General features: G+C 71.9%; 56 protein-coding genes (1 of these 56 only partly in view). 24 read left to right on the top strand and 32 right to left on the bottom strand.

What is annotated here, in order from left to right; genetic code table 11:
* Window positions 1-171: 171 nt before the first annotated feature.
* A complete protein-coding gene (locus tag J7U37_RS13190) occupies window positions 172-903 on the bottom strand; it encodes a Tim44/TimA family putative adaptor protein (protein ID WP_247636005.1) in 732 nt (243 codons plus the stop codon).
* A gap of 563 nt (window positions 904-1,466) precedes the next feature.
* On the opposite strand from J7U37_RS13190, the gene secB reads away from it, so the two are divergent.
* From secB to hisS, 5 genes are all read left to right on the top strand, one after another.
* Window positions 1,467-1,976, top strand: coding sequence for a protein-export chaperone SecB (secB, locus tag J7U37_RS13185; RefSeq protein ID WP_056187442.1), 510 nt, complete (start codon window positions 1,467-1,469; stop codon window positions 1,974-1,976).
* 202 nt (window positions 1,977-2,178) lie between these two features.
* Window positions 2,179-2,382, top strand: coding sequence for a hypothetical protein (locus J7U37_RS13180; RefSeq protein WP_247636004.1), 204 nt, complete (start codon window positions 2,179-2,181; stop codon window positions 2,380-2,382).
* A 183-nt stretch (window positions 2,383-2,565) separates the two neighbouring features.
* Window positions 2,566-3,825: an MFS transporter gene (locus tag J7U37_RS13175; RefSeq protein ID WP_247636003.1), complete on the top strand. Its 1,260-nt coding sequence runs from the start codon at window positions 2,566-2,568 to the stop codon at window positions 3,823-3,825.
* A gap of 127 nt (window positions 3,826-3,952) precedes the next feature.
* Window positions 3,953-4,444 (top strand): DUF3429 domain-containing protein, encoded by a 492-nt coding sequence (locus tag J7U37_RS13170; RefSeq protein WP_247636002.1) that lies wholly within the window; start codon window positions 3,953-3,955, stop codon window positions 4,442-4,444.
* A 94-nt stretch (window positions 4,445-4,538) separates the two neighbouring features.
* Window positions 4,539-6,077, top strand: a complete 1,539-nt coding sequence (gene hisS / locus J7U37_RS13165; protein ID WP_247636001.1) for a histidine--tRNA ligase — start codon at window positions 4,539-4,541, stop codon at window positions 6,075-6,077.
* Window positions 6,078-6,289: 212 nt separating this feature from the next.
* On the opposite strand, the gene J7U37_RS13160 is transcribed toward hisS, so the two are convergent.
* Window positions 6,290-6,712 carry an organic hydroperoxide resistance protein gene (locus J7U37_RS13160; RefSeq protein ID WP_056187450.1) on the bottom strand — a complete coding sequence of 141 codons (423 nt, stop codon included), beginning with the start codon at window positions 6,710-6,712 and terminating at the stop codon, window positions 6,290-6,292.
* A 181-nt stretch (window positions 6,713-6,893) separates the two neighbouring features.
* On the opposite strand from J7U37_RS13160, the gene J7U37_RS13155 reads away from it, so the two are divergent.
* A complete protein-coding gene (locus J7U37_RS13155) occupies window positions 6,894-7,424 on the top strand; it encodes a MarR family transcriptional regulator (RefSeq protein WP_082504156.1) in 531 nt (176 codons plus the stop codon).
* Window positions 7,425-7,530: 106 nt separating this feature from the next.
* On the opposite strand, the gene J7U37_RS13150 is transcribed toward J7U37_RS13155, so the two are convergent.
* Complete coding sequence (locus J7U37_RS13150) at window positions 7,531-7,896, bottom strand: cytochrome c family protein (protein ID WP_056187453.1); 366 nt, start codon at window positions 7,894-7,896, stop codon at window positions 7,531-7,533.
* A 295-nt stretch (window positions 7,897-8,191) separates the two neighbouring features.
* Here J7U37_RS13150 and J7U37_RS13145 point away from each other — a divergent pair, with 295 nt between their 5' ends.
* Complete coding sequence (locus tag J7U37_RS13145) at window positions 8,192-9,625, top strand: FAD-linked oxidase C-terminal domain-containing protein (protein ID WP_247636000.1); 1,434 nt, start codon at window positions 8,192-8,194, stop codon at window positions 9,623-9,625.
* A gap of 12 nt (window positions 9,626-9,637) precedes the next feature.
* Here the strand turns inward: J7U37_RS13145 and rlmJ are convergent, their stop codons facing one another.
* From rlmJ to J7U37_RS13125, 4 genes are all read right to left on the bottom strand, one after another.
* On the bottom strand, window positions 9,638-10,483 hold the full coding sequence (gene rlmJ / locus J7U37_RS13140; RefSeq protein ID WP_247635999.1) for a 23S rRNA (adenine(2030)-N(6))-methyltransferase RlmJ: 846 nt from the start codon (window positions 10,481-10,483) through the stop codon (window positions 9,638-9,640).
* A 63-nt stretch (window positions 10,484-10,546) separates the two neighbouring features.
* Window positions 10,547-11,167: a ribonuclease T2 gene (locus tag J7U37_RS13135; RefSeq protein ID WP_056188004.1), complete on the bottom strand. Its 621-nt coding sequence runs from the start codon at window positions 11,165-11,167 to the stop codon at window positions 10,547-10,549.
* A gap of 62 nt (window positions 11,168-11,229) precedes the next feature.
* Entirely contained in the window at window positions 11,230-11,697 is a 468-nt protein-coding gene (locus J7U37_RS13130; protein ID WP_056188007.1) for a hypothetical protein, read from the bottom strand.
* A 206-nt stretch (window positions 11,698-11,903) separates the two neighbouring features.
* Window positions 11,904-12,944 carry an extensin family protein gene (locus J7U37_RS13125; RefSeq protein ID WP_247635998.1) on the bottom strand — a complete coding sequence of 347 codons (1,041 nt, stop codon included), beginning with the start codon at window positions 12,942-12,944 and terminating at the stop codon, window positions 11,904-11,906.
* 111 nt (window positions 12,945-13,055) lie between these two features.
* On the opposite strand from J7U37_RS13125, the gene J7U37_RS13120 reads away from it, so the two are divergent.
* Together J7U37_RS13120 and J7U37_RS13115 are read left to right on the top strand one after the other, a co-directional pair.
* The gene (locus J7U37_RS13120; protein WP_247635997.1) at window positions 13,056-14,288 is read left to right on the top strand and encodes an amidase; all 1,233 of its coding nucleotides are present in this window, start codon (window positions 13,056-13,058) and stop codon (window positions 14,286-14,288) included.
* Between the two features lie 16 nt (window positions 14,289-14,304).
* A complete protein-coding gene (locus tag J7U37_RS13115; protein WP_247635996.1) occupies window positions 14,305-15,132 on the top strand; it encodes a methyltransferase domain-containing protein in 828 nt (275 codons plus the stop codon).
* Between the two features lie 62 nt (window positions 15,133-15,194).
* On the opposite strand, the gene metW is transcribed toward J7U37_RS13115, so the two are convergent.
* Window positions 15,195-15,881, bottom strand: coding sequence for a methionine biosynthesis protein MetW (gene metW / locus J7U37_RS13110; RefSeq protein WP_056188009.1), 687 nt, complete (start codon window positions 15,879-15,881; stop codon window positions 15,195-15,197).
* An 11-nt stretch (window positions 15,882-15,892) separates the two neighbouring features.
* The gene (locus tag J7U37_RS13105; RefSeq protein ID WP_247636012.1) at window positions 15,893-17,041 is read right to left on the bottom strand and encodes a homoserine O-acetyltransferase; all 1,149 of its coding nucleotides are present in this window, start codon (window positions 17,039-17,041) and stop codon (window positions 15,893-15,895) included.
* Between the two features lie 340 nt (window positions 17,042-17,381).
* On the opposite strand from J7U37_RS13105, the gene J7U37_RS13100 reads away from it, so the two are divergent.
* The 4 genes from J7U37_RS13100 to J7U37_RS13085 all read left to right on the top strand — a co-directional run bounded on the left by J7U37_RS13100 (window position 17,382) and on the right by J7U37_RS13085 (window position 21,675).
* Window positions 17,382-18,245 (top strand): chorismate mutase, encoded by an 864-nt coding sequence (locus tag J7U37_RS13100; protein ID WP_056187475.1) that lies wholly within the window; start codon window positions 17,382-17,384, stop codon window positions 18,243-18,245.
* An 87-nt stretch (window positions 18,246-18,332) separates the two neighbouring features.
* Window positions 18,333-19,322 carry an Ldh family oxidoreductase gene (locus tag J7U37_RS13095; protein ID WP_247635995.1) on the top strand — a complete coding sequence of 330 codons (990 nt, stop codon included), beginning with the start codon at window positions 18,333-18,335 and terminating at the stop codon, window positions 19,320-19,322.
* 225 nt (window positions 19,323-19,547) lie between these two features.
* Window positions 19,548-20,696, top strand: coding sequence for a histidinol-phosphate transaminase (locus tag J7U37_RS13090; protein WP_247635994.1), 1,149 nt, complete (start codon window positions 19,548-19,550; stop codon window positions 20,694-20,696).
* A 37-nt stretch (window positions 20,697-20,733) separates the two neighbouring features.
* Window positions 20,734-21,675, top strand: a complete 942-nt coding sequence (locus J7U37_RS13085; protein WP_247636011.1) for a prephenate/arogenate dehydrogenase family protein — start codon at window positions 20,734-20,736, stop codon at window positions 21,673-21,675.
* 27 nt (window positions 21,676-21,702) lie between these two features.
* On the opposite strand, the gene J7U37_RS13080 is transcribed toward J7U37_RS13085, so the two are convergent.
* From J7U37_RS13080 to J7U37_RS13035, 10 genes are all read right to left on the bottom strand, one after another.
* A complete protein-coding gene (locus tag J7U37_RS13080; protein WP_247635993.1) occupies window positions 21,703-22,785 on the bottom strand; it encodes a DUF2125 domain-containing protein in 1,083 nt (360 codons plus the stop codon).
* Between the two features lie 190 nt (window positions 22,786-22,975).
* Window positions 22,976-23,422: a hypothetical protein gene (locus J7U37_RS13075; RefSeq protein WP_056187485.1), complete on the bottom strand. Its 447-nt coding sequence runs from the start codon at window positions 23,420-23,422 to the stop codon at window positions 22,976-22,978.
* Between the two features lie 112 nt (window positions 23,423-23,534).
* Complete coding sequence (locus J7U37_RS13070) at window positions 23,535-24,344, bottom strand: lysophospholipid acyltransferase family protein (RefSeq protein WP_247635992.1); 810 nt, start codon at window positions 24,342-24,344, stop codon at window positions 23,535-23,537.
* Between the two features lie 109 nt (window positions 24,345-24,453).
* Window positions 24,454-26,235, bottom strand: a complete 1,782-nt coding sequence (gene ggt / locus J7U37_RS13065) for a gamma-glutamyltransferase (RefSeq protein ID WP_247635991.1) — start codon at window positions 26,233-26,235, stop codon at window positions 24,454-24,456.
* A gap of 1 nt (window position 26,236) precedes the next feature.
* Window positions 26,237-26,767 (bottom strand): hypothetical protein, encoded by a 531-nt coding sequence (locus J7U37_RS13060; RefSeq protein ID WP_247635990.1) that lies wholly within the window; start codon window positions 26,765-26,767, stop codon window positions 26,237-26,239.
* 3 nt (window positions 26,768-26,770) lie between these two features.
* Window positions 26,771-28,060: a 23S rRNA (adenine(2503)-C(2))-methyltransferase RlmN gene (gene rlmN, locus J7U37_RS13055; protein WP_056485588.1), complete on the bottom strand. Its 1,290-nt coding sequence runs from the start codon at window positions 28,058-28,060 to the stop codon at window positions 26,771-26,773.
* A 147-nt stretch (window positions 28,061-28,207) separates the two neighbouring features.
* Complete coding sequence (locus J7U37_RS13050) at window positions 28,208-28,618, bottom strand: hypothetical protein (RefSeq protein ID WP_247635989.1); 411 nt, start codon at window positions 28,616-28,618, stop codon at window positions 28,208-28,210.
* Window positions 28,619-28,706: 88 nt separating this feature from the next.
* Entirely contained in the window at window positions 28,707-29,420 is a 714-nt protein-coding gene (locus J7U37_RS13045; RefSeq protein ID WP_056187500.1) for a uracil-DNA glycosylase, read from the bottom strand.
* On the bottom strand, window positions 29,420-30,949 hold the full coding sequence (locus J7U37_RS13040; protein WP_247635988.1) for a bifunctional UDP-sugar hydrolase/5'-nucleotidase: 1,530 nt from the start codon (window positions 30,947-30,949) through the stop codon (window positions 29,420-29,422). Before J7U37_RS13040 ends, J7U37_RS13045 begins: the two co-directional genes overlap by 1 nt.
* Before the next feature lie 196 nt (window positions 30,950-31,145).
* On the bottom strand, window positions 31,146-32,102 hold the full coding sequence (locus J7U37_RS13035) for a class I SAM-dependent methyltransferase (RefSeq protein ID WP_056187506.1): 957 nt from the start codon (window positions 32,100-32,102) through the stop codon (window positions 31,146-31,148).
* Between the two features lie 126 nt (window positions 32,103-32,228).
* Here J7U37_RS13035 and hemH point away from each other — a divergent pair, with 126 nt between their 5' ends.
* The 3 genes from hemH (at window position 32,229) to hisG (ending at window position 35,573) form a co-directional block, all read left to right on the top strand.
* Window positions 32,229-33,308 carry a ferrochelatase gene (gene hemH / locus J7U37_RS13030; protein WP_056187510.1) on the top strand — a complete coding sequence of 360 codons (1,080 nt, stop codon included), beginning with the start codon at window positions 32,229-32,231 and terminating at the stop codon, window positions 33,306-33,308.
* 77 nt (window positions 33,309-33,385) lie between these two features.
* On the top strand, window positions 33,386-34,600 hold the full coding sequence (locus tag J7U37_RS13025) for an ATP phosphoribosyltransferase regulatory subunit (RefSeq protein ID WP_247635987.1): 1,215 nt from the start codon (window positions 33,386-33,388) through the stop codon (window positions 34,598-34,600).
* Window positions 34,593-35,573 (top strand): ATP phosphoribosyltransferase, encoded by a 981-nt coding sequence (gene hisG / locus J7U37_RS13020; RefSeq protein ID WP_056187525.1) that lies wholly within the window; start codon window positions 34,593-34,595, stop codon window positions 35,571-35,573. The genes J7U37_RS13025 and hisG overlap by 8 nt, the downstream gene beginning before the upstream one ends.
* A 74-nt stretch (window positions 35,574-35,647) precedes the next feature.
* Here the strand turns inward: hisG and J7U37_RS13015 are convergent, their stop codons facing one another.
* From J7U37_RS13015 to J7U37_RS13005, 3 genes are read right to left on the bottom strand one after another with little or no spacing between them, the layout of a single operon-like run.
* Window positions 35,648-36,013 carry a lysozyme inhibitor LprI family protein gene (locus tag J7U37_RS13015; RefSeq protein ID WP_247635986.1) on the bottom strand — a complete coding sequence of 122 codons (366 nt, stop codon included), beginning with the start codon at window positions 36,011-36,013 and terminating at the stop codon, window positions 35,648-35,650.
* Between the two features lie 34 nt (window positions 36,014-36,047).
* On the bottom strand, window positions 36,048-36,665 hold the full coding sequence (locus tag J7U37_RS13010; RefSeq protein WP_247635985.1) for a Maf family protein: 618 nt from the start codon (window positions 36,663-36,665) through the stop codon (window positions 36,048-36,050).
* 13 nt (window positions 36,666-36,678) lie between these two features.
* Window positions 36,679-37,509, bottom strand: coding sequence for a pyruvate, water dikinase regulatory protein (locus J7U37_RS13005; protein ID WP_056187538.1), 831 nt, complete (start codon window positions 37,507-37,509; stop codon window positions 36,679-36,681).
* 668 nt (window positions 37,510-38,177) lie between these two features.
* Here J7U37_RS13005 and J7U37_RS13000 point away from each other — a divergent pair.
* The 8 genes from J7U37_RS13000 to J7U37_RS12965 all read left to right on the top strand — a co-directional run bounded on the left by J7U37_RS13000 (window position 38,178) and on the right by J7U37_RS12965 (window position 45,145).
* Entirely contained in the window at window positions 38,178-39,323 is a 1,146-nt protein-coding gene (locus J7U37_RS13000; RefSeq protein WP_056485612.1) for a uroporphyrinogen decarboxylase, read from the top strand.
* Window positions 39,289-39,777: a protoporphyrinogen oxidase HemJ gene (gene hemJ, locus J7U37_RS12995; protein ID WP_247635984.1), complete on the top strand. Its 489-nt coding sequence runs from the start codon at window positions 39,289-39,291 to the stop codon at window positions 39,775-39,777. The genes J7U37_RS13000 and hemJ overlap by 35 nt, the downstream gene beginning before the upstream one ends.
* A gap of 88 nt (window positions 39,778-39,865) precedes the next feature.
* The gene (locus J7U37_RS12990; protein ID WP_247635983.1) at window positions 39,866-40,843 is read left to right on the top strand and encodes a cation diffusion facilitator family transporter; all 978 of its coding nucleotides are present in this window, start codon (window positions 39,866-39,868) and stop codon (window positions 40,841-40,843) included.
* A complete protein-coding gene (locus J7U37_RS12985) occupies window positions 40,840-41,679 on the top strand; it encodes a shikimate dehydrogenase (protein WP_247635982.1) in 840 nt (279 codons plus the stop codon). Before J7U37_RS12990 ends, J7U37_RS12985 begins: the two co-directional genes overlap by 4 nt.
* The gene (coaE, locus tag J7U37_RS12980) at window positions 41,676-42,332 is read left to right on the top strand and encodes a dephospho-CoA kinase (protein ID WP_247635981.1); all 657 of its coding nucleotides are present in this window, start codon (window positions 41,676-41,678) and stop codon (window positions 42,330-42,332) included. The genes J7U37_RS12985 and coaE overlap by 4 nt, the downstream gene beginning before the upstream one ends.
* Before the next feature lie 57 nt (window positions 42,333-42,389).
* Window positions 42,390-43,115: a DNA polymerase III subunit epsilon gene (gene dnaQ / locus J7U37_RS12975; RefSeq protein WP_056187554.1), complete on the top strand. Its 726-nt coding sequence runs from the start codon at window positions 42,390-42,392 to the stop codon at window positions 43,113-43,115.
* A gap of 143 nt (window positions 43,116-43,258) precedes the next feature.
* On the top strand, window positions 43,259-43,684 hold the full coding sequence (locus J7U37_RS12970; protein ID WP_247635980.1) for a CopG family transcriptional regulator: 426 nt from the start codon (window positions 43,259-43,261) through the stop codon (window positions 43,682-43,684).
* A 69-nt stretch (window positions 43,685-43,753) separates the two neighbouring features.
* On the top strand, window positions 43,754-45,145 hold the full coding sequence (locus J7U37_RS12965; protein ID WP_247635979.1) for a PHB depolymerase family esterase: 1,392 nt from the start codon (window positions 43,754-43,756) through the stop codon (window positions 45,143-45,145).
* A 4-nt stretch (window positions 45,146-45,149) separates the two neighbouring features.
* Here J7U37_RS12965 and panC read toward each other — a convergent pair whose 3' ends face one another.
* From panC to J7U37_RS12915, 10 genes are all read right to left on the bottom strand, one after another.
* Window positions 45,150-46,007: a pantoate--beta-alanine ligase gene (gene panC / locus J7U37_RS12960; RefSeq protein WP_247635978.1), complete on the bottom strand. Its 858-nt coding sequence runs from the start codon at window positions 46,005-46,007 to the stop codon at window positions 45,150-45,152.
* A gap of 97 nt (window positions 46,008-46,104) precedes the next feature.
* Window positions 46,105-46,500 carry a hypothetical protein gene (locus J7U37_RS12955; RefSeq protein ID WP_056187567.1) on the bottom strand — a complete coding sequence of 132 codons (396 nt, stop codon included), beginning with the start codon at window positions 46,498-46,500 and terminating at the stop codon, window positions 46,105-46,107.
* Window positions 46,501-46,568: 68 nt separating this feature from the next.
* Complete coding sequence (bla, locus tag J7U37_RS12950; protein ID WP_247635977.1) at window positions 46,569-47,498, bottom strand: class A beta-lactamase; 930 nt, start codon at window positions 47,496-47,498, stop codon at window positions 46,569-46,571.
* A complete protein-coding gene (locus J7U37_RS12945) occupies window positions 47,495-48,889 on the bottom strand; it encodes a hypothetical protein (RefSeq protein ID WP_247635976.1) in 1,395 nt (464 codons plus the stop codon). The genes bla and J7U37_RS12945 overlap by 4 nt, the downstream gene beginning before the upstream one ends.
* A complete protein-coding gene (locus J7U37_RS12940; RefSeq protein ID WP_247635975.1) occupies window positions 48,883-49,788 on the bottom strand; it encodes a tetratricopeptide repeat protein in 906 nt (301 codons plus the stop codon). Before J7U37_RS12940 ends, J7U37_RS12945 begins: the two co-directional genes overlap by 7 nt.
* Window positions 49,789-49,801: 13 nt before the next feature.
* Window positions 49,802-50,731 (bottom strand): VWA domain-containing protein, encoded by a 930-nt coding sequence (locus J7U37_RS12935; RefSeq protein ID WP_247635974.1) that lies wholly within the window; start codon window positions 50,729-50,731, stop codon window positions 49,802-49,804.
* Window positions 50,728-51,804 carry a VWA domain-containing protein gene (locus J7U37_RS12930; protein ID WP_247636010.1) on the bottom strand — a complete coding sequence of 359 codons (1,077 nt, stop codon included), beginning with the start codon at window positions 51,802-51,804 and terminating at the stop codon, window positions 50,728-50,730. Before J7U37_RS12930 ends, J7U37_RS12935 begins: the two co-directional genes overlap by 4 nt.
* Window positions 51,805-51,810: 6 nt before the next feature.
* On the bottom strand, window positions 51,811-52,269 hold the full coding sequence (locus J7U37_RS12925) for a DUF4381 family protein (RefSeq protein ID WP_247635973.1): 459 nt from the start codon (window positions 52,267-52,269) through the stop codon (window positions 51,811-51,813).
* Between the two features lie 30 nt (window positions 52,270-52,299).
* Window positions 52,300-53,175, bottom strand: coding sequence for a DUF58 domain-containing protein (locus J7U37_RS12920; protein ID WP_247636009.1), 876 nt, complete (start codon window positions 53,173-53,175; stop codon window positions 52,300-52,302).
* A 95-nt stretch (window positions 53,176-53,270) separates the two neighbouring features.
* Window positions 53,271-53,847: the 3' portion of an AAA family ATPase gene (locus tag J7U37_RS12915; RefSeq protein WP_247635972.1), read on the bottom strand. Its footprint extends 434 nt past the window's final position; 577 of the gene's 1,011 nt are visible here — the last part of the coding sequence; the start codon falls outside the window, past its right edge — the gene reads right to left on this strand; it ends in the stop codon at window positions 53,271-53,273.

Below are 53,847 nucleotides of genomic sequence, written 5' to 3'. Positions count from 1 at the left end.
ACCCGAGACGACTCGCCCACCCGAGACGACTCGCCCACGCGAAACGGCTCGGCCGCGGGGGCGGCCGAGCCGGGGGAGGGGAGGCTGAGGGCGGCGAGGACAGCCGCCGCTGGACGGGAGAACCGGGTCACGCGCGCTCGGGTACCTTGGGCACCTTGGCGACCGGGCGGCTCAGGCGCCGGCTTCCGTGGCGACGAGCTGCCAGTTCGGGTCGCGGGCGCCGAGCGTCCGGGCGAAGGTCCAGACGTCGGGCACCTCCACCACCGCTTCGGCGCTGCCATCCGTCACCTGGCCCTGCGCGTCGCGGGTGGCGGTGATGAGGTGGGAGAGGAAGCGCACGGTGACCTGGGCCACGCGGTTCTTGACGTCGACGGCCACGATCTCGGCCTTGTCGAGGGAGACGAAGGTGGTTTCCACGGACTCGCGGCGCGCCTCGCGGGCATCGATCTCGCGCTCGAAGCCCTCGCAGACCTCCCGGGAGAGCAGGCTGCGCAGGGTCTTGCGGTCGCCCTTCGCGAAGGCGATCACGATGGCCTCGTAGGCGCTGCGGGCGCCCTCCACGAAGGCGCGCGGATCGAAGGCGGGCTCGACCTGGACGATGGCTTCGAGGCCGTGGGCGATGGCCGAGCCGGGCTCGGCGATGCCGCGCCAGTCGCGCACATCGGTCTTCACCGCACTCTGGCCGCGATCGGCCGGCGGCTGGGCCCGGTCGGCGCCCGGCAGCCGCACCACGTTGTCGGCCTCGCCGCGCGCGGCCGGCGGCTCGGTGCGGCTGCGGTCCACCGGCTTGAACGGCGAGCGCTCGGTGCCGGTCTTCTGACCCAGCACCGAGCGCAGGCGCCAGATGACGAAGACCGCCAGGGCGAGAAAGATCAGGGTCGTCAAGTCGAAGGAGTCCTGCATTACCGATCCGATCGTGGCCGTGGCACGAATACGTTACTTCCCGGGGCTCTGGAAACCCGGCCCGGCTCCTCGGCTGACGTGTCTGTCCGAGTCGCGCTCGACCGGAACGCGCCGAACCGAGCCGCATCCCGCCGAGATCCGTTCAGCCGGAAGACGCTCGACCCCGGTCGCGCATATCCGCCCATGTCGCGCATTCGCCGGGTCTCGCGCAAGCCGCGGGCCGGCTCGGCGCCTCTCGATGCGGAGATATGGATATCCGGTGCGCCGATTCCAGGTGAGGGCGCGCGCCTGCGCCGCCTTGACCCGGCCGGGCTGTCCCGAGGGGTTCGGACGGTCGGGTTGTCCGGGGTCAGGTCGTCCGGGCCGGGCCGAACCCGCCTTCGCCTTGTCCCCTGCGAGCGCGCGTGATAGCGCGCTATCGCGCCAGCCGGGCGGCGAGGGCGTGCCGGTGCGCAGGCCGGTCGACCCGGTTCCGGGGGCCGGGAGCACCGCTGTCCGAGGCCGCGCCCCCTCAAGATGTCGCCCCGCCGCGGACCGAAGACCCAGGAAGAGGACAGAACGCCATGGCCGACACTCCGAACCCGAACGGCAACAGTGGCGCCACGGCGCAGCCCGACGACGGAACGCCGACGATCAACGCGCTCGCGCAGTACAGCAAGGATCTCTCCTTCGAGAATCCGAATGCGCCGCGTTCGCTGCAGCCGCAGGAGACCGGTCCGCAGATCAACATCCAGGTGAACGTCAACGCCAAGCAGATCGCCGAGTTCGACTTCGAGGTCGACCTGACGCTGGAGGGCGATGCCAAGATCGCCGGCGAGGTGCTGTTCGCTTTCGAGCTGACCTATTCGGGCATCTTCCGCATGCGCAACATCCCGGAGGATCAGCTGCATCCGGCCGTGATGATCGAATGCCCGCGCCTGCTCTTCCCCTTCGCACGCCAGATCGTCGCCGAGGCCGTGCGCAACGGCGGCTTCCCGCCCCTGTACATCGATCCGATCGACTTCGTCGGCCTCTACCGCCAGAAGGCGATGGAATCGCAGGCCCAGGGCGCGACCGGACCGCTCGCCTCCTGAGGATCTGATCGTCCCGCATCCGCCGGCCCCTTGGCCGGTCGATGCGGGCGGCTGCCACACGTTGCATCGTCGCCGCATCGCACATCCCTGGATTGTTATAGCGACCGTCGCGCCGCACCCATTCGGCGTGGCAGCCCGCGACGTGACCGGCGCGGTCCGGCTCCACCGCCGGACTCGCGAGCCCCTCGAAGGATGCGATCGCATGCCGGACGCACGGCGCCCGCACCACGTCGCTGACCCCGGACCCGCGCAGCCGTGCTCCTTCCGAGCCTCGGTCTTCGACCGCGCCGCCAACGATCACGCGCAGGGTTTCGGCCGCCGGCTCGCCGCAATTCCCCGCACTCCGGTGGGCGGCCGCGCGGCCGGGCCGAATCACGACCGGACCCCGGGGCGGCACCAAGCCTGAAACGGTACCAAGCCTGAAACGGCACAAGGCCTGAATCAAGACGAGACCGGAATTGGATCGAAGAACGGGCTTGGCCGTTACTCACGTCCCGTTTCGTCGCGGCCGCCATGACGGCCGGCCGACCTGCGCCGTGGCGCGTTCGGACCCCGAGGCGCCGGCGGATCGCCCCAGCCCCGGACGCGTATGCTCGCCACCCAGCACCTCGCCCTGATCAACGTCTTCACCGGCGACATCCAGGGCGGGCTCGGCCCGTTCCTCGGCACCTGGCTCGCGGAATCCGCCGCCTGGAGTCCTTCGCGGATCGGCTTCGTCACCACCCTGGCGGGGATCGGCTCGCTCCTCCTCAGCGGCCCCTTCGGCGCCCTGGTCGACCGCCTCGGCCGGCCTCGGCTGCTGATCGCCCTGGCCTGCGGAGCCATCCTGTGCGGCACCCTGCTGCTGCTGCCGGCGCGGGGCGTCCTCCCGGTCTTCGCCGCGCAGATGATGGCGGCGGCGGGCGGCACCCTGCTGCTCCCGGCCGTCACGGCCCTGACTCTCGGCATCGTCGGCAAGGACCGCTTCCCGAAGCAGCAGGGCCGCAACCAAGCCTTCAACCACCTCGGCATCCTGCTGGCAGCCGGCGGCATCAGCCTCGGCACCGGCTGGTTCGGCCCCGCCATCGCCTTCTGGGTGCTCGGCGGCATGGCGGTGCTGGCCATCGCGGCGACGCTGACGACGCCGGGCCATTGCTACAGCGAGCGCCGGGCCGTGGGCTGGCAGGAGGATGCGGACGACACACCGGAGCGCGCCGGCCTGCGCAGCATCGTGGCCAACCGCAAGCTCCTGGTGCTGGCCGTGGCGCTGGCGCTGTTCAACCTCGGCAACGGCGGCATGCTCTCGCTGCTCGGGCAGAAGCTGGTGGCCACCGCGGTCGACGCCACGAGCTGGACCGCCCGGTACGTCATGGTGGCGCAGCTGGTGATGATCCCCGTGGCGCTCTTCGCCGGATCGCTCGCCGACCGGCGCGGCCGGCGCCAGCTCCTCATCGCCGCCTGCGCGGTGCTGCCGGTCCGCGCCGTGCTCTCGGCCTTCATCGACGATCCCCTGTGGCTGATCTCCGCCGAGATCCTCGACGGCGTCGCCTCGGGCATCATCGGCGTCGCGGTGCCGGTGGTGGTCGCCGACCTGACCTGGGGTTCCGGACGGACCCAGACGGCGCTCGGGTCCCTCAACGCCCTCCAGGGCATCGGCGGCGCCCTCTCGGCCTGGTACGGCGGCCTCGCCCAGGCGATGCTGGGCTGGACCGGCGCCTTCCTGGCGCTGGGGGCACCCGCCCTCGTCGCCCTCGGCCTCGTTCTGTGGCTCGATACCACCAGCGAGGGCCGGGGCCGCGCGGCGAAGGGCGGAGCGAAGGGCGAGGCAAAGGCTGTGACCGAGCCGGACGCCGACCGGCACGGCGCCTGATCGCCGCGTCGCTCCGGCGCCGATCGCCACCCGGCGGAACGGCGCCGGTCCGCTTCCGTTGGGCGAGGAGGCCCTGGCGGCGCGCAGGCTCCGGGCGGCGCGGACTCAGCTCTGGAGCGAAGACACGATGGACGATCGACCCGACGGCCGAACCTTCCAGGTCACCGAATCGCGCGCCGTGCCCTGGCTCAGCATCGTGTTCGGCTACGGCCCGATGCTGCCCTTCGTGGTCGGCGCCGTCATCGCCTGGGTCCGGCCCGGCGACACCCTGGGCGAGGCCGCCCTGCTCCTGACCCTCCTGTGGGGCTGCGCCATCCTGCTGTTCCTGTCGGGCGTGCGCCGCGGACTCAGCTTTCGCACCGAGGGCGGGCCGACCCTCACCCAGATGGCCACCATGATCGGGCTGTTCAGTCTCGGCTTCGTCGCCCTGGCGCTGGCGATCCTGGACGAGGCGGTGGCCGCGCTGGTCCTGCTCCTCGTCGGATTCGGGGCGATCGCGGTGCTCGACCCGATCGCGGCCCGACGGGGCGAGGCGCCCCTGTTCTTCGCCCGCCTGCGCCCGGTCCAGATCCCGATCGCGCTCCTCAGCCTCGCGGCCCTCCTGGCCCTGAAACTCTGACGCGCATCCCTGCCGGGGCCTGCGCGCTTGCCGCTCCCCGCCGCCCGCGATAGAGCCCCCGGGACCCCGAACAGCCCCGACGGACACGCATCCCATGGCCAAGGCCGATTCCAACAAGGCCGATTCCAACCAGGCCGACTCGAACAAGGCCGACACCCTGAAGCCGCGCCTGCCGCGCGGTTTCGTCGACCGGCGCGCGGACGAGATCGCCGCCCAGCACCGCATGCTGGAGACGATCCGCCGGAGCTTCGAGCTCTATGGCTTCGAAGCGCTGGAGACGCCGTTCGTGGAGTACACCGAGGCGCTGGGGAAATTCCTGCCCGACCTCGACCGGCCGAACGAGGGCGTGTTCTCGTTCCAGGACGACGACGAATCCTGGCTGTCGCTGCGCTACGACCTGACTGCGCCGCTGGCCCGCCACGTGGCCGAGCACTTCGACGCGATCCCCAAGCCCTACCGGAGCTTTCGCGCCGGCTACGTCTTCCGCAATGAGAAGCCGGGTCCGGGCCGCTTCCGCCAGTTCATGCAGTTCGATGCCGACATCGTCGGGGCCGGCTCGGTGGCGGCCGATGCCGAGATCTGCATGCTGATGGCCGACACCCTGGAGAAGCTCGGGCTCACCGGGCAGTACGTGGTCAAGGTCAACAACCGGAAGGTGCTCGACGGGCTGATGGAGTCGATCGGGCTCAGCGGTCCCGACAAGGCCGGGCAGCGCCTGACCGTGCTGCGCGCCATCGACAAGCTGGATCGCCTCGGCGATGCCGGCGTGCGCGAATTGCTGGGCGCCGGCCGCAAGGACGAGAGCGGCGACTTCACCAAGGGCGCCGGCCTGGCCGATGAGGCGATCGGCCGGGTGCTCGCCTTCACCGGCTGGACCGGCCCCGGATCGGCCCCGGCCGAGACCGCCACCACGCTGGCGAATTTCGAAACCTCCCTGGCGGGCAGCGCCATCGGGCTGGAGGGCATGCGCGAACTCGCCGACATGGCCGCCCTGTTCGCCGCGGCCGGCTACGACGCCCGCATCCGCATCGATCCCTCCGTGGTGCGCGGGCTCGAATACTACACCGGCCCGGTCTACGAGGCGGAGCTGACCTTCCCGGTCACCAACGACGAAGGCCAGGTGGTGCGCTTCGGCTCGGTCTCGGGCGGCGGCCGCTACGACGGCCTCGTGGGGCGTTTCCGCAGTGAGCCGGTGCCGGCGACCGGCTTCTCCATCGGCGTCTCGCGCCTGTTCTCGGCCCTGCAACTGGTGAAGAGCCCGCTCCTGGACGGCCTTGCCAAGCCCGGCCCGGTGGTGGTGCTGGTGCTCGACCGGGACAACATCGCCGATTACCAGCGCCTCGTCGCGTCCCTGCGGGAGGCCGGCATCCGGGCCGAACTCTATCTCGGCGGCTCGGGCATGAAGGCGCAGATGAAATATGCCGACCGGCGCGGCAGCCCGTGCGCCATCATCCAGGGCTCGAACGAGCGCGAGGCCGGCGAGGTCCAGATCAAGGACCTGATCGAGGGGGCCAAGGCCGCGGCCGCCATCACCAGCAACGCCGAGTGGAAGGCCGCGCGCCCGGCCCAGTTCTCGGTGCCGGTGGCCGAGATGGTCGAGCGGGTGCGCGAGGTCCTGGGGCGCCACTTCTGAGGCCCCGGGCTTCGCCTATCCAGGGTCGCGACATCGCCGCGTGTCCCCCTTCCGCCTTGTGGGGAGGGGGCAGCGGTGGGAGCGGTTGGGTGACCCATTGCCGGCTGAGGCGCGCGGAACCACCCCCACCTCCAAACTCCTCCCCACGAGGGGGGGGAGGAGAGCCGCGCCGAGCCTGCACGCTTGAACAGGAGGGCCACCCGGACCGGCGATCAGGCGACCGAGATGTCGACCTGGATGTTGCCGCGGGTGGCGTGCGAGTACGGGCACACCACGTCGGCGCGCTTCACCAGATCCTCGGCCACCGCCCGGTCGAGGCCCGGCAGGGTCGCCTTCAGGGCCACCACGAGGCCGAAGCCGGTGCCGTCGTCGCGCGGGCCGATACCGACGCTGGACTCGATCTTGGACTCCTCCGAGACCTGGATCTTGTCCTTGCCGGCCACGAACTTGATCGCGCCGAGGAAGCAGGCGGCGTAGCCGGCCGCGAAGAGCTGCTCCGGGTTGGTGCCGGCGCCACCGCCGCCGCCAAGCTCCTTCGGCGTCGAGAGCTTGACGTCCACCTTGGAATCGTCGGTCGCGGCGGAGCCTTCACGGCCGCCGGTGGCATGGGCGTGGGCGGTGTAGAGTGCCTTCATGGGTATCTCTCCTGAAGCTCGGACGAACGGATCGGGCGCGGTCCCGCTTCGACGTTTTCGATTGCGCGCAATCTAGTTATTTCCTCGCATAGGACTTGATTGTGCGCAATATGAAATTTGCATAAGACCATGATATCGCGTCGGCTTCGGTGCGATGCGCAGCGCGAAGGAAAGCCTCATCATGTCGGGACGGCAGACCCGCACGCTCCCGGAGCCCATCCCGGCTTCGGACACGACGGATGCCCTCAGCCTGGACAGCCAGCTCTGCTTCGCCGTCTATGCGACGGCCCATGCCTTCGGGCGCGCCTACCGCACGCTGCTGAGCGGCCACGACCTGACCTACCCGCAATATCTCGTGCTGCTGGTTTTGTGGGAGGAGGAGGGACTGACGGTCAAGGAGATCGGGCAGCGCCTGTTCCTCGATTCCGGCACCCTGACGCCGCTGCTGAAGCGCCTGGAGGGGGCCGGCCATGTCCGGCGCGCCCGCGACCGGGCCGACGAGCGCCAAGTCAGCATCTTCCTGACGGCGACCGGCCGGGCCCTGCGCGCCCGCATGGAATGCGTGCCGGGACTCGCCGGCGGCATGACCGGCCTCGATGTCGACGGGCGCCGCGCCCTCCTCGACACCCTGGTTCAGCTTCGGGCCTCGCTGCACGACGCGCTCGCGACCGAGAGGGCGACCGACGCCCCCGGTGCCAGCCCGGCGCCCTGATCCGACGACACGGTCCCCGAGACGAAGAAAGCCGGTCCCGCGTTCCAGCGGGACCGGCTCTCCGGAGCATCCGGGTGGCCCGGCCTCGAGGCCGGGTCCGGGGTGCTTACTTCTGAGTGCCGAGGTAGGCGATCACGTCGGCGAGCTTCTTGTCGTCCTTGAGGCCCGGATAGACCATCTTGTTGCCCGGCACCTTGGCCTTGGGGTCCTTCAGCCACTCCTTGAGGTTGGCCTCGTCCCAGGTGATGCCCGAGCCCTTGAGGGCGGCCGAGTAGTTGTAGCCCTCGTGCGTGCCGGCCTTGCGGCCCACGACGCCCTTGAGATCCGGGCCGACGCCGTTCTTGCCGAAGGCGTGGCAGGCCTTGCAAGGCGCGAAGGCCTTCTCGCCGGCAGCGGCGTCGCCGGCCTCCTGGGCCTGGGCCGACAGCGGCAGCAGAAGCGCGAGCGCGGCGCCGAGGATGAGGTGACGCATGGTTGTTTTCCTCCGTTGGGCGGCAGAAGCCGCCTTGCTTATGGCAGAGCTTGACGATTTAGAACAGATTGAGACTGGAAACGTGCGGACTCCGCCGAGGGTGTCTGCGACGAAACGAAGCTTCACGGCAGAGTTTTCGTTCCTCCGGTTCTCGAAGAGCCGATCCCCGGGTGCGGTTGTCGTTCCGTTGCCTTAAGATCCCGGACAATCGTCGCCTCTCCGCGTTCCGGATGATCGGTCTAGACCGACGCACCTGAGCGCAGGCTGAAGACGAATCCATCGCGAGGAGCGCCCCATGTCGATCGCCTTTCCCGTGCCCGACGCCGCCATCGTCGCCCGCCGCGACGCGATCATCGCCGGCCTCCGGCCGCTGGTGGCGCCCGAGGCGCTGGTGACGACCGAGGACGAGCGCCGCGCCTTCGAGACCGATGGGCTCACCGCCTACCGCAAGATGCCGCTCGCCGTGGTGCTGCCCTCGACCACCGCGGAGGTCTCGGCCGTGATGGCGTTCTGCCACGCCAACGGCGTCAGGGTGGTGCCGCGCGGCGCCGGCACGTCGCTGGCCGGCGGCGCCATCGCGCAGGAGGACGCGGTGATCCTCGGCGTCTCGAAGATGAACCGCATCGTGGCGATCGATTTCGAGAACCGCACCGCCCGCGTCGAGGCCGGCATCACCAACCTGGCCATCTCGGGCGCCGTCAGCCACGAGGGCTTCTTCTACGCGCCCGACCCGTCGAGCCAGCTCGCCTGCACCATCGCGGGCAATATCGCGATGAATTCCGGCGGCGCGCACTGCCTCAAATACGGGGTCACCACCAACAACCTGCTCGGCGTCACCCTGGTGATGAACGACGGCACCGTGGTGGAGATCGGCGGCGCCCATCTCGACGCGCCCGGCTACGACCTGCTCGGCCTCGTCTGCGGCTCGGAGGGGCAGCTCGGCATCGTCACCGAGGCCACCGTGCGCATCCTGCGGGCGGCGGAGGGCGCGCGCCCGGCCCTCGTCGGCTTCGGCTCGGTGGAGGATGCGGGCGCCTGCACGGCGGCGATCATCGGCGCCGGCATCATCCCGGTGGCGATCGAGTACATGGACCGCGAGGCGATCCTGATCACCGAGGATTTCGCCCAGGCCGGCTATCCGCGCGACGCCGAGGCCATGCTGATCATCGAGGTCGAGGGCTCCGATACCGAGTGCACGGCGATGCTGGCCCGCATCGAGGCCATCGCCCGCGACTACAACCCGACCAGCATCCGGGTCTCGAAATCCGAGGCCGAGAGCGCCGCCATCTGGAAGGGCCGCAAGTCCGCCTTCGGCGCCACCGGCCGGATCTCGGACTACATCTGCATGGACGGCACCATCCCCACCGGCCAGCTCCCCGGCGTGTTGGAGCGGATCGGGGCGATCTGCGCCGAGAAGGGCCTGCGGGTCGCCAACGTGTTCCACGCCGGCGACGGCAACCTGCACCCGCTGATCCTGTTCGACATCAACACGCCGGGCGAGATGGAGAAGGCGGAGGCGGCCGGCGACGCGATTCTGAAGCTCTGCGTCGAGGTCGGCGGCTGCCTCACGGGCGAGCACGGCGTCGGCATCGAGAAGCGTGAGCTGATGCGCTTCCAGTATGCCCAGGAAGACCTGGAGCAGCAGATGCGGGTGAAGAACGTCTTCGACCCGCACTGGCTGATGAACCCCGCCAAGGTGTTCCCGCTGGAGGGGCGCCTGCTCGCCTGAAGCGCCGGGACTTCAGGCCTCGGCGCCGAAGGCCTCGCACCGGAAGGCGCCGTAATCGGTGCGGGCGAGGCGTTCGGCCAGAGCCGGCAGGAACAACGTCGCCTCCTCGGCGAGCCGCCACGGCGGGTTGATGACGATGAGGCCGTTGCCGTTGAGCCGGGTCGGATCGGGCTCGGACACCAGGAGGTCGAGGCGCAGGGCCGGGCGGGTCAGAACCCGGTCGAGCTGCGCCACCATGTGGTCGACCTTGGCCACGTCCTTGATCGGGTACCAGCCGAGATAGATGCCGGTGGGCCACTTGGCGACCGCGCGGGCCAATGCGGTCCCGAGGCGGTCGATCTCGCCCAGCTCCTCGTAGGGCGGGTCGATCAGGACCACGCCACGGCGCTCGGGGGGCGGGATCAGCGCGTTGAGCGCCGTCCAGCCGTCGAGATGCATCACCTTCGACAGGGAATCCTGATTGAAGCGCAGCCGCAGGGTCTCGGCATCGGCCGGATGCAATTCCACGAACACGCCCTGGTCGGTGGGGCGCAGGAACTCCCGGATCAGGGCGGGCGAGCCCGGATAGGTGTCGGCCCCGTGCCGCTCCCGCACCGCCGCCACAGCCGCGCGGTAGGGCGCGAGCAGGGCTTCCACGGCCTCGGGGAAGGGCGTGTCGAGGCGACCCCAGCCGTCACGCCACTCGCCGGTGCGGCCGGCCTCGTCGGCGGTGAGGTCGTAGAAGCCGAGGCCCGCATGGGTGTCGATCGCCCGGAAGCCCGTCGGCTTCAGGCAGAGATGCGCCAGCACCCGGCTCAGCACGAGATGCTTCAGGACATCGGCGAAATTGCCGGCGTGGAAGGCGTGGCGGTAATTCATGGGGTCCGGGTCTGTCTCACCCCGCCCCCGGCGCTCCGGCGCGGGGTGGGATCGCGCCATCCTCTAGCGCGCGGCGTCGATGGCAACCTCGCCCGAGCGGCAATTCTGGCGGGCCACCTCGGGGCAGGGGGTGAAGCCGCGCAGATCCTTGGAGAAGCAGATCCGCACCTCCTGGAGCTGGCCGCTCCGGCAGGTGACCGACATCATGTCGGGGCGCAGGCCACGGTTGGCCGCGACGAACTGCCGGGCGATCTCGATCGGCGCCAGCCGCGTATCGCGCTCCGGCGCCTGGAAGGCATCCGGAATGGTCACCGCCGCGCGGGCGTCGCGCGCCGCCTGGAAATAGGAGACCGGGTCGAGCCCCGAACAGGTGCCGTGTGTGCGCCACTCGTGCCGAGCCAGGCCCTCGCTCGGATAGACCTCGCCCGCCACCGCGATCGCCTGCCGGGTCGGCGAGCGCTCGACGGAGGAGCAGTTGGCCGGATAGCCGCGGGTGTATTGCGGCCACAGGCCGTGGACGACGAAGCCGAGGCCGCGTCCCGGCCGGCACTGGCCCTGCGCCTCGCGCCGGGCGCCCGGCCCCTCGCAATAGGTCGGCGACCAGGACAGGGCCAGGACGTAGAAGTCGAAGGAGCCCGGCGTGCCGCCGCGCTCGAAGCCCTGGGCCAGCGCGGGCGACGCCATCAGCGCCAGGGTCAGGCCCGCCAAGGCGCCGCGTGCGCGCGCCCAAGGCCCGGCGACAGGGCTCACGGACGGGCTTCGCGGCAGGCCGAGGAATAGGCGTAGGAGAGGTTGCGATCGAGGCCGTGGACGCAGAACTCGATGCCCCAATCGGCGCCGATGATCCCGAGACCGTCGCGCACGGAGTAATCGACCTTGCGGCGGATGCCATCCGAGGTGGTGGCGACCGCGCTGCAGAAGCGGCGCGGAACGTAGTCGAGGCCCCAGGGCCGCCACGCCGTGCGCTCGATGTGCTCGTAGCGCAGGATGGTCAGGGACGAGTTCCAGAACTTCGTCTCCTTCTCGGCGAAGTGCGACGAGAGTCGCTCCAGCACCTCGGGGGCCTGGCAGCCGGGGATGTCGGCCTCGTAGTTGAACTCGCGCTCCTCGGCGGGGGTGATCTCCTCGCGGCCGGAACGGGCGAGCGCCGGCTGAAGGCTGCCCGCCAGGACGAGACCGAGGGCGAAGGCGGTGGAGAGGGGGTTCGGGCGCATGCCGGCGTCTTTGTTCCGCTGGAGTCCGTGAAGCTTGCCCGGACGATGGCGCCTGGCTCGGCGCTGTCAAGCACGGCGCCGGCCGCGCCGTCGTTTTCCGGGCGCCCTGGGGTTCGCCGGGCACACCTGATCAGGCGGAAAGCGTATCACGCGGGAAGCATATCAGGAGCGAGCGGTCCCCCCGCGTCACACGACGTTTCGAGCCGTCAGTAGATCGGTTCGGCGAGGCCGGGACCGGCCGAACCCGGGGCGGCGAGCGAGAGCGGCTCGGCCTCGAATTCATGCGGCGGCAGGGCGGCCGCGACGCGGGAGCCCGGGACGCGCGCAACCGCCGGGCGCGACGCGGCGGCAACAGCCGCCGGGGGCGAGCGCATCGGCGCGGCCGGCGCCCGGGCGAGCTGCGAGGCCGGCGAAGAGGTTGGCGCCCGGGCGGGTTGGCGGGCCGACATCGGCGTCACGCCGTAGGGATCGTCCTCCTCCACGTCGATCGGGGCCTGCGGCGGGGCCGGCAGCCGCTCCGGCGGACGCGGCCGGGCGGTGGCGCGCGGCACGCCGTCGCCGCCGAGCTGGGGCACGAACTTGATCAGCGGCTGGCAGATGCGGCGCAAGCCGCGCGGATCGTGGCGGGCGAGGTCGACGTGGATGTGGTCGTAGTGGAACACGTTCGAGCCCGGCGCCAGCACGGTGGAGAACCGGGCGCAGGCCCCGAGGAAGACCTCGCGCAGGAAGCCCTGCTCGGCCTCGGTGCCGCGCCAGCCGCCCTTCACCGTGATGACGTAGCCGTCGGCGAGCTTGAACGACATGATGTCGACGGCATTGCCGAAGGAATGCTCGGAGAGCTTGGCGCCGGCCTGGTTGTTGCGGCCCCGGCAGGCATAGGTGCCGGCATTGATCTCGGCCACGGGCTGGCCGAAATACAGGTTGGCCGCCGGCTGGATCGTGTCGGCGAGCCAGGCCTCGGCCTCGGCCAGCGCCGGGCAGGCCAGGGTCACGCGCTGCTTGAGGGCCACGGTGCCCTTGCCGAGGCGGGTGACGCGGTAGGGCTGCAGCATCCCGCAGACGCCCGGCCCGCTGATCTCCTTGGACGGGGTGACGAACTCCGTCGTCTCCACGAGACGTTTGGCGTTGCAGGCCTGCTCGGTCTGGTCACGCCAGGGCTCGCGCTGCTCAAACTTGTTGAGTGCACAGCCGGTGAGGCCCGCGCCGAACAGCGTCAGGGCCGAGAACGCGAATACGCTACGCCACATGATGCGGACGATGCGCAGCGTTGCGTAAACGATGCGTCAACGATGCGGCGCGGAACCCGTGGGCTGTGGACGGGTGTTGACAGCGGCGCTTCGAGACGGGACCAAGCCTCCATGTTGTCCCTCGTCGATCTCCGCACCCGCATCGCCGCCGGTCATCTCGATCCCGCCGGCGCCATCCGTCTCGCCGAGGCCGCCATCGCGGCCCACGACCCCGGCATCGGGGCGATCGTGAGCCGAAATCCCAAGCCGACGATCTCTGAAACCGGAGCGCTGGCCGGCATCGCGGTGGGCATCAAGGACATCATCGACACGGCCGACCTGCCGACCCAGATGGGGTCGCCGATCTATGCCGGCTGGCAGCCGAAGGCGGACGCCGCCATCGTGGCGCGGCTGCGGGCGCTCGGGGCGGTGCCGCTGGTCAAGACCACCACCTCGCCCTTCGCGAGCCACGACCCGACCGCGACGGTGAACCCGCGCGATCGCGGCCACACCCCCGGCGGCTCCTCGGCCGGCTCGGCCGCGGCCGTCGCGGCCGGGATGGTTCCCCTGGCGCTCGGCACCCAGACCGGCGGCTCGGTCATTCGTCCGGCGGCCTTCTGCGGCGTCGCGGCGATCAAGCCCTCGTTCCGCCTCCTGCCGACGGTGGGGGTGAAGACCTTCTCGTGGGCGCTGGACACCCTTGGGCTGTTCGGCGCCGGCATCGCCGACATCGCCCAGGCCCTGAGCCTGATCGCGGACCGGCCGGCCCTGGATCTCGGCGACGACGCGCCCGCCCCGCGCATCGGCCTGTGCCTGCAGGGCTTCGCCGCGGCCCCCGACGCGGCGGCGCTGGCCGCCCTCGACCGCGCCGCCCGCGCGGCCGAAGCCGCCGGGGCCCGGGTCGCGGACCTGACCCTGCCGGCGCCGCTGCCCGAGGCCTGGGCCCGCCATCCCGTCATCCAGGATTACGAGGCGCGCCAGGCCCTGGCCTGGGAATACGCTCATCACCGCGCGCATCTCAGTCCGGAGCTCGGCGAACAGCTCGACGCCGCGCAGACCCTCGTCGCCGCCCAGTACGACGAGGCCCGCCGCAGCGCGCACCGCGCCCGGCGCGTCCTCAAGGACCTGTTCGGCGAGATCGACGTCATCCTGACCCTGTCCGCCCCGGGCCGGGCCCCGGCCGGCCTCGGCACCACGGGCGACGCCCGCTTCAACCGGCTCTGGACCCTGATCGGCGTCCCCTGCGTGACCGTGCCGGTCCCCGGCGACGGCCTGCCGCTGGGCGTCCAGATCATCGCCCGCTTCGGCGACGACGGCCGCGCCCTCGCGGTGGCCCGGATGATCGAGCGGGCGCTGGCAGCTTAGCTCCGGAAAGAACGCCGTGAATCGACCCCGTCCCGGCGCCAGCGCCGGCCTTTCCCCGCCCGGCCTCTCACCGATCACCCCGATGCGTTCCTGGAAGCAGGCTGTGGCCCGGGCCTTCAACGGGGCCGAGGGTTATGACGGCGCGGCGGCGATCCAGGCCCTGGTCGCCGACCGGCTGGCGGCGCGCATCGCGGCCGCGCCGCTGGCGCCCGCGCCACGCATCCTCGAGGTCGGCTGCGGCACCGGATTGCTGACCGGCGCCCTGCACCGGGCCTTCCCGGACGGGTCCCTCCTCGCCACCGATCTCGCGCCCGCCATGATCCTGCGCTGCCGCACGCGGCTCAGCCGCGCGCAGGCCCTCCGCCTCTGCGTGATGGATGCCGAGCGGCCCTGCCTGGCACCCGGCTTCGATCTCATCGCCTCCAGCCTGGCGGCGCAATGGTTCGAGGACCTCGCCGGCACGCTGGCCCGCCTCGCCGGCCTGCTGGCACCCGGCGGCCTGCTGGCGGTGGCGACCCTGGCCTCGGGCACCTTCGCCGAGTGGCGGGCGGCCCACGCCGCCCTCGGCCTGGAGGCGGCGACGCCGCGCTATCCCACCCGGGCGGATCTGGCGGCACTGACCATTCCCGGCTGTACCCTCGCGGTCTCGACCGAGCCCCTCGGCGAATCCCACGCCGATGGCCGCGCCTTCCTGGGGGCCTTGCGGGCCATCGGGGCCGGCACGCCGGGAGCGGGGACGCCGCTCTCTCCGGGCGCCCTGCGGCGGGTGCTGCGGCGGTTCGAGGCCGGTGGGGCGCAGGTGACCTACGAGGTCGCGAGCCTGATCATCCGGCGTGAGCCCTGAGACTCCCGGACGAGCCGGGGGTTTTCACGTGCAACAGGGCGTGCAACAGGGATTTGCGCGTTTCAGGCCGCCGGAGGTCCGGCACCGGCCTCGCGGCGGCGCAGCAGGAACACGCCCTGCGCGCCCATCAGGTTCCACACCCACCAGGGCATCGAGAACCGCATCGGCCGGCCCCGCGCGTCGAGGGCGGTCGCCTTCTCGATCTCGGCATTGACCGTCCGGCACAGGCCGACGAAGTCCCGGATGGTGCAGTGGTGGATGTTCGGGGTCTCGTACCATTCCTCGGGCATCAGGGCCGTGACCGGCATCCGCCCCCGCAGCGCCAGTTCCGAGCGCACCCGCCAATGGCCGAAATTCGGGAACGAGATGATCACCTGGCGCCCGATGCGCAGGAGGTGCTCCAGCACGATGCGGGGATTGCGCGTCGCCTGGATGGTCTGGGACAGGACCACCACGTCGAAGGCGTCGTCGGGGTAGTTCGCCAGATCCGTGTCCGCATCGCCCTGGATCACCGGCAGGCCCTGGGCGAGGCAGGCATTCACGCCCTCGCGCGAGAGTTCGATGCCGCGCCCGTCGACGCCGCGCCGGTCGCGCAGCAGGGCCAGCAGGGCTCCGTCGCCGCAGCCGATGTCGAGCACCCGGGCATTCGGAGGCACCAGATCGAGCACCACCAGGTGATCGACGCGGGTGCTGCCGGCTTCCGCCCGCGGCAGCGTCTGCGCCGTCTCCCAGGGCCGGGGGGCGGACATGTCCGGCCGCGTCACAGGCCGCGGGCCCGGGCGGCGGCGTCGATGAAGCCGCGCGCGGCGGCGAACATCACCGGTTCGTCGAGCAGGAAGGCGTCGTGGCCCTTGTCGCTCTCCACCTCGACGAAGGCGACGGGGGCCGAGGCGGCGTTCAGCGCGTGCACGATGGCGCGGGATTCCGAGGTCGGGAACAGCCAGTCGGAGGTGAAGGACATCACGCAGAACCGGGTCTTCGTCCCCTTGAAGGCGTTGGCGAGCACGCCGCCCGTGTCGGCAGCGAGGTCGAAGTAATCCATCGCCCGGGTGAGGTAGAGATAGGCGTTGGCGTCGAAGCGCTCGACGAAGCTGAGGCCCTGGTGGCGCAGGTAGCTCTCGATCTGGAAATCGGCGTTGAACGAGAAGGTCGGCGCCGAGCCGCCCTGGAAGCGCCGGCCGAACTTCCGGTGCAGGGCCGGCTCGGACAGGTAGGTGATGTGGGCGCCCATGCGGGCGACGCCGAGTCCCTTGGCGGGGCGGCTGCCGACTTCGAGGTAGCGCCCCTCCGCCCAGGCGGGATCGGCCATGATCGCCTGGCGCCCGACCTCGTGGAAGGCGATGTTCTGCGCCGAATGGCGCGGACCCGTGGCGATCGGCATCGCGGCGAAGACCCGCTCGGGGTAGCTCGCCGCCCATTGCAGCACCTGCATCCCGCCCATGGAGCCGCCGATGCAGAGGAACAGGTCGCGGATGCCGAGCCGGTCGAGCAGCATCGCCTGGGCGCGGACCATGTCGCGGATGGTCACCAGGGGAAAGTCGAGCCCGTAGGCCCGGCCGGTGTCCGGGTCGAGGGAGGCCGGGCCGGTGGAGCCCATGCAGGAGCCGACGACGTTCGAGCAGACGACGAAGTAGCGGTCGGTGTCGACGGGCTTGCCCGGCCCCACCAGGGTCTCCCACCAGCCGCGCTTGCCCGTCACCGGATGAGTGTGGGCGAAATGCTGGTCGCCGGTCAGCGCATGGCAGATCAGGACGGCGTTGGAGCGGTCGGCGTTCAGGGTGCCGGCGGTCCGGTAGGCGATCTGGAACGGCGCCAGCTGCACGCCGGCATCCATCGCCAGGGGCTCGTCCCGGCCGAACTGCGCCACCAGGCCCTGCGGTTCGCGGGCCTGCGACCCCTCCGCACCCATGCCATCGGCGCGCGCCGGTTCGTCTTCCGGCGTGCCTGGCTTGATGGCGGTATCCAGCGACATGGGCATGAACGGGTTAGGGCATGAACGGGTTGGAGGAGGCGGCGCGGCGATCCCTGAGGGCAGGAGCGGCGAAGGCCGGTATGGCATTCGCGCAGGGACCATGCGTCTCGTGGCTTTGAGGTAGTGTGCGGCCCCTCACGCGTCAACGAAAGGGCTCTGCTGCAACGCTCGGCTCTGGCCCTTCGGCCCGCGCGATCGTAGACCGGGCGGCGGTGACGGGGCGGCGAGACCCCGCCGCCGGTCGTTTCCTTCACCTCCGCACCCGCGCGAGCCCCGCATGCGCTTCACCACGAGACCCGCGCCGCCCCTCGACAACCTCGGCGACCTGCGTGCCGAGATCGACCGGATCGACGCCGAGATGCATGCCCTGCTGATCCAGCGCGGATCGATCATCGACCGGCTGATTACGGTCAAGCGCACCTCGGCCAGCGGCTCGGCCTTCCGGCCGGGACGCGAGGCCTCGATGATGCGGCGGGTGGCCGAGCGCCATCGCGGGCTGCTGCCGCTCGACACCGTGGAGGGCATCTGGCGGGTCATCATCGCCACCTTCACCTACGTGCAGGCGCCGTTCTCGGTGCATGCCGACATCTCCGGCGGGGACGCGCCGATGCGCGATTCCGCCCGCTTCCACTTCGGCTTCACGGTGCCCTATCGGCCGCACCCGACCTGCCTCGCGGTGATCGAGGCGGTGGCGGCCTCGCGCGGCGACCTCGGCGTCTTCCGCCTCGATCCCGACGGCTCGGGCGCCCCCTCCGACGCGGCGCCCTGGTGGGAGGGCCTCGTCGGGGAGGGCCGCCCCAAGGTCATCGCCCGCCTGCCCTTCATCGAGCGCCCCACCCACCCGGCCGGCACCCCGGTCTTCGTGGTGTCGAACCCCCTCGACGACCCGGCCGCAGCCCAGCGCGACTGGGTCCTGCACGCCACCCGCGTCGCGGCCTGGGAGCCGGACGCCGCCCGAGCCCTGCAGGATCTCTACGGCGAGGTCGTCGCCCGCGCCCCGCGCGGCGACGGACACGGCCTGCTCCTGGCCGTCCCGGGCGGCGTCGGCGCCCGCCAGCTGCACGAGGCGCTCACCCGCGCCGGGGCCGCGCCGGAAGCCCTCGACGAGATCGGCAGCCACGCCGCGCGTTTCCGGGTCTGAGGCGTTTTTCGGGTCCGAGGCGTTTTTCGGGTCCGAAGCGTTTTCGGACAGTCGCCGCCCCCCGCACCGACGGAGACCGTCACGGCCATGCCGATCCTCACCCTGGAGAACGCCCACGCCTGCGTGACGGAGGCGCTGGTCCGCTGCGGCACCGGTCCGGCGGCGGCGGAGAGCACCGCTCGCGCCCTGGTCGGGGCCGAGGCCGACGGCCTGGCGGGGCACGGCCTGTCGCGGGTGCCGGCCTATGCCGCGCAGGTCCGCGCCGGCAAGGTCGTGGGGCGGGCCGAGGTCGCGGTCGAGACCCCCCGGCCCGGCCTCCTCGCGGTGGATGCCGCGCACGGCTTTGCCTATCCGGCCCTCGATGCCGCCGTCGCCCATCTGCCCGCGATGGCACGCGCCCAGGGTATCGCCGCCGCCGGCATCCGGCGCTCGCACCATTGCGGCGCGGCCGGCCGCCCGGTGGAGGCCCTGGCCGAACAGGGCCTCGTCGCCCTCCTGTTCGCCAACACGCCCGCCGCGATGGCGCCGTGGGGCGGTGCGCGCGCCGTCTTCGGCACCAACCCGATCGCCTTCGCGGCCCCGGTGCCGGGCCGGGCCCCGATCGTCATCGACCTGTCCCTCTCGAAGGTGGCGCGGGGCGCCATCGTGACCGCCCGCCGGCGCGGCGAGACGCTTCCCGAGGGCTGGGCCCTCGACGCCGAGGGCCGGCCCACCACCGATCCCGACGCGGCCCTGGCCGGCACCATGGTGCCCCTGGGCGAGGCCAAGGGCACCGCCCTGGCGCTGATGGTCGAGATCCTGGCGGCCGGGCTGGTGGGGGCGCGCTTTGCCGGCGAAGCCTCCTCGTTCCTCGACGCGGCCGGCGACCCGCCCGGCACGGGCCAGCTCCTCATCGCCCTCGATGCCGGCGCCTTCTCGGCCGAGGCGGGATCGCGGTTCGCCCTGCTGGCCGAATCGATCGAGGCGCAGGACGGCGCCCGCCTGCCCGGAAGCCGGCGCCTCGCCCTGCGGGCGCGGGCGCGAACGGAGGGGCTCACCGTATCCGAGGCGCTGCTCGCCGAGATCGCGGCCGCCTGAGGCGACTCCGGCGCGCGTGAAACCCGGGTCGCCCTCCCGCCGGGATTCGACCGGGCAAGGATTTGGTGGGGCAAGGATTTGGCGGGGCCGGGATTTGGCGGGGCAGGGATATGCGGGGTCGGGATGGAACGCCCGATGCTCGCAAAGCCGGGCAAGCTTTGTTAGACGGACGCCAGCCCAGCCCCGGCGGCCTTCAGGTCTTCTGCTCCGATGTCCTCTGACACGATGTCTTCCGACACACTGTCTTCCCCCTCACCGTCATCCGCCGCGCCATCGCGTCCGGTGCCGCGTCCGGGCGTGCTCGCCATCGAGGCCTACGTGCCGGGCAAGAGTGGCGCGCCGGGCCTCGGCACGGTGCACAAGCTCTCCTCCAACGAGACGCCGCTGGGTCCGAGCCCGAAGGCGGTGGCGGCGATGCGGGCGGAAGCGGCCAAGCTCGAACTCTATCCGGAGGGCACGTCGCGGGTGCTGCGCGAGGCGATCGCCGCCCGCTACGGCCTCGATCCGGCCCGCATCGTCTGCGGCGCGGGCTCGGACGAGCTCCTGTCGTTCCTGGCCTATGCCTATCTCGGCGCCGGCGACGAGGGCGTGTTCACCGAGCACGGCTTCCTGGTCTACCGGATCGCCATCCTGGCCGCCGGCGGCACGCCCGTGGTGGTGAAGGAGCGCGACCTGCGGGCCGATGTCGACGCCCTGCTGGCGGCCGTGACGCCGCGCACCCGGATCGTCTACCTCGCCAACCCCAACAACCCGACCGGCACCTACCTGCCCTTCGACGCGGTCCGGCGCCTGCATGCGGGCCTGCCGCCGAACGTCCTCCTGGTCCTCGACGGGGCCTATGCCGAGTACGTGCGGGCGAACGATTACAGTGCCGGCCTCGACCTCGTGCTCGAGGCCAACAACGTCGTGATGACCCGGACCTTCTCGAAGATCCACGGCCTGGCGGCGCTCCGCATCGGCTGGATGGTGGGTCCCGCCGAGGTGGTCGACGCGGTCAACCGCATCCGGGGGCCGTTCAACCTGTCGGGCGCCGGCATCGCCGCGGGGGCGGCCGCCATCGCCGACGACGTGCACGTGGCGGCGGCTGTCGCCCACAACGACACCTGGCTCGCCCGGATGACGGAGGCGGTGCAGGGGCTCGGCCTCACGGTGACGCCGAGCGTGGCGAACTTCATCCTGATCCATTTCCCCGACGAGCCGGGGCGCAGCGCGGAGGCGGCCGATGCCTTCCTGTCCGCCCGGGGCGTCATCACCCGCCGGGTCTCGTCCTACGGGCTGCCGCACGCCCTGCGGGTCACCATCGGGGGCGAGGCCGGCAACGCCGCCTTCCTCGACGCCCTGACGGCCTTCGTGCGGGGCGAGACCGGTGCCTGACATCACGACGCCTGAGATCGACACGCCCGACGTCCACATTCCCAGCGTCGACACGCCAGGCATCGACACCCTGGCCATCGTCGGACTCGGGCTGATCGGCTCCTCGATCGCCCGCGGCGCCCGGCATTACGGCCTGGCCCGGCGCATCGTCGCCGTCGACCGCGATCCCGGCGTGCTGGAGCGGGTGCGGGCGCTCGCCCTCGCCGACGCGGTCACGGACGACCTCGCGACCGGCGTGGCCGAGGCCGACCTCGTCATCCTGTGCGTGCCGGTGGGCGCCGTCGGCGCGGTCGCCGAAATCATGGGACCCCACCTGAAGCCCGGCGCCATCGTGTCGGATGTGGGCTCGGTCAAGGCCTCGGTGGTCGCGGCCGTGGCGCCGCACCTGCCGGAGGGCGTCCATTTCGTGCCAGCGCATCCCGTGGCCGGCACCGAGTATTCCGGTCCCGATGCGGGGTTCTCGACCCTGTTCTCCGGGCGCTGGTGCATCCTCACGCCGGCCGAGGACACCGATCCGGCGGCGACCGCCCGGGTCCAGCGCTTCTGGGAGGGCCTGCGCGCCATCGTCGAGACGATGACGCCGGAGCATCACGACCTCGTCCTGGCGATCACCAGCCATGTGCCGCACCTCATCGCCTACAACATCGTCGGCACCGCCGCCGACCTGGAGGCGGTGACCCAGTCCGAGGTGATCAAGTTCTCGGCCGGCGGCTTTCGCGATTTCACCCGCATCGCCGCCTCCGACCCGACCATGTGGCGGGACGTGTTCCTGACCAACAAGGACGCGGTGCTGGAAATGCTGGGGCGCTTCAACGAGGATCTGGCAGCGCTGGCCCGCGCGATCCGCTGGGGCGATGGCGAGGCCCTGCACGACCTGTTCACCCGCACCCGCGCCATCCGCCGCGGCATCGTCGCCATGGGCCAGGAGACGGCGGAGGCCGATTTCGGCCGCGGCCGGCCGAACGACCCGGCGGCCTGAAGCGCCGCCGGCCCGGAATCCGGCCTCTCAGTAGAGCGGCGGCAGCTGCACGCCGGGGATCGGGAACGGGCCGAGCGTCACCCGCCCGTCACCAAGCCGCAGGGGCGGCAGGGGCTTGAGGGCATCGTCGGCCGAAGCCGCCACACCCGCCTCGGCGCTGGGTGGCGTGCGCCGGCCCATGAGCTGGCCCACGAGGCTGCCGATGAGCGCGCCCTTTTCCGCGCCGAAGCGTTGTCCCATGACCTGACCGACCAGGGCCTCGACGCCGGCCGCGCGCAGGTCGAGCTGGCCCTGCGGCCGGTGCTGCGCGTCGAGGTCGAGCCGTCCCTTGGCCTGGAGCCGGCGGTCGCCCTTGGCCAGCGACAGCAGAGCGAGGTCCAGGCTGCCGCCGGCCGCACGCCAATCCTCAAGCTCCCGGGCGACGGTGCCGGTACCGAGGGCGGTGGCGCGGTTCACCGTGGCGTCGAGGGCGAGATCGGCCGGATCGACGTTGCCGAGCGCCGCGTCGGCCAGGGGCAGGCGGATCCGGTTCACCCGCAGGCTGGTGTCGACGGCCCCCTCGGAGGCGAAGCGCCCCGGCGTCGGGCGGGCGTGGAATTCCAAGTGCCCGGTGTCGAAGTCGATCGGGTCCGCCCCGGCGCCGCGCACGGAGCCCTTGGCGTCGTTCGCCACCAGGGACGCCCGCACGAAGCCATCCGAGGCGCCGTGGAAGCTGCCCTCCAGGGAGGTCCAGGTGGCATCCGCCGTCAGGTCGCCCTGTTCCACGTGGAACGGGCCGCCGACCTCGAGGATGCCCTGGCGCGGCTGGTAGACCTGCACCACGGCGGTGACCGGCCCCAGGGTGAAGCGGCTGTCGGAGCGATCGAAGGCCAGGGAGGCGCAGCGCAGCTCGATCCGGAACGGATAGCCCGTGATGCTGCGATCGGCGCAGGTCCAGTTCCGTCCGTCGGCGGCTTCCCGGGCGAGCCACGCGTCCATCTCAGTCGTGGCCCGGTGGCGGATGTAGAACCAGCCGAGCGACCAGGCGGTCACCAGCACGGCGAGCAGGATGTAGAGGAGGAACAGCCCCTTGCGCGAGGGGGGGCGGGTCGGGGTCGGACTATGCGCCATCGCGTCTGGGTATCCTGCGCTCGCTTCACGGGATCGCGGCTCTCAGGGAGGCCGCCCGGATGCAAGGCTTGGCAGGGTTTCGGCGGCGAAAGCATGGCGGGGCCGTCATCCCGGCCCATCGGGTCTCGGCCGTCCCGCGTCGTGCGGGCCGGGCAGGCCACCCGTTTCCGGGCGACGGGCGACGCCGCGATCAGTTCGCGGCGTCGGCCCGCTGGTCGCTGCCGAGGTCGGCCACGATGGCCTCGCGCTCGGCCTCGTCCTCGGCGAGCCGATGGACATGCATCTCGGTGGCGCCCCTGTGGCGTGCCCGCGCGATCCAGTTGCGGTGCAGGCGCTCGCGCGGGCTCTGGCCGGCGGAGGCCACCGAGATCAGTTCGCCGACCCCGGACGCGTCGCGGCGCACGGCCATCACCACGGCCTCGCCCATGTCGTCGAGTTCCGGCTCCGCCAGTTCGTGGATGCCGACCACGTAGCGCCGACCGGACCGGCCGCGCCATGCGCTCAGCACCAGGGCAGGCGTCCCCCGCAGGCCGGCTGTCGTCCTCAGGCGTTCCTCGCGCACTTCCTGCCTCCGGGCTCGATCGTCCTTCAGGTCGCGAAGTGCGGCCGACCAGGACAGGGCTCTCTTGTTCGCCATTTGTTCCACATTAATCTTAACGTTTCGTTGGCGTCAAGCACGACGCCTCGACCTCCAATGAGATGGGGATGAGTGGAGTTATCCACAAGCCATACACAGGCCGGAGACGTCCTCAGGCGACGGGCGAACCCGTCCGGTCCACCCGTGTCCGAAGGTCGGGCTTGGATCCCGGACCAGCACCCGGAACGGGATGGCCGCCGGCTGCGAGTTCGGCCCGTCCGGCGGATTCCAGCGCGTCCGAGGCCGATTCGATTCGGTCCTGCACCAGTTCGAGGAAGCGGGGCCGATCCAGGCCGGGCGGGATCGGGGCCAGAAACTCGATCACCGACGTTCCGGGGCGCCGCACCAGCCGGTGGCGGGGCCAGTGCAGGCCCGTGTTGAGGGCGACCGGCAGGCACGGCACCCCGAGGGCCGCATACAGGTGGGTGATGCCGAGCTTGTAGGCTGGGGGGGCTCCGGGCGCGCGGCGCGTGCCTTCCGGGAAGATGATGAGCTGGCGGCCCGCCCGGATCGCGGCGGCGGCGGCCTCGTTCATCGTCGCCATGGCGCGGGCGCCCTTGCTGCGGTCGATGGCGACCATGCCGGCACGGGACAGGTACCAGCCGATCAGCGGAATCCAAAGCAGCTCGCGCTTGAGGATGTAGGCGAAATCCGGGAAGGCGGTGACCAGCGCCAGGGTCTCCAGGGCCGATTGATGCTTGGCCGCCACCAGGAGGGGACCGGGCGGGATGTTCTCGACGCCGCGGAACTCCACCCGGACGCCGCCGAGCACGCGCAGCAGCCACAGGGTGACGCGGCCCCAGACCTGCGCCAACCGGATCACCGCCCGGCGGGAGACGAGGGTCGGCAGGCCGGCGATCGCGATGATCGTGGTGGCGACGTAGAAGGCGAGGTTGAACGCGAGCGAACGAACGAGAAGCATCGGGAACCCGGATGAGACACCCCGGAACGGGGCGCGGCCCGACTCTCCTGTAGCGCGCAGTGCGGCCGCAGGCCAACCGAGGCTGGGTGGTCCCAGGTCGCCCCGGTGCTCAGTAGCCGTCGGCCAGGGTGCCGCGCTGGCGTGGATCGGCGGCGCCGGCGAGGAGGCCGTCGGCGGCCTGGATCGAATTGGCCGAGCCGGAGGTGGCCCCGACCTTGATCCGGTGTCCGCGCGCCCGCAGGAGCGCCAGGGTGTCGGGCGACAGGCCCTCCTCGGCCATCAGCACGTCCGGCTGCCACTGGTGGTGGATGCGCGGGGCGGCGACCGCCTCGGCGAGGTTCATGCGGAAGTCGAGGACGTTGACGATGACCTGCAGCACCGTCGAGATGATGCGGCTGCCGCCGGGACTGCCGGTCACCAGAACGAGGCGGCCGTCCCGGAACACGAAGGCGGGGGTCATGGAGGAGAGCGGTCGGGCGCCGGGCGCCACCGCGTTGGCGACGCTGCCGACGAGGCCGTAGGCGTTGCGGGCGCCGGGCTTGGCCGAAAAGTCGTCCATCTCGTTGTTCAGGAGCACGCCGGTGCCCTCGGCCACCAGGCCGATCCCGTAGGAGAAGTTCAGCGTGGTGGTGTTCGAAACCGCGTTGCCGGCTCCGTCCACCACCGAGAAATGGGTGGTCTGGTCGGATTCGAAGGGCAGGGGATCGCCGGCCTTCACCGCGTCGGCGGGCCGGGCGCGGGCCGGGTCGATGCCGGCCCGCAGGCCCGCCGCGTAGGGCTTGGCGATCAGCCCCTCCACCGGGACCTGGGTGCGGGCCGGATCGCCGAGCCAGGTGGCGCGGTCGGCATAGGCCGGCTTCATCGCCTCGGCCAGGACGTGGAGGGCGTCGGCGCTGCCCGCGCCCATGCGAGCGAGGTCGAAGCCCTCCAGCACGTTGAGGATTTCGATCAGGTGGATGCCGCCCGAGCTCGGCGGCGGCATCGACGCGATGGCGTAGCCCCGGTAGGTGCCGCGCACCGGCTCACGGAGGACGGGGCGATAGGCGGCGAGGTCCTCGGCCGTCATCACGCCGCCGGCCGCCTGCACGGAGGCGGCGATGCGCGCGGCGATGGGGCCGGTGTGGAACGCGTCCGGGCCGGATGCCGCGATGGCCGCGAGGGTGTCGGCGAGATCGGTCTGGACCAGACGGTCGCCGCGCTGAAGGGGTTTGTCGCCGGCAAAGAAGATCGTTCGCGAGGACGGCCAGCGGCCGAGCAGCCCAGCGGCGCGGGGCAGCGAATCGGCGAGACCCGACTCCACCGGAATGCCGTCGCGGGCAAGTTTCTCCGCCGGGGCGATCAGCGCGGCCAGGGTGAAGCGGCCCGAACCGTAGAGACGATGCGCCTCGGCCAGGCCCCGCACGGTGCCGGGCACGCCCACCGCCTTGCCGGTGCGGGTGGAGGCGGCGCGGTCGGGCTCGCCCCCGGCATCGAGGAACATGTCCGAGCGGGCTGCGGCCGGAGCGGTCTCGCGATAATCGAGGGCGATGGTCTCGTCGCCCTCCGCCCGGTGAATCATCATGAAGCCGCCGCCGCCGAGATTGCCGGCGCGCGGCAGGGTGACGGCGAGGGCGAAGCCCACCGCCACGGCGGCGTCGACGGCATTGCCGCCGGCCTTCAGGATCTCGACGCCGACGCGGGTGGCCCGCGCCTCCTGCGACGCGACCATGCCGTGGGCGCCCAGCACCGGCAGCAGGCGGGCGTCGTCGGACTGGATCGGCGGCGGCTCGGGTGTGGCCTGCGCGGCGCCGGACTCCCCAACGGTCCCCTGCGCCAAACCCTGTTGCACCGCGCCAGGCCCCGAGGCGGCGAGGACCAGGGCGAGGCCGAGGCGCGAAGGGGTGAGCCGCATGTCAGGCACGTCCGTTGTCGCGGTCGGAAGGGGCGCCGGAAAGGACGCCGGAAGGGACGCCAGAATGCCGGCCGGCGATCAGCCAGTACACGAGGCCGGAGGCGGCGCCGGTGAGGAACAGCACGGCGGTGATGCGACCCTCCAGGGCCAGCGCCTCGGAGCCCGTCACGGGCCGCGACAGGCCGCGGGCCAGCCAGGGCAGGCAGGCGGTGAGGAGGCCGGTGCCGGCGCCGTACCAGGTGGCGGCGCGCCAGTGGAGGACGGTGCCGAGGATCGCCACCAGCACGGGCGGCACCACGAGGAGCACGAACAGCGCGCGGGCGATGGCGGCCAACGCGAACAGCAGGGTCTCGGGGCCGATGCCCGAGGCGAGGTCGGTCAGGCCCGCGAAGAGGCCGACGAGGCCGAGGCGCGACAGGGCCGCGCTGGTCTCCGGGTCGAGCATCGCTCCGAGGGCCAGGATGGCGGCCCCGCACGGGATCGCCAGCACCAGCGCCAAAGCGGCGACGAAGAGCTGCCCGAGGAGACGCACCCGTCAGTCGTCGTCGCCGTCGTCGGCTCCCGCATAGACGCCCTCGGCGCCGATGCCATCCTCCAGCATCATGCGGGCGCGGGCCCGTAGCTTCTCGGTCTCGCTCTTGAGCTGCCCGCAGGCGGCGAGGATGTCCCGGCCGCGCGGCGTGCGGACCGGCGACGCGTAGCCGGCTTCATAGACGATCTCGGAGAAGCGCTCGATGCGCTCCCAGTCCGAGCATTCGTAGATGCTGCCCGGCCAGGGATTGAACGGGATCAGGTTGATCTTGGCCGGGATGCCCTTGAGCAGGCGCACCAGCTCGCGCGCATCCGCGTCGGTGTCGTTGATGCCCTTCAGCATCACGTATTCGAAGGTGATGCGGCGGGCGTTGTTCAGGCCCGGATACGACCGGCAGGCGGCCAGCAGCTCGGCCAGGGGATATTTCCGGTTAAGCGGCACCAGGGTGTCGCGCAGGTCGTCGCGCACCGCGTGGAGCGAGATCGCCAGCATGGCATGGGCCTCGTCGCCGAGGCGCTGCATCTGCGGCACGACGCCGGAGGTCGAAACGGTGATGCGCCGGCGCGAGAGCCCGAGGCCCTCCTGGTCGGCCATGACGCCGACGGCATCGACGACGTTGTCGAGATTGTACAGGGGCTCGCCCATGCCCATGAAGACGATGTTGGTGACCTTGCGCCGGGTCTCGTCCTCGCCGGGGGCGGTGGGGTTCTGCCCGGCCCAGTCGTTGAGATGGTCGCGGGCCACGACGAGCTGCGCCGTGATCTCGGCCGCCGTCAGGTTGCGCACGAGGCGCTGGGTGCCGGTGTGGCAGAACGAGCAGGTGAGCGTGCAGCCGACCTGGCTCGAGACGCAGAGGGTGCCGCGCCCGCGCCCCGGGATGTAGACGCACTCGATCTCGGCGCCGCGATTGTGGTCGTGCTTGCCGGTGGGCGCCATCCGCATCAGCCACTTGCGGGTGCCGTCGCGCGACACCTGCTCGGTGATCACCTCCGGCCGGTCGAGGGTGTAGGCCTCGGCAAGCTGAGCCTTCAGGCCCTTGCCGACATTGGTCATGTCGTCGAAGGCCTTGGCGCCGCGCACGTTGAGCCAGTGCCAGATCTGGCCCGAGCGCATGCGCTGCTCGCGTTCGGAGACGCCGATGGCCCCGAGCCGGGCCTTCAGCTGCTCGCGGGTGAGCCCCACGAGGGAAGCCCGCCCGAGCGGGGCCGCCTGCGGCTCGAACTCGGGCAGCTTCTCGATTGCGGAAACGGCGCTCGCGTCGCGCCGGGCGGTGTCGAACGACGCCGTCGCCATGATGGACTGAACCTTCGGACTTGGAATAGGTCCGATATAGGCGATTCAGGGCCGAAACGCGAATGCGGGTGAGGTCTGTGCCGGGATCATAACCGGCGACCCCGCCTCCGTGCCCCGTCAACCGACGTCTATGAACCGGCAAACAATCTATTGCGCCGGCTTGGTTTCCGGTGCCGCTGCCGGAGGCGCTTCGGCCGAGGCCGGCAGCAGAACGTTCTTGGTGATGGTGCCCTCGGGGCCGTACTCGCCGGCCACGGCGAGGCAGGCTTTCTCGCGGTTGAGCTGCATCTGGTTCGACATCAATGCGAAGATGGTCTGGACCCGTCCGCCGAAGGGTCCGCGCGGACCGACATCGGCCGCGCGCACGTTCTGCTTCTCCAGCAGCGCATCGAACTCCTCGGTGCCGATGCGATAGCCGCAGACGTTGGACGCGGCGAAGATGTAGGCGGCGAATTCCAGCGCCCGCGGCGACGGCGCGTTGCGGATCTGGGCCTGGGCGGAGGCCGGCAGCAGGAGGCACGCGGCGAGGCCGGCGGCCGACAGGGAACGGACGAACATGGGCGGGTTTCCTCGATCGCGGATTCTTAAGCTCCGCTTAGAGGCGTGAGATAGATCGCGCCGGCCCGTCGTCAAACCGCACGGCGGTTCAGGGGAGCCGCCAGTCGATCGGCGCGAGGCTGTGCGCCTCGAGCCAGGCATTGGCGGCGTCGAAGGGCCGGGACCCCGGAAAATCCCGCGCCCGGTTGAGCGGGGAGGGATGGCCCGACGCGATGACGCCGTGGCGCTCGCCGTCGATCAGCGCGGCCCGGGCGCGGGCCTGTGCGCCCCAGAGCAGGAACACGGCGGGCTGCGGGCGGGCGGAGATCGCCGCCACCGCCTGATCGGTGAGGGCGGACCAGCCGTAGCGCAGGTGGGCGCCGGCCTTGCCGGCCTCCACCGTCAGCGCGGCGTTGAGGAGGAGCACGCCTTGCCGGGCCCAGGGCGTCAGGTCTCCGCTCCGGGACCGGCTCGATTCCGTGGACGGTCCGGTGCCCGGCGGCAATTCGGCCAGGATCACCTTGAGCGAGGCGGGCAGCCGGCGGGGACCCACATACGAGAAGGCGAGGCCGTTGGCGTCGCCGGGGGTCGGATAGGGGTCCTGGCCCAGGATGACCGCCTTGACCCGATCCAGGGGCGTCAGCGCGAGGGCGTTGAAGATGGCGTCCGGGGCCGGCAGCACGGTGGCGCCCGCCTTGATGCGGGCATCCACCCGGGCGGCGACCGCCTCGGCGGAGCCGTCCGCGAAGAACGGCAGGGCGAGCCAGGGCGAACCGGAGCTTCGGAACCGGGCGAGGGCGTCGGCGACGGGGGTGTCGGGCATCAGCGGGCCAGGATGCGCCCCTCGGTCGGGGCGGGGAGCGGGGCGTTGGCCCGGATATAGGCCATGACCTCGTTGGCCACGAGCTTGCCGTCGGTCCGCCCGATCAGGGTGCGGCCGCGCGCCAGTTCGCCGTAGCCGTTGCCGCCGTCGTACAGGAAGTTGTTCGACGCGACCGTGTAGGTCGCCTCCGGCGCCAGGGTCCGTCCGTCCACGGTCAGGTCGACGATCCGCCTCCCCGCCGGCGCGGCGGGATCGAGGGTGACCACGAGGCCGGAGACCTGCGGGAAACGGCCCGCGGGGCGGCCCCAGTCGGACAGCGCGCCTTCGAGGAGGCGATGAATCTGGGCACCGCTGAGGTCCACGAGCACGACGGTGTTGCCGAAGGGCAGTTCGGTGAGGATGTCGCGGCGGGTCAGCGTCGCCCCCGCCGGATAGACCCGGTTGCCCCGGATGCCGCCGCCATTGGTGATGGCGATCGCGGCACCGGTGGAGGCCCGCATCGCGTCGGCCACGAGGCTGCCGAAGCTCGCCTCATGCGCCCGCACCGTGGCGATGCGGCTGTCGAGGGGACCGCGAATCTCGCCCACCGGGACGTCGAGTTCCCGCGACAGGGCAGCTTCGAGGCGGCGCACCACGGCCTGGGTCTCGGGATCGGGGACCACCTGGGCCGAGTCGTGGACCCGGAAGCTCGGGCGCCAGGCAACGCTGCGGGTCTTGCCGGTTCCGGTCACCGTCGCGGTGACGTCGATGGCCGTGACGTAATGGGCGTCGAAGCTCGATTCCACCATCACGGTCTGGCCGTCGTAGCGCAGCATCAGGTCGTGGTCGTGGCCCGAGAGCAGGATGTCCACCAGGCGCGCCGCCACGATGGCGTCGTCCGTGGGCCGGGCCGTGTGGCAGACCCCGACCACGAGGTCGACGCCCTCGGCGCGCAGGGCCTGGACCTCGCGGGACAGGGTTTCGATCTCGGGTCCGAAGCGCAGGTCGCCCGATTGCGATTTCTCCGGCGTGCTCGCAAGCGCGATGCCGACCACGCCGACCCGGATGCCGCCGAGGGTGACCACCATGCGGTCGCGCAGGCCGGGGAGCGGCCGGCCCGCCCCGTCGCGCAGGTTGGCGGCGAGCGTCGGGAAGGTCGCCTCGCCGATGCGCTGGGCGAAGACCGCCGGGCCGAAATCGAATTCGTGGTTGCCCGGCACGAACACGTCGGGCGGTGCGAGGTTGAGGAGTTCGACGATGTGGGCGCCGCGATCGAAGCCCGACATCAGCGAGGGCGAGAGGGTGTCGCCCGCATGGGCGTAGAGCATCGGCACCCCCCGCGCCCGCTCGGCCTTCACGATGGCGGCCAGCCGCGCGAAGCCGCCTCGGCCGTCGATGTCGGCCATCTGGTAGACGTCGTTGACGAGGAGCAGGGTGAAGGTCGGATCGGGCAGCGAGGCAGGAACAGGGGCAGCTACGGCCGGGCCGCTCAAGCCGGCGGCGAGGCCCATTCCGAGGCCGAAGGTCTGGCGGCGGTTGGGGCTCGGCATGGGGTCGTCCTGGCGGCATCGCGGGCGGCCCGGCGGAAGACCGCCGTCCGATCGGTTTTCTAGGCCGCCATCGATGATCCCGCTATGACGGTCGGGGCCGAGCCCGCGAGGATCGCGCGCGACTGTCACGGCCGCGCGCTCGTTTCGGACAGGTGAATCTTCGGGGAAGGTGGATCGAGGCTCTGCCCGCGCGGCCTCAGCGCGACACGAAGGTGTCGCGAACGGCCTTGGCGTTGCGGCGGACCATGGGCCAGAGCCAGGCGCCGGAGGCGAGGAAGACGCCCGGCGGCATCGGCTTCAGTTCCACCGCGAGGCGCTCGGCGAGGCCGGGGCAGGCCAGCGCCACGGGGGGGGCATCGGTCTTGCGGTAGACCACCGCGGTGTTCTCGCGCGGGTAATCCGGATGGGGCACGAGGCCGGACCGGCGGGCGTTGAGGTCGAAGGTCTCGCGCACGAAGCCGTGGACATGGGCGAAGTGGAAGCGCTCATGCGCCGGCTTGCCGGTAGTGGCCATGTCGGGCACGGCGGCGAAGAGAACGCCGTCCGGCTTCAGCCAGCGGGCCAGACGCTCCATCACGTCGGCGGGGTCGCGCAGGTGCTCCAGCACGTGCCGCGTCGTGACGACGTCGAAATACCCCTCGGGGAAGCGCGCATCCTCGTCGGCGTCGTCCAGCACCTCGACGCCGTGATGGGCGCGGGCGTAGTTGGCGTAGTCGCGCCCCGGCTCGACACCGATCGCCTCGCAGCCCTTGGCGCGGGCCTCGGCCAGGAACTCGCCCGATCCGGAACCGAAATCGAGCACGCGGGCACCCGGCTTCAGCTTGGGCGCCAGGAGGCCGGCGCGGAAGGCGGCCTCGCGGGCGGAGCGCTTGAGGTGGACGCGGGGCGGGCCGCCCGCGAAGGCGAGCTGGTAATCGGCGCGGTAGGCGTTGGCGTAGTAATCCGACAGCTCGGCCGGGGTGGGCATCGGGTCGGTGCGGATCAGGCCGCACTGGCGGCAGGCGATGGAACGCAGGATCTTCAGCCGCCGGTCGCTCTCGGCCACCACCACCGATTCCGCCGATCCGCAAAGATTGCAGGCGGTCGGTCCTCCCGTATAGGGATAGCCCGTGAAGGGCATGAAGTGGTTGAAGAAGTACCGGGGAGACGGCATGTCGCGCCTTCATCCATCGCGTGATCGCTGGAAGGCTCCGTGCTCTAGATCGATATGGGCACCGACACAACCTGTCCCCATCTGCGCCCCCCTCGAGCCCGGCTGCCCGGGCGTTACGGAAACCCGATGAACGAACGCGTCGCACCGCCGTCCCCGCAGGAGGGCCTGTCGCTCCCGACCACCGCCACGCACGCGCCCCTGCCGGCCGAGCATCCGCCGGTGCGCTGGGGTCGGGTCGGCGTGCTGCTGATGAACCTCGGGACGCCCGAGGGCACGAGCTACTGGCCGATGCGCCGCTACCTCAAGGAATTCCTGTCCGACCGCCGCGTCATCGAAGTGCCGCGCCTGATCTGGTGGCCGCTCCTCAACCTCATCATCCTGACCAAGCGGCCGGGGCCGAAGGGCCGCGACTATGCCAGCGTGTGGAACAACGAGCGCAACGAGGGCCCGCTGAAGACCATCACGCGGGGCCAGGCCGAGCGGCTGCAGGCGGCGATGGGTGATTCGGTGGTGGTCGACTGGGCCATGCGCTACGGCAAGCCGGAGGTGCGCCTGCGCATCCAGGCCCTGCTCGACCAGGGCTGCGATCGCATCCTGCTGGTGCCGCTCTACCCGCAATACGCGGCCGCGACCTCGGCCACCGCCTGCGACCAGGCCTTCAAGGCCCTGATGCAGATGCGCTGGCAGCCCACGGTCCGGGTCTCGGCCCCGTATCACGACGACCCGGTCTACATCGACGCGATGGCGACCTCGATCCGCGAGGGCCTGGCCAAGCTCGATTTCGAGCCCGAGGTGATCCTGACCTCGTTCCACGGGGTGCCGAAGAGCTACCTGCTCAAGGGCGATCCCTACCATTGCCAGTGCGTGAAGACCGGCCGCCTGATCCGCGAGGCCCTGGGCTTCTCGACCGACAAGATGCGCACCACCTTCCAGTCGCGTTTCGGCAACGAGGAATGGCTGCGGCCCTATACCGACGAGACCGTCCAGACCCTCGCCAAGAGCGGCGTCAAGCGTATGGCGATCGTGGCCCCCGGCTTCACCGCCGATTGCCTCGAGACGCTGGAGGAGCTCGACGGCGAGAACCGCCACTATTTCGAGGACAATGGCGGCGAGCAGTTCGCCTACATCCCCTGCCTCAACGACAGCGATCTCGGCATGACGGTGATCGAGACCGTGGTCCGGCGCGAATTGCAGGGCTGGCTCTAGATCGCGCGGCGCCGGGGCCATCGCCAAGCGCCGAGTCGGTTGCTACTAGAGCCCCCGATGAGGCGGCAGGCGACACGATGACCAGACCGGAGGCAGGCGGGGGAACCGCGGGCGAACAATCGCAGGATCACCTGCGCCTGCTCACCCATTTCCAGGGCGCCGGCTACGGCGTCGTGACGCCGCCGGTGCTGCAGCCGGTGGAGCCGTTCCTGGAACTGTCGGGCGAGGACATCCGCCGACGCATCTTCGTGACCCAGGACGCCTCGGGCAGCGAACTCTGCCTGCGGCCGGAATTCACGATCCCCGTGTGCCGCCACCATCTCGCGCACACGCCGAAACTCTCGGCACCCACAGGCGCCTCGTCGCCCGCACCCACGGCCCCGCGCAGCGCCGATTACAGCTATCTCGGGCCGGTCTTCCGGCTGGCCGGCGACGAGCCCGACGAGTTCCTCCAGGCCGGCATCGAATCGGTCGGGCGCACCGACACGCCGGCCGCCGATGCCGAAGTGATCGGCCTCGCCCTGGAAGGTCTCGCCTTGCTCGGACGCCCGGACGTCGCCGTCCGCCTCGGTGACATGGGCCTCATCGACGCGCTGCTCGACGCCCTCGCGGTGCCGCCGACCGCCAAGCGCCGCACCCTGCGGGCGCTCGCGGCCGGGCGCTCCCTCGATGCCGTCACCAACGGCCTGCGCACCGAGGACCCGCATGCCGGCCTCCTCGCGGCGATCCAGGGCCAGGACCCCCAGGGCGTACGCGCCTTCGTGGAGGACGTGCTGTCGATCGCCGGGATCTCGCGGGTCGGCGGCCGCAGCGCCGGCGAGATCGCCGAGCGCTTCCTCGCCAAGGCGGCCGCGCAGGCCAGCGGCGGCTCCGGTCTCAACCCGGAGAACCGGGCCGTGGTCGAGCGCTATCGCGCCATCGAGGGCGACCCCGACACCGCCGCCGCCGCCATGCGCGACCTCGTCCGCGAGGCCGGCCTGGACCATCCCCCGTTGGAGGCGGCGCTGGAGCTGTTCGAGGAGCGCACCGGCTTCATGGCCGCCCGCGGCCTGCCCGTCGCGCGTTTCCGGTTCTCCGGGGGCTTCGCCCGCAACCTCGACTACTACACCGGCTTCATCTTCGAGGGCACGGCGCCCGGTGCGCCGAAGCTGCCGCTCGTCGGCGGCGGGCGCTACGACGGCCTGCTCCAGCATCTCGGAAGCCCCGTGCCGGTCCCCGCCGTCGGCTGCGCCGTCTGGCTCTCGCGGGTCGCCGCGGACGCCGCAACCGTGAAGGAGGCAGCCCGTGGCTGAACCGGATTCCCTCGTCCTCGCGGTTCCCTCCAAGGGCCGGCTGCAGGAGAACGCCGCCGCCTTCTTCGCCCGCGCGGGCCTCAAGCTGGCGCAGAACACCGGCGCCCGCGACTATCGCGGAAAGCTCGTCGGGGTGCCCGGCGTCGAGGTGCGCTACCTCTCGGCCTCCGAGATCGCGGCGCAGCTCGCCAGCGGCGCGGCGCATCTCGGCATCACCGGCGAGGACCTGATCCGCGAGTCGCTGCCCGACGCGCGCGGCCAGGTCGAGCTGCTGACGCCGCTCGGCTTCGGACAGGCCACGGTGGTCGTCGCCGTGCCGCAGGCCTGGATCGATGTCCGCGCCATGAGCGACCTCGACGAGGTCGCCGCCGAGATGCGGGTCCGCCACGGCAAGCGCCTGCGCATCGCCACCAAGTACATCAACCTCACGCGCCGGTTCTTCGCCGAGCACGGGGTCGCGGATTACCGCATCGTCGAGAGCCTGGGCGCCACCGAGGGCGCGCCGGCGGCGGGTTCGGCCGAGATCATCGTCGACATCACCACCACGGGTGCGACGCTGGCCGCCAACGCCCTCAAGATCCTGGAGGACGGGATCATCCTGCGCTCGGAGGCGAACCTCGTCGCCTCCCTCAACGCCCCCTGGGGCGAGCCCCAGCGCCGGGCCCTGCGGGCGGTGCTCGGCCGCATCCAGGCGGAGGAACGGGCCCGCACCACCCGCGAGGTCCGGGCCGCCATGCCGGACGACGGCGACATCGATCTCGCCGGCATCGCCGCCCTGCACGATGCCGAACTGCCCTACGGCGCCCCCGAGGGGCGTGGCGAGATGGTGCTGCACTGCCCCGTCGACGCGGTGTTCGAGCTCGCCGACGCCCTGGTCAAGGCCGGGGCCGGAGCCGTGAACGTGCGCAAGATCGACTACGCGTTCACCCCCGACAACCCGCTGATGGACCGTTTGCTGAGCCGGCTCGGATAGGAATTTCGCCGGCTTTCTTTTCATACTCGGCGGGCTTTTCACGCTCGGCGGGTTTGCCCGCCCGCCCGTGCTCGCTACAGCGGCCCCTGCTTGGCGAATTCCGAAAACACCGCCCGCAGGGTCTTGAGCCGGCCTTCATAGGCCTGCTTCAGACAAGCGACGTCGCCGCCGCAGGTGCGGCGCTCGGTGAGCCAGGTTTCCTGGTCCTCGCGCAGCTTGGCATTGCCGCCCATCGGCAGCATGGCCCGCAGGATCTCGAAACGGGTGGCCATCTCCACGTCGAGGTCGTTGAGGGACAGGTGGGCGCAGATCGCCTTCTCGTCGGCGGCCTCGGCCTTCTCGCAGGGAAAGCTGGCGGCCGAGGCGGGGGCCGCCGCCAGCGTGAGGGGCAGGGCGCCGAAGCGCAGGGCCTTGAGGAGAGGGCGGACGGTCGCAAACATGGTGGCCTCGCGCGGTCGGTGGATCGAGGAATCGTCAGAAACCCAGCAGCCCCCGGGCGCGCAGCCGCGCCAGGAGCGGCAGCAGCGGCAGGCCGAGGATCGTCGAATGGTCGCCGGCGATCGCGGAGAACAGGTGGATGCCGAGGCCTTCGAGCTGGTAGCCGCCGACGCTCGACCGGATTGTGTCCGGCCCGGCGCCGTCGACATAGGCGGCGATCTGCGCCGCCGTGAGGGGCCGCATGGTCAGGCGCGCCGTCTCCACGAAGGTTTCGACCACCCCGCCGTCGATGGCCAGCGCCACCGCCGAATGCAGCGCGTGGGTGCGCCCGGCGAGGCGGCCGATCTGGTCGCGGGCAGCGGCCGGGTCCGCCGGCTTGTGAAACAAGGTGCCGTCGCAGGCGAGGACCTGGTCCGCCCCGACCACCACGCGCGATGGCCGGCGCGCAGCGACCGCGCCCGCCTTGGCCTCGGCGAGGCGCCGGGCCAGGTCGTCCGGGGCGAGCCCGGCCGCTTCTGCCTCCACCGCGCGCTCGTCGACGCCGGGGTTTTCCGTCTCGACCGCCAGTCCCGCGCCGTCGAGGAGGCCGCGCCGCGTCGGGCTGGTGGAGGCGAGGAGGAGGGGCAGGGCCCCGCGCCACAGGGAACTCGTCATGCGGGGCAGCCCCTCAGGAGGCGATGAACTTGAGGCGGTGCTCGCGGTGCAGGTCGAGGATGGCCGCGGCCGTCTCCTCGATGGAGCGCCGGGTCACGTCGATGGTCGGCCAGCGGTGCTTGGCGCAGAGGCGGCGGCAGGCGGCGATCTCGTCGGCCACCGCGCTGCGGTCGACATAGAGCGAGGAATCGTCGGCCTTCAGGCTGAGGAGCCGGTTCTGGCGGATCTGGACGATGCGTTCCGGGCTGGCGAGCAGCCCGACCAGGAGGGGTTTTCGCGCCGTCTCCAGGGTTTCGGGCAGGGGCATGCCGGGCACCAGGGGGAAGTTCGCGGTCTTCAGCCCGCGATTGGCGAGGTAGATCGCGGTCGGCGTCTTCGAGGTGCGGCTGACCCCGACGAGGATGACGTCGGCCTCGTTGACGTCGAGCGGCAGGTTGCCGTCGTCATGGGCCAGGGTGAAGTTCATCGCGTCGATGCGCTTGAAGTACTCGGCGTTGAGCATGTGCTGCGCGCCGGGCCGGGCCGTCGAATCCGCCCCCAGATAGGATTGCAGCAGCGCATGCACCGGCTGCAGCACCGAGAGGCAGGGCGAGCCGGTCTCGCGGCAGGCCGCCTCCAGCCGCTCGGTCAGGTCGTGGCCGACGAGGGTGTAGAGCACGAGGCCGGGAGCGGCCTCGATCTCGGAGATCACCCGCTCGAGCTGCGGGGCGGAGCGCACCAGCGGATAGACGTGCTCGATGGCCGAGACGCCCTCGTACTGGGCGGCGGCCGCGCGGCCCACGTTGATGAGCGTCTCGCCGGTGGAATCCGACACGAGATGCAGGTGGAAATAACTACGGCTCATCGAAGGGCTGTCTCCTCCGGCCTGAGGTCCAGGATGCATGACGATCACCCGTCATGGTCTTGTCCACCGGGCTCGGTCAGGGGAGTCGATAAGGGTGGATAAGCTGGCTTGCCCGAAGGGTCCAGCGGGGGCCCGGGTCGTGTTGTCGACTCCGGCGTCAACACCCGATCACACCGGCGCGATTCCCGCGCGGTTTTGGGAGAATCCGGGACCGAAGCCCGGTCGGGCGCCGCCGGGCAGGGGCAAGGCACTGTAGGCCATCACCTATCCCGAACATTGGACCCAATCCGTTAAAGCCTGATTAACGCCGCGGCCGCGGGGACGCCCTGTGGACGATTTTCCGGTCCCGCCATCCAGCCCTCTAAAAGAAAAAACAGAGTCCTAGAATCTCTCTTTCCTTTTAGAGAGCCGGTGTGGGGATGACGTCCGGAGCGCCCATCCGGCACCCGGACCCGGCAAGAGTTTTCGGGAAACACGGGTTTTCGGAAGACCTGTGTTTCCGGAAGAGGCGTATTTTCGGAAGAGGCGGGATTTTGGAGAGGGAGCGCTTTCGGGACAGGAGGTTTTCCGAGCGACACGGTTTCGGGAGGAAGACATTTCGGGAGGAAGACATCCGGCGCTTCGGTGCTACATACCGGCCACACGGGATTGGGACGTCGGGAGATCGGATGAGCCAGGCAGTTGCAGGGAACCGCACGGGACAGGACCGGGCGGTCCTGCGGGTTCTCGCGGGCGAGGCCCTGCCCCGTCCCCCCGCCTGGATGATGCGCCAGGCCGGGCGCTATCTGCCCGAGTACCGGGAGGTCCGGGCCAGGGCCGGTTCCTTCCTCGACCTCTGCTACAATCCCGACTTCGCCACCGAGGTGACGCTGCAGCCGATCCGGCGCTTCGGCTTCGAGGCCTCGATCCTGTTCTCCGACATCCTGGTGATCCCGGACGCGCTCGGCCAGACCGTGCGCTTCGTGGAGGGGGAAGGGCCGCGCCTCGACCCCATGGCGGGCCGGGCCGAGTTCGAGCGCCTGCGCGAGGCCGGCGATCCGGCGATCTTCGCCCACCTGGAGCCGGTCTTCGAGACGGTGCGACGCCTGCGCGCGCAACTGCCCCACGAGACCACCCTGCTCGGCTTCTGCGGCGCGCCCTGGACGGTGGCGAGCTACATGATCGGCGGCCGCGGCACGCCGGACCTCGCCCCCTCCCGGGCGCTGGCCCGGCAGGACACCGCCCTGGTCGAGGCCCTGATCGACCGCCTCGTCACGGTGCAGACCGAATACCTCGTGCGTCAGCTCGAGGCCGGGGCCGATGCGGTGCAGATCTTCGAGTCGCATGCGGGCGCGCTGCCCGACGCCCGCGGCGCCGGCGAGATCACCGAGGAGGCCGTCAACGAGGTCGCCGAGAGCGCGCTTCCGGACGCGACCGAGCGCGATGCCCTGACGCGCTGGTCGCTCCAGCCCATCGCCCGGATGATCGCCGGGGTCCGGGCCCGGGTGCCGGGCGCCCGGATCATCGTGTTCGCCCGCGGCTCCGGGCTCGAAGGCCATGCCCGCGTGGTGCCCGAGACCGCCGCCGATGCGGTCGGGGTCGACTGGTCGGTGGATCTCAAGGCGCTTCGTCAGACCGTGCCGGCCAGCACAGTGACGCAGGGCAACATCCATCCGGAAACCTTGATCGAAGGCGGAGCCGCCCTCGACGCGGCGGTGGACGGGGTGCTGGCGGCCACCGAAGGGCTGCCGCACATCTTCAATCTCGGCCACGGCATCACGCCGCAGACGCCGATCGCCCATGTCGAGCGCATGCTCGCCCGATTGCGGGGCTGAGGCCGACGTGGACGGGCTCTACCCCTGGCTCAAGGCCCTGCACCTCGTCGCGCTCATCTCCTGGATGGCGGCGATGCTCTACCTGCCGCGCTTGTTCGTTTACCACGCCGCCCTGGTGCCGGGACCGCATGCGGCGGCCCAGTCCGAGACCTTCAAGGTCATGGAGCGGCGCCTGCTGAAGGCGATCATGACTCCGGCGATGATCGCCACCTGGGTGTTCGGCCTGACCCTCGCCTGGATGAGCGGCTACTATGCGGCCGGCTGGCTTCAGGCGAAGTTCGTGCTGGTGCTGGCCATGAGCGGCGTCCACGGCTGGCTCGCCCGGATGGTCAAGGACTTCGCCGCCGACCGGAACACGCGCGCGCCGAAATTCTACCGCATCCTCAACGAGGTGCCGACGCTGCTGATGATCCTCATCGTGATCCTGGCCGCGGTGAAGCCGAGTTTTTGGTGATCGCGTCGAACGCGGGCGTTTCTCTCGAGGCAGGACGCATTCCCGTCCCCAAACGGGGAGGGGAGGGAGCTGATCCGAGGCGGAGTTGATGGCCGAGCACGCGCACGATCACGATCATCACGGCCATCGCCATTCCCACGGGGGCGGCGGCCATTCGCATGGCGGTGGTGGCCATGTCCACGCGCCGGCCAGCTTCGGGCGCGCCTTCGCCATCGGCATCGCCCTCAACGTCGCCTTCGTGGTCATCGAGGCGATCTACGGCTTCGCCAGCGAGTCGATGGCCCTGGTGGCCGATGCCGGCCACAACCTCTCGGACGTGCTCGGCCTGCTGGTGGCCTGGATCGCCTCGGTGCTGGTCAAGCGCAGCCCGACGCCGCGCTTCACCTACGGCCTGCGCGGCTCCTCGATCCTCGCCGCTTTGTTCAACGCGGTGTTCCTGCTGGTCGCCACCGGTGCCATCGCGTGGGAAGCGGCCGTCCGCCTCCTCGCCCCCGAGCCGCAGCCGGTGGCAGGCCTGACCGTGATGGTGGTGGCCGGCATCGGCATCCTCATCAACGGCCTCACCGCCTGGCTCTTCGCCTCGGGCAAGGGCAGCGACATCAACATCCGCGGCGCCTATCTGCACATGCTGGCCGATGCCGCGGTCTCGGCCGGCGTGGTGGTCACGGGCCTCATCATCGTGCTGACGGGCGCGGCCTGGATCGACCCCCTGGTCAGCCTCGTTATCGCGGGTCTCATCATCTGGGCGACCTGGGGCCTCCTGCGCGACAGCGTGGTGATGTCGCTCTCGGCGGTGCCACCCGGCATCGATCCGGCGGCGGTGGGCGCCTACCTGCGGGCCCGCGCCGGGGTGACCGACCTGCACGATCTCCACATCTGGCCGATGAGCACCACGGAGATCGCCCTGACGGCGCATCTCGTGATGGGGCCGGGCCACCCGGGCAACGGCTTCCTCATCGCCACCGCCGAAGAGCTGCGGACCCGTTTCGGCATCGGCCACACCACCCTGCAGATCGAGGAGGTGGGCGGCCCCGCCTGCCCGCTGGCCGGAGATTGCACCGTATGATCCGTGCCTTCGTCGTCGGACATCCCATCGCGCATTCGCGCTCGCCGCTGATCCACGGACACTGGCTGCAGGAGCACGGCATCGCCGGGAGCTACGAGCGCATCGACGTGACACCGGAGGCGTTCCCGGCGTTTCTCGCCTCACTGCGGGAGAAGGGCTTTGCCGGCGGCAACGTCACCATCCCGCACAAGGAGGCGGCGTTCCGGCTGGTCGAATCGCTGACGCCGCGTGCCGAAACGATCGGGGCGGTGAACACCCTGTTCTTCGACGGGTCCGAACGGCTCTGCGGCGACAACACCGACGCCCCGGGCTTCGTGGCCCATCTCGACCAGAGCCTCGGCCTCGACTGGACCGGGCGCGGCGGCGGCACCGCCCTGGTGCTCGGGGCCGGGGGCGCCGCCCGCGCCATCGTGGTCGGCCTCCTGGAGCGCGGCCTGGCGCGGGTCCGGGTCGCGAACCGGACGCCGGCCCGGGCCGAGGCCCTGGTCGCCCTCGATCCCGCGCGGGTCGAGGCCGTCGCCTGGTACGACCTGCCGGACGCGATGGCCCGCACCGGGCTCCTGGTGAACACCACCTCGCTCGGCATGGTCGGGCACCCGCCCCTCGACCTCGATCTCCTGCCCCTGCCCGAGGATGCGGCGGTGGCCGATATCGTCTACGCGCCCCTGGAGACGCCGCTGCTGGCGGCCGCGCGGGCACGCGGGCTTCCCGCCGTCGACGGCCTCGGCATGCTGCTGCATCAGGCGGTGCCGGGCTTCGCCCGCTGGTTCCGGGTGACCCCGCGCGTCACGCCGGCCTTGCGCGCCCGGATCCTGGCGGATCTCGCCCCCGCATGAGCATCCTGGGCATGAGCATCCCGGGAAGCAGCGTCCCCGGAACTCGCCCGGTCGTCCTCGGGCTCACCGGCTCGATCGGCATGGGCAAGTCCGCCACCGCGGCGATGTTCGCGCGGCACGGGGTGCCGGTGCATGACGCCGACGCCGCCGTGCACGCCCTCTACGGCGCCGGCGGCGCGGCGGCCCCCGCCATCGGCGAAGCCTTTCCCGGCTCCCTGGCGCCGGACGGCTCCGTCGACCGGACGCGGCTGCGCGAGGCCGTCATCGGCGCGCCCGAGCGCCTCGCCGCCCTCGAAGCGCTGGTCCATCCCCTGGCGCAGGCGGCGGCCCGCGCCTTCCTCGCCCGCCACGCCGGGGCGCCCCTGGTGCTCCTCGACATTCCGCTCCTGTTCGAGACCGGGGCGGCGGCGCGCTGCGACCGCGTCCTGGTCGTCACCGCCCCGCCCGAGGTGCAGCGCGCCCGGGTGCTCGCCCGGCCCGGGATGGATGCCGCGACCTTCGAGGCGATCCGCGCCAAGCAATGGCCCGACGCCGAGAAGCGGGCGCGCGCCGACTTCGTCCTCGACACCAGCCTCGGCTTCGCGCACGCGGAGGCCGAGGTGGCGGCCCTCATCCGGCAATTGACCGGGAGCGCCGGACCGTCCGCGCCTTGACGCGATCTTAGGACGGCGCATGGTCCGGTCGCCCGGACCCACCCTCAGGATTCTTCGATGCTGCGCGAGATCGTTCTCGACACCGAGACCACCGGAACGGATGCGAAGAACGGCGACCGCCTGATCGAGATCGGCTGCGTCGAGCTCATCAATCACGTGCAGACCGGCAAGGTCTTCCACAAACTCGTGAACCCGACCCGGCCGGTGTCCCAGGGCGCCTTCGGGGTGCATGGCATCTCCGACGCCATGCTCGCCGACAAGCCGCTCTTTGCCGACATCGTCGACGAATTTCGCGACTTCTGCGGTGATTCCCCCCTGGTGATCCACAACGCGCCCTTTGATGTCGGCTTCCTCAACATGGAATATGCCCGGCTCGGGGCGGTGGCACCCCCGCCCATCGACCTCGCCGACGTGGTCGACACCCTGCAAATCGCCCGCCGCAAGCATACGGGGGCCGCCAACAGCCTCGACGCCCTGTGCGCGCGCTACGGCATCGACACCACGCGGCGGACCAAGCACGGCGCGCTCCTCGACGCGCAGATCCTGGCGGAGGTCTATGTCGAGCTGCTCGGCGGCAAGCAGACCAGCCTGGGCCTCGCCATGACGGAAGTCGAGGAGGTGGTCATCATCGGGGACGGCGGCGAGGTCGTGCCGGTCGGTCCGCGCCAGCTGCGCCATCGGCTCACGGAGGCCGAGCGGACGCGGCACGCGGCCTTCATCGCGACGCTGGGCGGCGGTGGCGCCGTCTGGCGCGACTATCTCGGCGATGAAGAGACCGCCTGAGGGCACCGAGCGAACCGGTACGACCCGAGGGGATCACACGGGAGCGGGGCGACGCCGCATTGCTGCGACGCACGAGACCGCATATTGCGCCGCAGCAAAAACCCCCCATATACCATCCAGCTGGATGGTGACGGGACGGTACGATGCTCGATCTTGAGGACAAACCCAGGGCGCCGATCCGGGTCGGCGACACCGAGAAGATCACGATCAATCTCGGCTACGTCGATCTCGGCCATATCGACCTTCTCGTATCCGAGAGCGTCTACGCCAATCGGAGCGATTTCATCCGCACCGCCGTGCGCAACCAGATCGCCCGCCACGGCGACGTCACCCGGCAATCCGTGGCCCGCAAGGGCGTCGAACTCGGCCTGCGCCGCTACGACCGGGCCGAACTCGAAGCGGCGCGCGCCAGCGGCATCCGCCTCGATATCCGGGTGCTCGGACTCGCCAGCATCGCCCCCGACGTCACGCCGGAACTCGCCCGCGACGCCATCGCGTCGATCGAGGTCATGGGCAGCCTTCAGGCGAGCCTGGCCGTCAAGGCGGCCCTCGCCGACCGCCTGCGCTGACACGTCCGTTCTGATGCGTTTCCCGACCTCGCAGCGTTCGACTCACGGTCGAACCGGAAAGCGAACCCCATGACCGAATCTTCAAACCGGATGCAGGACCGCCTCGCCGACATGATGGAGGCAACCCGCCTCACGGCCGCCGGCCGGCTGCAGGATGCGACCGATCTGCTCCAGCGTGGTTTCGCCGGCGGTTCCTCGGCGTCGGCTGCCCGGCCTCCGGCCGAGACGGGCGCCGCGGTGAGCGATCCCCGCACCATCGATCTCGTCGCCGAACGCGTCGAAACCGGCCCGGCTCCGGCCGGTGCCGGCCCAGCACCCGAGCCGACCGGGGCGCGCGCCCGGCCGACTGCCGCCGCCCCGGAGGAGCCCGGCCGCGCCGCAATCCTGCCCGAGACGCTGCGCAAGGTCGTGGAGACGGTGACCCGGAGCATCGCCCCGGTGATCGGCGGGCTCGGACGGACCGGCCAGGGAGCGGCCAGCGCCGGCCTGGGTCAATTCGCAGCCGGCCTCGGCGGCAGCCTGAAACACGATTTGGGCAATGGCTTGAGCGGTGGTCTGGGCAACGGATCCGGAACCGGCTTCAACCAAGCCCGGGCGCCCCTCACCGAGGGTGGCACCTTCACCGAGCACAGCTTCGCCAATGCGGCCGGGGCGCGGGACTACAAGCTGTTCGTTCCCAGCGACGCCCGCCCGAACCTGCCCCTGGTGGTGATGCTGCACGGCTGTACCCAGTCGCCCGACGACTTCGCCGCCGGCACCGGCATGAACGCGCTGGCCGAGACGGAAGGCTTCCTCGTCGCCTACCCGGCCCAGACCGGGCGCGCTAACGGCCAGCGCTGCTGGAACTGGTTCCAGCCCGTCGACCAGGGCCGGGATTCGGGCGAGGCCGGGATCATCGCCGGTCTGACCCGCGCCATCATCGCCGAGCACCGCATCGATCCGGCCCGCGTCTACATCGCCGGCCTGTCGGCGGGGGGCGCGGCGGCGGTGAACATCGCCCGGGTCTATCCCGACCTCTACGCGGCGGTGGGCATCCATTCCGGCCTCGCGGCCGGCTGCGCCCGCGACGTCTCGACGGCCCTGACCGTGATGCGGCTCGGTCCCGTGGCGTCGGCCGATGGCGCGACCACCGAGGTGCGGGTGCCCACCATCGTGTTCCACGGCGAGAGCGACGGCACGGTCAACCCGCGCAACGGCGAGCAGGCCCTGGCCCAGGCCGGCATCGATGGCCTGACGCCGGAGGCCACCGAGGCGACGAGCCCGGGCGGATTGCCCTACACCCGCACCCGCTACGCCGATGCGGCCGGACGGGTCGCGGTGGAGGGCTGGATCGTGCGCGGCCTCGGCCATGCCTGGTCGGGCGGAGACGCGGCCGGAAGCTACACCGACCCGCGCGGTCCCGACGCCTCACGGGCGATGCTCGACTTCTTCCGGGCCAGCCCCCTGGCGGCGCGAACCTGACGCCTCACCCGACGGGCACGTTGTCGATGAGGCGCGTGCGGCCGAGATAGGCCGCTGCCAGCACCCGGGCCGGCCGGGTCGCGTGGCTCACGGGCGCCAGCGTCTCGGCGTCCCGGACCTCGAGATACTGCACCGGATCGAAGCCGGCCGCCGCCAGCGCGGCCCGGCCCCGCTCCACCAGGATATCGGCACTGGTCCCGGCCGCCAGCCCCGCGGCGATGTCGGACAGGACGGCCTGGAGGCGCGGCGCCCGCGCCCGCTCGTCGGGGGTGAGATAGCGGTTGCGCGAGGACAGGGCGAGGCCGTCCGCCTCGCGCAGGGTCGGCACCCCCTGGATCTCCACGGGCAGGTCAAGGTCGCGTACGGCGCGGCGGATCACCAGGAGCTGCTGGTAGTCCTTCTCGCCGAACAGCGCGCAGTCGGGCTGGACCTGGTTGAGAAGCTTGGCCACCACCGTGGCGACGCCGGAGAAGTGCCCCGGTCGGTAGGCCCCGCACAGGCCCTCGGTGAGCCCGTCGACCTCGATCCGGGTCGAGAAATGCTCGGGGTACATGCCGGACACCTCCGGCAGATAGGCGGCGTCGACCCCGGCCTCGGCCAGCAGGGACAGGTCGGCCTCGGTGTCGCGCGGGTAGCGCGAAAAATCCTCGTTCGGGCCGAACTGGGTCGGATTGACGAAGATGCTGGCCACGACGCGCTGCCCCAGGCTCCGGGCCCGCGCCATCAGGGCGAGGTGTCCAGCATGAAGCGCCCCCATGGTCGGCACCAGCACCACCCGCTCGCCGGCCCGGCGCCAGGCAGCGACCTCGGCGCGCAAGGGGACGACGGCCGTGAACCGGAGCAGGGCGGTGGAATCGGACATCGGCAGGTCGTCCTCGGCAGATTTTCGGTACGGTCGCGGTGCGAACGTCGCGTTTCGCGCGAGACCTAATCGCACCGTCGCCGGGATGCCAGCCGCCTCAGGGACAATAGGGCCGCAGCGGCCGTCCGTAGGGATCGTCGATGCCGAGCGGCGGGGTGAAGCCGTAATAGCTCGGCTTGCCGAGCCCATACGCTGAGCCGACATAGCTCGGATCGCCGGGGGCATCGGTGGGGATGGGAACCCGCCGGGGGATGCAGCCCGCCAGGCGCCGGCGCGGCACCGGTCCGCGGTGAACCACGCCACCGTCCTCCTCGGCTCGCGGGAAGTAGCGCGGCAGGCCCTCGGGTTCTGCCGGGGCGCCGTCCAACGCGCGGCCCGGGGTCGGATAGGCGAGGCCGCCGAAATCCGCCGCCCCGGCGGGGATCGGCGCCAGTCCGGCCAGGAGCACGAGCACCGGCCCGCCCCGTCTGATCGCCACAGAGCCACGCCGCATCGGGTCCCCCTCGCGCGAGACGACCTTTCCTCGCGGGACGACCTTGGCAGGCGGGCGTGAACCGACCGTTAACCATAGGCGGTCGCGATGACCCGGCCGATCGCCGCGTGGGCTGCATCGCGCCCCTCGGCCGACGCCGTAGAGCCCGTCAGGTACAGCGCGGCGATCAGGGGCGGCCGGGCCGGCGGGCGCAGGATCGCCACCACGTTGGCGGTGCCGTAGGCGCCGCTGCCGGTCTTGTCGCCGACGCCCCAATCGCCCGGAAGCCCAGCCCGCAGCCGCATCGTGCCGGTGCGGGCCGCTGTCATCCAGCCCTCAAGCCGGGCGCGACTGCCGGGCGTGAGCGCGTCGCCGAGGAGGATTGTCCGGACGGTCGCCGCCATCGCGGCCGGTCGGGTGGTGTCGCGCGGATCGCCGGGCTCCGCGCTGTTCAGGTTGGGCTCGGTGCGGTCGAGCCGGGTCACGGAATCGCCGAGGCTCCGGCAATAGGCCGTGAGGGCGGCGGGACCGCCGAGCGCCTCGAGCAGCAGGTTGGCGGCGGTGTTGTCGCTCCACACCATCGCGGCCGCGCACAGCGCCGCGACGGACATCGCCCCGGCTTCCGGCCCGCCCTCCTTGAGCGCCCCGCCCGTGATCGGGGCGTACACGTCGAGATCGGCCGCCGTGTAGGCGATCCGGCGGTCGAGCTGGTCCTGGCCGGCCTCGACCCGGGCCAGGATCGCGGCGGCGAGCAGCAGCTTGAAGGTGCTGCAGAGGGGGAACGCCGCATCGGCCGCAAGCTGCAGCGAAGGGCCGCCCCCCGTGTCGAGGACGGTGACACCGACCCGCCCGCCGAGGTCGCGCGCGATCTGTTCGAGAGCCGCGCCGGCCTCGACGAAGCGGTCCGGCGAGGCCTGAACCGAGCCCGGCAGGACCGGCACCGGCAGGACCAGCACCGGCAGGACCATAACCGGCAGGACCGCGCCAGCGCGCAGGATCGTGCGCCGGGTGAGCGTCATGGGGTTGCCGAGCGCGCCGGCGGCGCTGCGGCCGAGGGTGCCTTGCGACCGTCGAGGGCGGCGAGGCGCGGTCGCGTCTCCGCCAACGCCGGTGCCACCGTCACGGGCCGGGCCAGGGCACGGGCGAGGGCGGGCAAGTCGAGGGCAGGCAAGTCGAGGGCCGCCGCCGGACCCTGGCCGTAGAGGCTGTCGTCTAGCGCCGCGAGCCCGGCCGCGATCTCCGGCTGCGTCTGCCAGGCGCGGGCCAGGTCGGGCCGCCCCGACAGGACGGGGTCGAGCACGGCGCGAAAGGCCCGCGCGTCCCTGGCCGAGGCGGCCCGCCTCAGGGCGCGCCGCGTTCGGGCGTCGAGACGGCGGCGGCGGACGTCGCGGCCGGTTCCGACGCCGATCAGGGCGAGGCCGAGCCCGAAGGCGCCGAGGGCGGCCGTCACCACCAGGAGGGGGGAGGCCGGCACGATCGGCTTGGCCTCGTCGTCGCGGTCGGGCAGGCCGCCGCCGATCTGGCGGGCCGGGATCTCGGCCTCGCGCAGGGTCCGGGACACCGTGTCGAACCACGGGATCACGATCGCGTCGAGGGGGATGACCTCATCGATGGCGGGGCGCACGTCCCACTGGTAGGTGGCGCGCGCCACCGGGCCGGACGGGGTGATGAGGGTCTCGCGGGTGACCGGTCCGGCGAAGGTGAGGATGCCGCGCGTGCGCATCACAGGCCGGGGCGGCAGCCCCTCGGCGACCAGGCCCTGCGCCTCCAGGGTGACGATGCGGCGGGTGGTCTCGCCGAGCTTCACCGTCTCGGGATCGGGGCTCCAGGAATCCGTGATCGTCACGTCCTTGGCCGGCAGCCACCACGGCTCCTTGGCGTCGGGGCCGCCCACCGGCTTGGTCCAGGTGGCGACGGGCAGGTTCACCGGAGCCGAGGGCACGTCGACCACGACGCGCTTGCCGCCCTCGTTGACGGTGAGGCGGTGGATGAAGGGATCGATGGTGAAGTCGCCCGGATGGTGCGGGAAGATCGCCACCACCCGGTCGAAGGCGATCGCCACCTGTCCGTCGGGCAGGCGGGTCTTCGACCAGGCGTCGCGGCCGAGCTGGGTCCAGCTGAAATTGGCGAGCGACGGCTGGATCACCTCTTCGAGCAGGATCGCCTGGCGATAGACGCCGTGGATGCGCAGCAGCACCATCTCCCGCGAGAACGGATCGGCGTTGCCGTTGCGTTCCGGGGTGACCGTGAGGGTGAGATCGCCGGGACTGATTTCGGCTCGGAGGGGAACGGGCGCGAGGAGGAAGGCCGTGAGACAGGCAGCGACGATGCTGCGCCGGTGCAAGAATCCTGTCGGCTCGCCGTCATCCCGGGGCCGCGCGGCGGATGGCTCGGAACGATCGCTCACCATGGATTGCTCCCACCCGGCACGGCGGTGCCGGCCTCGATGCGGACCGCCTGCTCGGCCTTCAGGCGCAGCTTGAGATAGCGCCCCGGATCGTCCGGCAGGGTCTGGAGCCAGAGGCGGTCGGGCCGGATCTCGTGGGCTTCGAAGCTCTTGGTCACCCGGCGCACCTCCCGCTCGGGGGCGGCCGCGACCATGGCCGAGCCGGCGCCGGTGCGGCCGCGTCCGGCCGCGTCGCTGGCCGAGCCCCGGGCCTCGCCCTTGCCGGAATCCACCGAGACCTGCTCGGCCTTGCCGCGGCGGGCGACCTTGCTGTTGCCGGGGGTCGAGGAGGTGGTGCCGCCCTCCTTGTTGCCGGCGAGGCCTTCGCCGCTGGAGGTGGCCTGGGTGTCGTCGTTGGGGTCCTGGTTCGAGGTCTTGTTGTAGCGCGCGCCCACCGTGGCGGTGGCATTGGCCACGCCCCCGCCCTTGCCGGGATCGCCGGCGCCCTCGTCGACCAGGCGGGCGATCAGCGAGCGGTTGGCCTGGGCGTCGGCATCGCGCGGATTGTATTGAAGCGCGGCGTCGTAGGCGTCGAGGGCGCCCTGCAGGTCACCGGATCTCGCGAGCGCATTGCCGAGGTTGTAGGCGTTGCGGCGGCCGCCGCTGCGGAACAGCGCAGCGGCTTCGTCGTAGCGGCCGGCCTGGTAGAGGGCCGGGCCGCGCCAGGCCGGATCGTCGAGCACCCAGGCGGCGGTATCGGGCAGTCCGGCGCCCATCAGGGCGCGGCCGAGGCTGGTGCGCGGCTGGGTGCTCGCGGTGAGGGCGAGGATGCCGGCGCCCGCGAGCCCGAGGCCGGCGAGGCGGGCCCACCGGGTCCAGTCCCGGGGCGGAGCGGGCAGGGCGGATAACAAACCGATCGCCATCAGGCGCTCCTCATCAGGCGGCCCTCCGGAACAGGACGAGGGCCGGCAGCAGCGCCAGCAGCACGAGCCAGCGCCCGAGATCGGCGAAGGCCAGCACGGTGTAGCCGCCGGCGGCGAGGTGCTGCGCCGTGCTGACGCCGACCGCATCGAGCACGGGGCCGGGCTGGTCGAGGATGGCGAAGCGCCCGGCGCCCGCATCGGCGAGGCGTTCGAGAGCGCCCCGGTCGGGTTTCGGCGAGCCTGTCGGCAGGCCGGGTCCGGCGGGCACGAACACACCGTGCAGGTGCCAGCCCTTCGCCCGGATCGCGGTCGCCTCCCGCAGGGCGGCGTCGCCGATGCCGTCGCCGTCGGTGACCAGGACCACGTCGCCCGCGATCACGCCGGCCTCCTCCAGGGTGCGGCGGGCCAGCGCCAGCCCGCGCTCGGGGTGTGTGCCCCGGTCGGGCACGGTGTCGCCGTCGAGGGCGAACAGGGTCGAGGACAGGGCGTCGCGGTCGGTGGTCGGCGGCGCGGCGAGGTAGCTGTCTCCGGCATAGACCACCACGGCGACGCTGCGGGTCCCGGCCGCCTCGGCCACGCCCTGGGCGATCTGGCGCACATCCTTGAGGTGCCCGCCCTCCGCGATGGAGCGCGACAGGTCGACCACCACCACGGTGGCGTCGAGGTTGCGGAAGGTGGCGGCGTCCGGGCGCTCGACGGCGGGGCCGGTCAGCGCCAGGGCGATCAGGCCGGCCGCGAGGGCTGCGGCGAGGTTCGCCTGCCGGCGTCCGCCCAGCACCGCGCCGCGCTTGGCGAGGAGCGCCATCAGGGCGGGATCGACGGCCCGGGTCCAGTCGCCGAGCGGCGCCGAGCGCCAGGCGGCGCGCAGCGCCAGGGCGGCGACGAAGGGGATCGCCACCAGCCACCAGGGGCGCAGGACCGCGATGGTGTCGAGGACGCTCATGCGGTCCGCCGCGACGCGAGGAGGCCGGCCGCCGCCAGGAAGGCGAGGGCGGCGGGCCAGGGCCAGAGGTCTTTGCGCAGGGGAACCGGCGGGGCCTTGGCGCGACCGCCCTCGATCTGATCGATCGCCTCCGCCATGGCCATGAGATCGTCGGTGGTTTTCACGCGAAACATCCGGCCGCCGGTGAGGTCGGCGATGTCCCGCAGGGTTTCGGTGTCGACCACGTCCTGCTCGCCGTCGGCATTCGAGAGGTCGCGGGGGCCGAGCGCGATGGTGTGGACCCGGATGCCGAGTTCCTTGGCGAGGCCGGCGACGTCGCGGGGGGTGGTCTGGCCGGCATTGTTGGCGCCGTCCGTCATCAGGATCACCACTTTGGCGGTGGCCTGCGGCGCGCCCTCAGCCTGCGGCACGCCTCCCGCCTGCGGCACGCCCCCCGCCTGTGGCACGCCCCCGGCCTCGGCCCCCGTCGGGCTCAGGCGCTTCAGGGCGAGGCCGAGGCCGTCGCCGATGCCGGTGGAGCGGCCGACGAGGCCGATGGTCGCCTCGTCCAGGGCGCGGGCGACCGTGGCGGTGTCGAAGCTCGGGCTGGCGGCGACGTAGGATTCGTTGGCGAAGATGACGAGACCGATGCGGTCGCCGGCCCGGCGGCGGATGAAGTCGGTGCCGACGCGCTTGACCGCGGCGAGCCGGGTCACGGTCTGGCCGTCGAGGGCGAAGTCGCGCCGCTCCATCGAGCCGGAGAGGTCCATCGCCAGCATGATCTCGCGGCCTGAGGCCGGAAGGGCGGAGGCCGGCAGCACGAGGCGGGGGCCGGCCAGGGCGACCACGAGGGCGCTCCACAGGGTCCAGATCAGGGCGGCGCGACCCCGACCGCGCGCCGCGATGCTCTCGCCCCGCGCGGCCTCCGCCACCAGGGAGGCCGGCACCCGCAGGGCGCCGCTCGATCCCACCCGCTCGGCCGGCATCAACCGCGCGGCCAGCAGCGGCAGGGGCAGCAGCAGCAGGGCATAGGGACTCGCGAGGTCGAAGGCGGAGGCGAGGGCGGTGAGCCCTTGTGGCAAAAGTCCCGTCATCATGGCTCAGGCCCCGATCCGGGCGAACAGGCGGGCCAGTTCGGCATCCACCGGCCCGGGCTCGGGCGCGCCGCGCTGGTAGAGCCCGTCGGTGAAGATGCAGCCGGCGCCGGCGCTGAAGAAGGTCGTGGCGAAGAGGCGGTCGAGGGTGGCGGCCCAGGCGGCCCCCTGCGCGTCCGCCGCCGCATCGCCCTGGAGCGTCCGGGCGAGGCGGCGAAGCAACTGGGCCTGGGCCACGCGGCGGCTCTCCGGCGGCAGGGCATTGGCGGCGGCGAGTTCGCGCAAGGCGGCCCGCCGCACCGAACCGCGCCGCCGGGCGCGCAGCCAGCGCAGCAGGCCGAAGGCGAGGGCGGCCGTGAACCCGAGCGCGATGGCGAGCATCACGGCGCCCTGCGCGGCCCCGGTTTCGGCGGGCAGGTGCAGGGCGCGCAACTGGTCGAGGCTCGGAGCGGCGTCTGAGTTCACGCGGTGATCCCCTGATTCACGTGAAACACGTCAGAGCACCGCATCGAGGCGCTCCATCAGCGGGGCGTAGGCTTCGGGGCCGGCTTCCACGTCGAGGCGCAGGCCCTCGATGCCGCGCCGGGCATAGGCGACGAGGCGCGCATCCGCGCTCGGCGGCGCGTCGGCGCTCTTCCGTGCCGTGTCGGACCGGCTCGCCTGGACGGTGCCGCGCCGGCCGTCCGGCGTGGCGAAGGGGTAAAAGCCGGGCGGGCGGGCGCGCTCGAAGGCATCGCTGACCAGGACGAGGCGAATCGACAGGCGTTCGGCCATGATGGTCAGGAGATGGTCGAAATCGGCGCCCGGCGTATCGAGGGCGCTGCCGATGACGAGGTGGCCACCCGAGGGCAGCAGGCTCTGGGCGAGGGTGAGCGCCGCCGCCAGGGGCGGATCCGCGCCGCCGGCCTCCGACAGGGCACGGGCATGGGCCAGCGCCAGGGCGCCGGTGATCGCCGTCATGGCCCGCTCGCCGCCGGCCGGGCGCACCACCACGGGCTCGCCGGCCCCCACGGCCACGAGGCCGATGCGGCCGCCGTCGCCGACGATGCGCCAGCCGAGCAGCACCAGGGCCTCGGCCGCCGCCACCGAGCGGAGCGCCCGCCTGGTGCCGAACAGCATCGAGGGCCGGAGATCGACGAGGAGCACCACGGCGCGGTCGCGCTCGTCGTGGTGGGTGCGCACGTGCAGGATGCCGGTGCGGGCGGTGGCGTTGCGATCGATGTGGCGGCGGTCGTCGCCCTCGGACCACAGGCGCACGTCGTCCGGCTCCGAGCCGCGCCCGCGCCGCCGGGTCACGATCCCGCCGGGCAGGCCCGCGAGGGTCCGGGTGGCCGGGCCGGTGCCGCGCCGGGCGAGGTGGCGCAGGCCCATCAGCGCCTCGCCGGAGAGGTGGATGCCCGGCGCCAGCAGCGGGTCGGTGTCCGACAGGGCGGCGGGGGCCGGGCTCGGGACAGACATCGTCGCGCTCAGAGCGCCCGCACCCGCTGGACGAGGCCGCGGATGATGCCCCGCGCCGTCTGGCCCTCGGCCGCGGCGCGCCAGGTCAGGCCGATGCGGTGCGCCAGCGCGTCGGCGGCCAGATCCGCCACATCCTCCGGGATGACGTGGTCACGGCCGCGCAGATAGGCCCGCGCCTTGCCGGCGAGCATCAGCGCCAGCGTGCCGCGCGGCGAGGCCGGATGCTCGATGGCGGCGCGCAGGTCCGGGGCCGCCGCATCGGTGCGGGTGCCGGCGACCAGGCGCACGAGGTAGTCCTTGAGCGCCGGGGAGACGTAGACGTTGAGGGCGGCCTCGCGGGCGGCCCGGATCTCCGCCACCGAGAGCCGCACCGGCATGGCTTCGGCGTGGTGGTTCAATTCGCCCTCGACGAGATCGAGGATGCGGCGCTCGGCGGCCTCGTCCGGCATCTCCACCAGGACGTGGAGGAGGAAGCGGTCGAGCTGCGCCTCGGGCAGGGGAAAGGTACCCGCGTGCTCGATCGGGTTCTGGGTCGCCACCACCATGAACGGGTCGGGCAGGGCGTGGGTGTGGCCCGAGACCGTG

This window comes from Methylobacterium sp. 37f (assembly GCF_023093475.1).
Taxonomy (GTDB): Bacteria; Pseudomonadota; Alphaproteobacteria; order Rhizobiales; family Beijerinckiaceae; genus Methylobacterium.
Note: the sequence above shows the minus strand (reverse complement) of the source record. Positions and strands in the feature narration are given on the sequence as shown.

Bases quoted from the DNA above. Each gene is read 5' to 3' on its own strand.
- J7U37_RS13145 (WP_247636000.1), top strand. From the start codon at position 8,192: ATGTCGATCGCCTTTCCCGTGCCCGACGCCGCCATCGTCGCCCGCCGC.
- J7U37_RS13035 (WP_056187506.1), bottom strand. From the start codon at position 32,102: ATGCCGTCTCCCCGGTACTTCTTCAACCACTTCATGCCCTTCACGGGC.
- bla (WP_247635977.1), bottom strand. From the start codon at position 47,498: ATGACGCTCACCCGGCGCACGATCCTGCGCGCTGGCGCGGTCCTGCCG.
- panC (WP_247635978.1), bottom strand. From the start codon at position 46,007: ATGTCCGATTCCACCGCCCTGCTCCGGTTCACGGCCGTCGTCCCCTTG.
- J7U37_RS12970 (WP_247635980.1), top strand. From the start codon at position 43,259: ATGCTCGATCTTGAGGACAAACCCAGGGCGCCGATCCGGGTCGGCGAC.
- metW (WP_056188009.1), bottom strand. From the start codon at position 15,881: ATGTCCGCCCCCCGGCCCTGGGAGACGGCGCAGACGCTGCCGCGGGCG.
- J7U37_RS12945 (WP_247635976.1), bottom strand. From the start codon at position 48,889: ATGGTGAGCGATCGTTCCGAGCCATCCGCCGCGCGGCCCCGGGATGAC.
- ggt (WP_247635991.1), bottom strand. From the start codon at position 26,235: ATGCGGCTCACCCCTTCGCGCCTCGGCCTCGCCCTGGTCCTCGCCGCC.
- secB (WP_056187442.1), top strand. From the start codon at position 1,467: ATGGCCGACACTCCGAACCCGAACGGCAACAGTGGCGCCACGGCGCAG.
- J7U37_RS12940 (WP_247635975.1), bottom strand. From the start codon at position 49,788: ATGGCGATCGGTTTGTTATCCGCCCTGCCCGCTCCGCCCCGGGACTGG.
- J7U37_RS13070 (WP_247635992.1), bottom strand. From the start codon at position 24,344: ATGCTTCTCGTTCGTTCGCTCGCGTTCAACCTCGCCTTCTACGTCGCC.
- J7U37_RS13150 (WP_056187453.1), bottom strand. From the start codon at position 7,896: ATGCGTCACCTCATCCTCGGCGCCGCGCTCGCGCTTCTGCTGCCGCTG.
- J7U37_RS13080 (WP_247635993.1), bottom strand. From the start codon at position 22,785: ATGGCGCATAGTCCGACCCCGACCCGCCCCCCCTCGCGCAAGGGGCTG.
- J7U37_RS13180 (WP_247636004.1), top strand. From the start codon at position 2,179: ATGCCGGACGCACGGCGCCCGCACCACGTCGCTGACCCCGGACCCGCG.
- rlmN (WP_056485588.1), bottom strand. From the start codon at position 28,060: ATGGCGACGGCGTCGTTCGACACCGCCCGGCGCGACGCGAGCGCCGTT.
- dnaQ (WP_056187554.1), top strand. From the start codon at position 42,390: ATGCTGCGCGAGATCGTTCTCGACACCGAGACCACCGGAACGGATGCG.
- J7U37_RS12920 (WP_247636009.1), bottom strand. From the start codon at position 53,175: ATGGGCCTGCGCCACCTCGCCCGGCGCGGCACCGGCCCGGCCACCCGG.
- J7U37_RS12990 (WP_247635983.1), top strand. From the start codon at position 39,866: ATGGCCGAGCACGCGCACGATCACGATCATCACGGCCATCGCCATTCC.
- J7U37_RS13105 (WP_247636012.1), bottom strand. From the start codon at position 17,041: ATGGGTGCGGAGGGGTCGCAGGCCCGCGAACCGCAGGGCCTGGTGGCG.
- J7U37_RS13090 (WP_247635994.1), top strand. From the start codon at position 19,548: ATGTCTTCCGACACACTGTCTTCCCCCTCACCGTCATCCGCCGCGCCA.
- J7U37_RS13190 (WP_247636005.1), bottom strand. From the start codon at position 903: ATGCAGGACTCCTTCGACTTGACGACCCTGATCTTTCTCGCCCTGGCG.
- J7U37_RS12965 (WP_247635979.1), top strand. From the start codon at position 43,754: ATGACCGAATCTTCAAACCGGATGCAGGACCGCCTCGCCGACATGATG.
- hemJ (WP_247635984.1), top strand. From the start codon at position 39,289: ATGTCGAGCGCATGCTCGCCCGATTGCGGGGCTGAGGCCGACGTGGAC.
- J7U37_RS13125 (WP_247635998.1), bottom strand. From the start codon at position 12,944: ATGTGGCGTAGCGTATTCGCGTTCTCGGCCCTGACGCTGTTCGGCGCG.
- hisS (WP_247636001.1), top strand. From the start codon at position 4,539: ATGGCCAAGGCCGATTCCAACAAGGCCGATTCCAACCAGGCCGACTCG.
- J7U37_RS13135 (WP_056188004.1), bottom strand. From the start codon at position 11,167: ATGGCGTCGCCCGCGCTGGCCCAGGGCTTCGAGCGCGGCGGCACGCCG.
- J7U37_RS13120 (WP_247635997.1), top strand. From the start codon at position 13,056: ATGTTGTCCCTCGTCGATCTCCGCACCCGCATCGCCGCCGGTCATCTC.
- J7U37_RS13095 (WP_247635995.1), top strand. From the start codon at position 18,333: ATGCCGATCCTCACCCTGGAGAACGCCCACGCCTGCGTGACGGAGGCG.
- J7U37_RS12930 (WP_247636010.1), bottom strand. From the start codon at position 51,804: ATGACGGGACTTTTGCCACAAGGGCTCACCGCCCTCGCCTCCGCCTTC.
- rlmJ (WP_247635999.1), bottom strand. From the start codon at position 10,483: ATGAATTACCGCCACGCCTTCCACGCCGGCAATTTCGCCGATGTCCTG.
- J7U37_RS13075 (WP_056187485.1), bottom strand. From the start codon at position 23,422: ATGGCGAACAAGAGAGCCCTGTCCTGGTCGGCCGCACTTCGCGACCTG.
- J7U37_RS13005 (WP_056187538.1), bottom strand. From the start codon at position 37,509: ATGAGCCGTAGTTATTTCCACCTGCATCTCGTGTCGGATTCCACCGGC.
- J7U37_RS13160 (WP_056187450.1), bottom strand. From the start codon at position 6,712: ATGAAGGCACTCTACACCGCCCACGCCCATGCCACCGGCGGCCGTGAA.
- J7U37_RS13000 (WP_056485612.1), top strand. From the start codon at position 38,178: ATGAGCCAGGCAGTTGCAGGGAACCGCACGGGACAGGACCGGGCGGTC.
- J7U37_RS12955 (WP_056187567.1), bottom strand. From the start codon at position 46,500: ATGCGGCGTGGCTCTGTGGCGATCAGACGGGGCGGGCCGGTGCTCGTG.
- J7U37_RS13130 (WP_056188007.1), bottom strand. From the start codon at position 11,697: ATGCGCCCGAACCCCCTCTCCACCGCCTTCGCCCTCGGTCTCGTCCTG.
- J7U37_RS13100 (WP_056187475.1), top strand. From the start codon at position 17,382: ATGCGCTTCACCACGAGACCCGCGCCGCCCCTCGACAACCTCGGCGAC.
- J7U37_RS12935 (WP_247635974.1), bottom strand. From the start codon at position 50,731: ATGAGCGTCCTCGACACCATCGCGGTCCTGCGCCCCTGGTGGCTGGTG.
- J7U37_RS13050 (WP_247635989.1), bottom strand. From the start codon at position 28,618: ATGTTCGTCCGTTCCCTGTCGGCCGCCGGCCTCGCCGCGTGCCTCCTG.
- coaE (WP_247635981.1), top strand. From the start codon at position 41,676: ATGAGCATCCTGGGCATGAGCATCCCGGGAAGCAGCGTCCCCGGAACT.
- J7U37_RS12985 (WP_247635982.1), top strand. From the start codon at position 40,840: ATGATCCGTGCCTTCGTCGTCGGACATCCCATCGCGCATTCGCGCTCG.
- J7U37_RS13025 (WP_247635987.1), top strand. From the start codon at position 33,386: ATGACCAGACCGGAGGCAGGCGGGGGAACCGCGGGCGAACAATCGCAG.
- J7U37_RS13175 (WP_247636003.1), top strand. From the start codon at position 2,566: ATGCTCGCCACCCAGCACCTCGCCCTGATCAACGTCTTCACCGGCGAC.
- J7U37_RS13015 (WP_247635986.1), bottom strand. From the start codon at position 36,013: ATGTTTGCGACCGTCCGCCCTCTCCTCAAGGCCCTGCGCTTCGGCGCC.
- J7U37_RS13155 (WP_082504156.1), top strand. From the start codon at position 6,894: ATGTCGGGACGGCAGACCCGCACGCTCCCGGAGCCCATCCCGGCTTCG.
- J7U37_RS13040 (WP_247635988.1), bottom strand. From the start codon at position 30,949: ATGCCGAGCCCCAACCGCCGCCAGACCTTCGGCCTCGGAATGGGCCTC.
- hemH (WP_056187510.1), top strand. From the start codon at position 32,229: ATGAACGAACGCGTCGCACCGCCGTCCCCGCAGGAGGGCCTGTCGCTC.
- J7U37_RS13010 (WP_247635985.1), bottom strand. From the start codon at position 36,665: ATGACGAGTTCCCTGTGGCGCGGGGCCCTGCCCCTCCTCCTCGCCTCC.
- J7U37_RS13045 (WP_056187500.1), bottom strand. From the start codon at position 29,420: ATGCCCGACACCCCCGTCGCCGACGCCCTCGCCCGGTTCCGAAGCTCC.
- J7U37_RS13170 (WP_247636002.1), top strand. From the start codon at position 3,953: ATGGACGATCGACCCGACGGCCGAACCTTCCAGGTCACCGAATCGCGC.